Raw genomic sequence first — 55,283 nt, forward strand, 5'->3', positions numbered from 1 at the left:
GCCATGGCCGCCCCTCGCCTCAGAGTAAGGGCTGCTCTCTCTCCAGAGCTTTTTGCAGAACCTTCAGGACACTATCCACCGATGGAGAGTGCCTGATGCAGGAAGACCTATAGCGGCTCGGGCCGACCGCCGCGCGAAGGCTAATCAATACGCGGTCGCTGCTTGCCACGGCGGGCCAGAACATTGGCGACGACCAGCAGCACGATCGACAGTGCCATCATCAGCGTCGCGGCGGCGGTGATTGCGGGGGAGAGCTTCTCGCGCAGGCCGATGAACATCTCGAGCGGCATCGTGCGCTGATTGGCGCTGGCCAGAAACTGCGCCACGACGACCTCGTCGAACGAGGTGACGAACGCAAAGGCCGCCCCTGACAGCACGCCGGGCAGGATCAGCGGCAGCATCACCCTGAAGAACGATGTGATGGGTCTTGCGCCGGAGATGGCGGCGGCGCGCATCAGATTGCGGTCGAAGCCGGAGAGGCTCGCCCCCACCGTGACGACGACGAAGGGGCTGGCGAGTGCGGTATGCGCCAGGATGATCCCGGCATAGGTGCTGGCGAGGCCGACGCGCGCATAGAACAGATACGAGCCGACGGCGGTGATCACCACCGGCACGATCAACGGCGACAGCAGCAGCGGCATGACGATGCGGCGGCCGGGAAATTTTTCGTCGGAAAGTGCGATCGCCGTCAACGTGCCGAGTATCGTTGCGATCAGCGTCGTCCCGAACGCAACGATCAGGCTGTTGCCGATGGCTGCCTGCCAGCGCTGGGTTCCGAGCACGACCTCGTACCAGCGCGTCGAAATTCCCTCCAGCGGAAAGATGAAGAAGGCGCCGCTGTTGAACGACAAGGGAACGGGAATGAGGATCGGCACGAGGAGGAACAGGATCACCATGCCGCACCACAGCCAGAGCAGGGTGGTGCGGATTCTTTCGCCGGTCGTTGGATAGGCAGATAGCAACATGGCTATACCAGCTTGAGGCGGTCGAGGCCGAGGATGCGGGCGAAGATGCCGAACAGCGCAAGGGTGAAGACGAGCAGGATGAAGCTGAGCGCCGCCGCCATCTCCCAATTCAGTTCGACATTGACATAGCTGGCGATGAAATTGCTGATCAGCTGGTCGCTGGCGCCGCCGATCAGCGCCGGCGTGATGTAATAGCCGAGGCAAAGGATGAAGGTGAGCAGGCAACCGGCCATGACGCCCGGAAAGACCTGTGGAAGGTAGACGCGGCGAAAGGCGGTGAACGGTTTTGCGCCGAGCGAATAGGCAGCCTTCATCTGCGAGGGCTGGATTGTGCGCATGACGCTGTAGATCGGCAGCAGCGTGAACGGCAGCTGGATGTGGGTCATGGCGATGATCAGGCCGATGCGGCTGTACATCAAATCGAGCCGGTCGTCGGCGACGCCGAGCCACAGCAGCAGATCGTTGACCAGGCCGAATTTCTGCAGCAGCACCGTCCAGGCCGCGGTTCGCACCAGGATCGACGTCCAGAACGGCAGCAGCACCGCGACGATGAGAATGGCGGCGAGGCCCTTGGGCACGCTGGCGATGAGATAGGCGAGGGGGAAGCCCAGGACCAGCGTGGCCAGCGTTACCGCTGCGGCGACCAAAAATGTGCGCATGAACACCTGCACGAAGATCGCCTGTTCGGGTGGCACTCTTTCGATGCCGCCATCGGCATTCCAGCGCAGGTCAAGCGCGCTCAGCAGATAGAACGACGTCACGCTATGGGTGCCGCTCTCGATGACCGGCCATGTGCCCGGCGCCGACCAGAACGGCACCGCTTTCATCACATCCAGCGGCGGCCTGTCGGCAGCCTCGAGTCGACGCACCGTCTTGAGCACCTGGCTGCGCGCACCGGGCAGGCGGGCGTTGAGGCTCTTGGCGAGTTCGTAGGCGGTGCCCTTGGCCTGATTGCTGCGGAGATCGGCGGCAAGGGCCAGGAACGCAGCATCGTCGGGCAGTCCGGTGCCGTTCCAGCCGCGCAATGCCTGGCTGGTCTGCGGCAGTGCGTTGGCAATCGTCGGATCATAGACGGCGCGCGACAGCAACAGGACGATCGGGATGCCGAAGCTCAGAGCCAGCAGCACCAGCAAAGGTGCTGCCAACGTCAGCGATCGCAGGCGGTCGCCGAGATCGGCGCGGCGAAGTGCTGCCGCAACCGACTTTGCTGCGCCGGAATCGGCGGCCGACCAGTCGCGGCTTGCCCGTGGCCGGTCCAGTTTCGTGGGCTCGAGCGCCGACATTTTCCCTACTGCGCGAGCCAGGCGTTGAAGCGCTTGACCAGATCCTCGCCATAGTCGCCCCAGAATTCGGTATCGGCGACCAGGTAAGCGCTCATGTGGTCGGGTGCGTTCGGCAATTTCGGCAGGGCGTCCGGCGCGACGAAGGACGCCGCATCGATGCGCACCGGCCCGTAGGTGATGTAGCTGGCGAGCTTGGCGTTGATTTCCGGCTGGCTGATATAGGCAAGGTATTTGTAGGCCAGATCCGGGTTCTTGGCGCCTTTCGGAATGGCGATCATATCATATTCAAGGATCTGGTTGTTCCAGACGATCTTGAACGGCGCCCCGTCCTTGTCGATGGCGTTCTGGATACGGCCGTTCCAGGCGGTGGTCATCACTACTTCCTTGGATGCGAGGAGCTGCGGCGGCTGTGCGCCGGCATCCCACCAGACGATGTCCTGCTTGATGGTGTCGAGCTTCTTGAAAGCGCGGTTGACGCCTTCGGGGGTTGCCAGCACCTCGTAGACATCGGCCGCCGCGACCCCGTCGGCCATCAGTGCCCATTCGAGGTTCTGTGCCGGAAACTTGCGCATCGCGCGCTTGCCCGGAAACTTCGTCGTGTCGAAGATGTCGAGGACCGAGGTTGGCGCCTCCTTCAGCACGTTGGGGTCATAGGCAAGGACATCGCCATAGGCGTCGAGTCCGACGCCGCAGTCCAGCGCCGAACCTTCGATGAACTTTTCACGGGGGGCGATCCTGGAATAGTCGAGCCGCTCGAGAATGCCGGCGTCGCAACCCTGCAGCACGGTCGCGGTCTCGACCGTCACCAGATCGATCGGCACGTTGCCGGTATCGACCATCGCTTTGACCTTGCCAAGATCGCCAAGATATTCCTGCTCGACGATCTTGATCCCGGTTTCCTTGCTGAACGGCTCGAACCATGCCTTGCGCTGGGCATCCTGCCAGGCGCCGCCGCTGGCCATGATCGAAAGCTCTTCCGCGAAAGCGGCATTTCCCATGGTGATGAATGCTGTGGCTGCCGCGAAGGCGAACAGCCGGGCTTTTGTGATTTTCATTGTTCTTATTCCCCTGTTTTCGAGATGGAACCGCCCGTTCCGGCATCGGCCGGAAAGGCGCGGCAGTCGGTGGACGCGCAGGAAACCGTGACCGGCTCCCCGTTGCCCATGGTCGCTTCGGGGCCGACCTTGACGGTCAGCACCTGGCCGCTGTCCAGCCTGGCCAGAAGACGCTGGTGGTCGCCGAGATAGATGCGGCCTTCGACCGTGGCGGCTAACGCATTTGCACCGTTCGAAGCGGACGCGAGCTTCAACCGTTCCGGGCGGATGGCGACATGGCAGGCCGCGCCTTCGGCGACGCCGATGGCCAGCGCGGCGACCGAACCGCCGCCGTGCAGCGCGACGCGGCACTCCTTGCCGGAGACGCGCTCGACCTTGCCTTCCAGCGTGTTGTTCTCGCCGATGAAGCTGGCGACGAACGAGCTCTCCGGCGTGTTGTAGAGATCGTCAGGCGAACCGAGCTGGGCAATCCCGCCATTGTTGAACACGGCAACGCGGTCCGACATGGTCAGCGCCTCGCTCTGGTCGTGCGTGACATAGACGATGGTGACGCCGAGCATGGTGTGCAGCTGCTTGATCTCGATCTGCATGTGCTCGCGCAGCTTCTTGTCGAGCGCGCCGAGCGGCTCGTCCATCAGCACCAGGCTTGGCTCGAACACCAGCGCGCGGGCGAGCGCGACGCGCTGCTGCTGGCCGCCGGAAAGCTGCGCCGGCCGCCGGTCGCCGAATTGCCGCAGCCGCACCATGTCGAGCGCGCGGCCGACGCGGGATGCCACGTCCGCTCTGGTGGTCCTGCGGACCGAGAGCGGGAAGGCGACGTTCTCCTCGACGCTCATGTGCGGAAACAGCGCGTAGTTCTGGAATACCATGCCGATGTTGCGTTCGTAGGGCGGCAGCCTGTCGACCGACCGGCCTTCAAGCGTGATGACGCCGCTGGTCGGCCGTTCGAAGCCGGCAAGCATGTTGAGCGTCGTCGTCTTGCCCGAACCTGAGGGGCCGAGAAGGGTGAGGAACTCGCCGCGCGCCACGCTGAGGTTCAGCCGTGTCACCGCGAAAGTGCGGCCGTCATAGGATTTCTCGACGTCGACGAACTCGACAAATCCCCGGCCACCGGCATTGGGGCTGCCGGCATTGGCTTCCGGTGCCGGACCGGCGCTGTCGCGTGACAGGCCTGTCGCTTCGGCGATCACGGACGGAAATCCGTTGAGCGCCGGCGATGGCCGCTTGTCGAAACGAGGTGGTGCTTGCCGTCCATGTGCCGGTCTCGCTTGACGCTGGCCGCGCATGGCGGCAAACCAAAACTTGTATGCTCACACAATCAATCGCTAAAGAACCATAGATGCAGACAAGTTTGCCCGTCAAGCAGCTTTCTTCGATATTGTGTGAGATTTTTCGCTCGGATCTCGGATTAAGGCACCGGACAAGCGCTATTGTCCGGAGCATTGTCTTATGCTAGATGCGCCGGTAGCCAGAGTGTCAACACACCGAAACCGCTAATCCGCATGCTTCAGGACCTGCAACTCGCCTCGGAGGAAGGCCCGGTCTACCGGCGCCTTGCCGACGCTATTGCCGAACGGATTACAGCCGGCACGCTTGCCGTTGGAGACAGGCTGCCGCCGCAGCGCGAGATTGCCCGCGCACTGGGCATCAACGTCACCACGGTGACGCGGGCGCTGTCGACGCTGCAGCAGCGCGGCCTGCTCGAAGCGCGGCCTGGACGCGGCACGACGGTGGCTGCCCGCAACGGCGGCGAAGGACCCGGTTTCGTGTCGGCACCAAGCGACGACAGCGGCGTCATCGACCTTTCCGTCAACCGGCCGGCAACCTCGGCCTATCTCGAAGCCCTGGCCCTGCTGCTGCCGCGCCTGGCCAAGGACCGGCACTACGCCACGCTTCAGGACTATCACCCGCCCGAGGGGCCGCTGTGGGCGAGGGCGGCGATTGCCGAGTGGATGCAGCCGGTCGCCGGCGACGGCGATCCCGGCCGGGTGGTGCTGGCGGCGGGCGCCCAGCATGGGCTGGATTGCGTGCTTGGCGCGGTGACCAGGCAGGGCGAGGTCGTGCTCGCCGACGAAGTGACCTATCAGGGCATCAATGCACTATGCCGGGTGCATGGGCTCGATCTCAGAGGCATCGCCATGGACCGTGGCGGCATGCGGGCCGACGCCTTCGAGGCGGCCTGCGCGCAGCTGCGCCCACGCGCGGTCTTCCTGGTGCCGACCCTGCACAACCCGACCACCATCACGCTGGGCGAGGAGCGCCGGCACGAATTGGTGACTGTCGCCCGTCGCCATAACGTCCTCATCATCGAGGATGACGTCTATCGGCCGCTGGCGGACAATCCGCCGCCGTCGCTTGCCAGCCTCGAGCCCGAATTGACGGTTCACATCGGCGCCTTGTCGAAATGCCTTGCCCCGGGACTGCGCCTCGGTTTTGTGATCGCGCCACGCGCCATAGCCGGGCAGGTCGCCGCGGCTTTGCGCATAAACTGCTGGAGCATCAGCCCTCTGACCGCGCTGATCGGCGCACGGCTGATAGAAGAGGGCTCGGCGGCGCGTATCATCGAAGCCCAGAAGCAGGAGCTTCGCCAGCGCCAGGCCATCCTCACCGAAATCCTCGGCCGCTACGATGTCCAGAGCCACGCCACCTCGACCCATGCCTGGCTGCGCCTGCCGGAGCCGTGGCGCGGCGCGGGTTTCGCTCGCACCTGCCTGGAACGTGGCGTTGCCGTTCTTCCCGGCGATGCCTTCGCGGTCGGGCGCGAGCCGGTGCAGCACGGAGTGCGCATCAATGTCGGCGCCGCGCGCTCGCTCGACGATCTGCGCACCGCGCTGAACACCATGGCCGAACTGCTCGCGGCCGGGCATCTGCAACTGCCTGGCTTCGTCTAGACCATGATCCCGAAAAGTGGGGGCCGGTTTTCGGAAAAGATCATGGTCAAACAAGAAGATACGGTCGTGGCAGCAGCGGAAACAGTTGAAATCGCCATTGTCGGCGCTGGCGTTATCGGGCTGGCGACGGCGCTCCGCCTTGCCGCCGAGGGCCGCGAAATCTTGCTTGTCGACCCCAATGAGCCGGGCTCCGGCGCTTCGTTCGGCAATGCCGGAACGATCGCCGAATATGCCTGTATGCCGGTCGGCAATCCGGCCGTTCTGCGCGCGCTGCCAAAACTGCTGCTCGATCCAAACAGCCCTTTTTCGCTGCGCTGGCCGGCTCTGTTCCAGTTGGCGCCGTGGCTGGTCAGTTTTGTCAGAGAGTCGCTTCCGGCGGCCACTCGTGCCAATGCGCTGGCGCTCGCCGGGCTTCTGGCTGAGGCCCTGCCGGCCTGGGAGGAGATGGCAAAAGAGGCCGATATGGCCGATCTGCTGCGCCGCAACGGCTGCCTCTACCTGTATCGTCGCGAGAGCGATTTCGCCAAGGCGGCTGGGGGCAGGGCGCTGCGCGCCGGGTTTGGCGTGCATCAGGAGGTTCTGATGCCGGGAGAGGTGGCCGCGCTGGAGCCGAGCCTGCCATCGGCCGGGGCCCGCGGACTGTATTTTCCGGATTCGATGAACGTCACCGATCCAAAGACGCTGATGCGGCGGCTGCTCGATGCCGGGACCGGCCGCGGCGTGTCGGTGGCGCAGGCTGGTTTAACCGGGCTGCAGGTCGAGGCGGACGGTGTCAGGCTCAGCGGATCCGGTCTTCGCGTCAAGGCGAACACGGTGGTGATCGCCGCGGGCGCGCAATCGCGGGCGTTGGCTATGCAGGTCGGCGACAGCATCCCGCTCGAGACCGAACGCGGTTATCATCTCGAATTCCCGACCGAAGCGCCTTTGCTCAATCGTCCGGTCTGTCCTGTCGATCTCGGCTTCTACATGACGCCGATGACCGGCCGGCTTCGTGTCGCCGGAACCGTCGAGCTCGGCGGGCTTGCAGCACCGGCAAATCCGCGCCGGCTGGCGCTGCTGGATCGCGGTGCCAGGCAGTTCTTCCCCTCACTGGGCCGATCCTCATCCGAATGGCTCGGGTTCCGGCCGTCGCTGCCAGATTCCCGGCCCGTCATCGGTCGGTCATGTGGCAGCCCCAGGGTGTTCCATGCCTTCGGTCATGGTCATCTCGGCCTCACCCTGGCGCCGATCACGGCCCGCCTGGTCGCCGACCTCATTGCCGGACGCGGCGATCCTGACTGCCTCGCGCCCTTTGCGGTGGGCCGCTTCGCTGCTTGACGCCAGGTCGGCTCCGCCGCGGCAGCGTAGCGCGTGAGCATTGGACAGGCAGTTCGGCGACATTCAAGCAGAAACCCGCCCCGGTCTCCGGAGCGGGTCTGTTGCCTGAGGCGGAACTCAACACATGTCCGCAGCCGCAAGGTCACCTCGCGATGCTGAAGATCTGGTTAACCCGCCATATTTGATTCAAATCCAGCTGTGGATGTTCGCCTTTGGGTAAATCGAAATGGGCCATCCTTGTCCAGCGGCGGGCAAAAGGAGAATCCATGACCAGTGACTTTGCCGCAGCCCACCTCCATCTTGAACGAGCCTGTCACTATTTGCGCGGCGATGACGAGACGAGCAGCGCGGCGCGCGCCGCCCTGGACATCCTGATCGATGCAATTGTCGCAGCCCAGTACAAGCGTCCGCCCGCTGACGTGGTGGAATTTCCCAGAACGGCAAAGCAGCGTTAGTCGGCGAAGCGCGGCGCATCCGCAAGATTAATGCGCCGCTTCAAGTTCTTGTTTTCATACATGTCGTTGTCTTGACATGTCGTTGTCCTGATACTGCTGCGCGCCCTCGGGTCAGGCCCGAGGGCATGCCTTGGGCGACATGCAGTCGCGGGCGAAACAAATGGAGCGGGATGGCCAGTTCAAATTAAACGCATCCCGCTTTGGGTCCGCCGCACCTCTCCCAATGGCTGATGCTCGGCAGCAGGAGCTACCGACGACGGCGGATTGACTCTTACTCTGCGCTCGTGCTGATGTTGCAGTGCAACATAGGGCAGCGGGGGCTAACTGGTGTTTATTGGGCAGCAGCAGTATTCAAGCGCGACACCGATATGGAACGTTGGTCGCAGCAAGATCACGAAAGTCAGAGGACGGGACGATACATTTGACGGGTTGACCGCATTTGCCCCGTTCTGGGCAATGGCGGCGATCTTCAGTATCGCCGGTGATATCTACTCGATGCTTGGCTACAAGGGGGCGCTGTTTGCCGCTCTGAGCTGGTCGGTCGTCCTGTTCAGCCTGCTACTCCTGCTGTACCCGCGGCGAACCGAGTTCTTGATCGGGCTCGTGATGGTATCGCTTGTGCTGTACGCGCTGCGCATGCCGGTCGCTTCGAACAACAAGACGATCACGGCGGTGATGAACGGGGCTATCCTGCTCAGTGCGGCAGTGCTCTATCTGCGGGCCGCCGGCCGCGGCGCCGCGCTGGCCCGGATGGAGCTTTATCAACAGATCCGGATCGTCGCCCGGGCGCTGCTCGCCATCATGTATTTCTACGGCATCTTCCACAAGATCAACACCGATTTCCTCGATCCTTCCGTGAGTTGCGCGGTGGGCCTCTACGCTCCGCTGGCTCGTCCGTTCGGCCTCGAGGACAATCTGTTTGGCCGGTATCTTGCGATCTTCGCCACCTTCGTCATTGAGGCGATCGCGATCGTGTCTCTCTACTGGAAGCGCTATTTCGCCGTGGGGTTCATCCTCGCACTCGTCTTCCATTACGTGATCCCGATCTCGGCCTATTCCTGGTACATGGACTTTTCCAGCCTGGTGTTCGCGCTGTATGTCCTGAGCATCCCCACGCCCGCCAGCGAGGCGCTCTATCGCACCTCGCTGGAGTTTACCAATCCGCTGCGCGAGACGTTCGGCCGGATCGGGATCTTGCTGCCGGGCGCGGCCGTGATGCTGGTCGCGGTCACTCTCGTCATTGCGCTCACCTATGCTTTTCCCGGGCGCTCCTTCGACATGATGGTCCACTCCGTCTGGATCCTCATTTGGGCGGTAGTGGGCGGCGCGGCGATGGTCGTGCTGTCCCATGTGGCCCTGCAGAACCTGCCTTGCCGAACCGTCTCCTCGCCGCGCCAGCCGCTCTGGGTCTATTTGGTGCCGGGCCTGTTCTTCCTCTCCTGCCTGTCACCCTATGTCGGGCTCAAGACGGAGAGTTCCATCAACATGTTCAGCAATCTGCACACCGAAGCCGGCCAGACCAACCATCTGCTCTTTCCGAAGCCACCATACATGTTCAACTATCAGAACGAGGTGGTGAAGATCGTTGATTCCTCGGAGCCCCATCTCGTCCGGCAGTCGCAGGCGGGCAATTACCACGTCCTCCTCGATGTGAAGAAACAACTGCGCCGGAAGCCCGAGGCTTGGGTGACTTACGTGAAGGATGGCGAGACGATTACCCGCGCCAACGCGTCGACCTTCGCAGGCGAAATGCCCAGCCTCCTCGAACGCAAGTTGCTTGTGTTCAAGCTGGTGGATTTCTCGCGGCCGAAGTCCTGCACCCACTGAGCGCCGCTCTCACGAATGAAATTGGTAGATGTCGAGCCGTCGACTTAAGCCATCCATTTCGTCAGGAAATGTCCAAAGCGCGTCGCGCCTGTAAGATTAACGCGCCGCTTTAAGTTCATGGTCGCTATCGCAAAACCGCTGCGCACCCTCGGGTCAGGGCCCGAGGGCATGCTTTTGGGCAACATGCTTTAGCGCCGTTCGAGGTCGGCAGGGATCAGCGAGCGGCCGCGAAGCCTCAGGGTGGCCCGGCGTCCGAGCTTGAGCGCCGGATAGATCAGCCGCGCGGCCGTCCTGTTTGAGAGAATCCTGCGGTTGAGCCAGCCGAAAAGCGTCGAAGAGGAACTGAGGATCGCCATGAGATTGATGGCTTCCTCGCCGTGGTAGACGCGATCCTCGAAAACGAAGAGCATGCCCTCGTTCAGGTCGAAGCCCTGGCGCTGAAACTCGACAACGCGCGGGTCGCCGGAGCGCGCGTCGAGCAACTCGACAGGACCGACCGCGTCGCGCAGCCGGGCAAAGCGGACATAGCTCTGGCAGAAGATGCAGTCGCCGTCATAGACGATAAGCGCCGTCTTGCCGGGGGGCTTCATTGCAGCGTCGGATCCTGACTGTGCCCGATCGGTGCTTCTACGGAGCTATCGATCGCGCAATTGCCGTAGAATGCGCAGCCGGAGACGACGGGCAGATTGCTGAAGGCGTCGAGGATGGCGACGAGCACCAGCCCGACAATGCCGAGCATCAACATTTTCTTGTAGGCGGACAAGTCGCGAAGCATCTTGGTCCTTTGCTGCTTGAATCGGACCCGGTCGATCCGAGGTCAAAGCGCGATCGATTTCAACAGCCGTCTGGTCGCAAGAACGGCAGCCCGTGCCGGCCAAGGTTTCCTATCGCTTGAACTGCCATAGTCGCACCAACCTGTTATTGTGCAACGCAACAATGGGTGAAGATCGGCGGAAAATCAAGCGGAATGCTGAATTTCCCCGACTTTTGCGACATCGCGTCGGCGGCAACCGGCAATGCGGACCTCCGAGCCAATTCGCACTTGCCACACAGTATGATGCAATGCACAATCACCATCGAAACCGAAGGACCGGGCCGGCCGATAAGCCGTATCCAGGAAACGCTGAAGTTGAACCTGCCCATACGTGAGACCTGGCTGGACACCGCCAAGGGCTTGGGAATCACCTTCGTCGTCATGGCCCACGTCCTCGACCACAGCACCTGGCGATGGGCGCACCCGATTTACTTTGCGGCATCGCTGTTCTTCATGCCGTTCTTCTTCATCATTTCAGGCTATCTTTTTGCCGTGATGGAGAGGAAGGCGCTTTTCCGGAAGCGCGTCCAGGGCCTGCTCATTCCCTATGTGATGTTTCTCGGCGCGATCATGGCGAGCGTGCTCGTTGTGGACTTTTTGCGCGGCGACACCCCGGCGCCCTGGCAGATCAGGGAACTCATCACCGACGCGCTGCTGGGCGGACGGCACCTGACGCGCGAACTCGGCGTGTTCTGGTTCGTCACCTGCCTCGTCGCCACGCAACTCGTCTACAACGAGGTCGCGATCAGGACCAGCGGACCGACCGATCCCGGCATGCTGATCTTCGTCGGCGCATCCGTCGGCCTCGCCTATTCAATCCAGGCCTACTGGCAGGAGGTGCGCGCGCCGCTGGCTCTGACGAACGTGCCGCTCGCCATCGGCGCATTCTGGTTCGGACATTTCCTGCGCGAACGCGGCATGAGCGCGCTGTGGTCGGCGGTGTTTGTCGTGGCGGTTGCCGGGGTCGCGCTCGCGGCGGCGCGGACGGGTTCCGACTTTACCTTCAGCATGAAGAACGCCATCTTCGGCCCGCCGCTTCTCGGCCTGCTCGTTGCATTGGCGATCTCGACCTTTATCCTCGGCCTCGTCCGCTTCATGGCGATGCCGAGCTTGCGCATCGCTCCGTTGGCGGAAATCGGCGCAGCCTCCCTGGTGATCATGTTCGTCCATCAGTTCGTTCATTTCACGCTGCGGGACTTCGGAATGTCTTCCGAGTTGGCGCTGATCGCCCTGTCGCTCGGACTTCCCTATCTGCTCTATCGCGGACTGAGATCGTCCCGGATACTGTCTCCCTGGTTCATCGGAAGCGGAGACCTGGCGCTCAGCATCCAACTGATGAGGCGGAGCCTCGCGTTCCGGGCAGGCTGAGCACGAACGCGGATCGTCTGCCTTGCCGGCCCGGGGCGTGCGCGTGTCAGCGTCCGAGTACGATCCCCGGACAGACCTTCCTGGCCCCCTGTTCCCGCGAGAGCGGCGCGCGTATTCTCGCGGTCCGACGGGTCGAAATCATCAGGGGAGGAGATTGCGATGGCTGAGGCAACGCGCCACGACGCCTGGCAGGCCGGGGATAGCTACGACCTCTATATGGGGCGATGGAGCCGTCAGATCGCTCCACCGTTCCTGGATTGGCTCGATCCGGCGGAGGGTCTGGACTGGCTGGAGGTGGGTTGCGGAACCGGGGCGCTGTCGGCAGCCATCCTGGCCCGTTGCAATCCCAGGAGCCTGGTGTCCATAGACCCGTCGGAGGGTTTTCTCGCCAAGGCGCGGGCAAACGTGCCGGACAAGCGTGTCGCGTTTCTCGCAGGCGATGCGCAGACCTTGGCAGTCGAATCGGGCAGCAAGGACATGGTCGTGTCGGCGCTTGTTCTCAACTTCGTTCCCGACAGGCAAAAGGCGCTCGCCGAGATGCGGCGGGTGGCCCGCCCTGGAGCGACGATTGGATTCTATGTGTGGGATTATCCCGGCGGCGGGGTGGAATTCATGCGGGCCTTCTGGACCGCTGCGACGGCGCTTGACCCCGGTGCCATCGACCTTACCGAAGACAGGCGTTTTCCATTTTGCACACAAGATGGATTGACCGATCTCGCGGAGAAGGCAGGCCTGGGCTCCATCGACTCCACCCGGATTGAAATGCCGGCCGTGTTCAAGGACTTTGAGGACTACTGGCGCCCCTTCACCCTGGGTGCGGGACCGGCGCCCGGCTATTGCATGAGCCTCGAACCCGCAGCTCGCCAGAGATTGATGGAGAGCCTCCGCGACAGTCTGCCGCGCGGCGAGGGCGGGTCCATTCCCCTGAAAACGAGAGCCTGGGCAGTCAAGGCGAAGGTGCGCTGATGACCGGCAGCCATGTCGCACCAAACCGGTAGGCGGCCAATCATAGACTGCCGGCGCAAAGTTCGGGTTGACCGGCCTTGTGCGCGAAGCGACTATTCGTCTGGACAGCCGAGATGCAGATTGCGCGAGGAGATTACGATGGACGAGCCCGATCGCTGGCGTCACATGTCGAGCGCGCCAAGGGATGGCAGCCGAATCCTGGTCACAGTTCGGCCGTCTGAGCAGGGGCCAGCGGAAGTCGACCTGGCTTACTGGTCTCGAGCCGACCAGTTCGGCAGCGAAGGCTGGCGCGCTTCCGACTCGTCGCCCGGACGCGTGGTTGAATACGCCGAACCCGAGCTGAAATGCTGGATGCCACTGCCGACAGCCAATCTGAGCAAGGGTTCATTGCCGAGCCCCTGGGACGAAGAAGATGTCCCGCTGCTGGATGGGTCGGGGATATGAGGCTGAGCGCGAAGGGGAGTTTTCACCGTAAAAAGGCCATTGGGATCGAGCCGAAAACCGCTGTCGTGCTCACCGGCGCCAGAACGAGTTGCTTATCTCTGCTTCGATCTGCGCCAGCCTCAAGCCGATATCGTCGGTCAACTTAAGTGCATTTTTCATAGCGATGCGCGGTTTGAATGGATGCAGTCGCCGGAATAAATCACGCCCAAGTCGCGCGATCAGCGCGCATGCGCGGATCGCGGTGGTCCGGAAATCGAACGAGCGGACCGTTGATACCCGGCAGGCCCGCTGCTTCTCGAGATAATGCGTAAGTGCAATATCGTGGCGTAACGGGCCGCCGCGCGGCTGCTCATTTTGACCGGGATCATCATGCCAGATGGGCCATTCGGACGAACTCGGGCGTAGCATAGTGTCCTCCTGAAATAAGGGCTGCTCGTCCGGACACTCTCCACCACGGACGTGAGAGGCGCGTTGGGGCCAGCGTGAAGGATTCGTGAAAACGCCAGGCCGATGAAAATGACGGTTGAATTAGGGACAACTACAGGAAAGGATCGCAACCAAAGTTGCGGCTGTGGCGGATCCGATGGCGCACCCTCATCTCTGTCTGCTAGGCGGTTTCGACTTTGCCGGAGGCGCGGCGGTCCCGGTTTTCAGCCGCAAAGCGCGCGCTATGGTGGCTTATCTCGCCCTGCAATCCGGACACTCGCAGTCACGCGAGAAGCTCGCCGCGCTTTTGTGGGGCGGCAACGGTGAGGCCCAGGCGCGGATGAGCCTTCGACAGGCCCTATCGGCTATCAGGAAAGGGATGGACGGATCCGATGGCCGAACGTTCCTGACCGACGGCGACAGCATTACCCTCAATATCGACGATCTTGATTTCGATGTCATGCGGTTCGAGGCGCTGGCCGGCAGCTCGGCGCCTGAAGAGATCGAACAGGCGCTTGTCGTCTATCGCGGCGACCTGCTCGACGGCTTTGGCCTGAAGGAGGAGCCGTTCGAGGATTGGCTGCGGGTCGAGCGCGAGCGCCTGAGGGCGATCGCCGTCGCGGCAATGGACAAGCTCGTCGTGCAGTACTCTGCGACCAACGATCCTGCCTCATGCGTGCGCGCGGCAACACGCCTGCTCGCCATGGAGCCGCTGAGGGAGGACATCCACCGCGCCCTGATGCGAGCCTATGCGGCCCAGGGCCGGCTCAATCTCGCGCTGCGGCAATATGAAAATTGCCGCGCTGTGCTGCAGCGGGAACTCAATTTGCAGCCAGAGCCGGAAACCCGGCATCTCCATGAAGAGCTGCGGACGCGCCGCATGACGCCGCAAGCCGCCAGCCGGATGGCGGTTCTAGCGGCGCCTCTCCCGACATGCCCGCCGGCGTCAGCTCATGCCGGCGAGCCGATGCGCCCCGCGACCCACTATGTAAAATCGGCCGGGATCAACATCGCCTATCAGGTGACCGGCGACGGGCCGATTGACCTGATCCATGTGCCTGGGTGGGTCTCCAACCTCGACCTTGCCTGGTCGTCGCCACGGTTGGCGCATGTGTTCCAGCGCCTCGGTAGCTTCTGCCGCCTGATCCGCATGGACAAGCGCGGCACGGGGCTGTCCGATCGCAATGTCGGTTTGCCGACGCTGGAAGAGCGGATGGAAGACGTGCGGGCGGTGCTGGATGCAGTCGGTTCGAAGCGCACGGTTCTGTTCGGCAGCTCCGAGGGCGGCCCCATGTGCATGCTGTTCGCGGCGACCTATCCCGAGCGAACAGCAGCCCTTGTGCTCAACGGAGCCTATGCCAGCGGCAGATGGTCGAAGGATTACCCCTGGGCGAAAACAAGCGAGCAGGTGGAAGAAGATCTGGCCGTCGTCGAGAGAGAGTGGGGAGAGCCGGCTGACATGAGCAATGCGGCGCCCAGCCTGATGAATGACAGTTTCGAGAGAGAATGGTTCGCCGCGTATCTGAGGAATTCAGCCTCTCCCGCCGACGCGATCGCGCTCTGGCGATGGGGTACCGAAATCGATGTGCGCGACATTCTGCCTGTCATTCATGTTCCGACGCTGATCGCGCAGGCGGCCGGCGACCGCTGGGTAAAGGCGGAAGAAGGACGCTACCTCGCAGAGCGTATCGAAGGCGCCAGATACATCGAGTTTGCCGGCCGGGATCACGTGATCTGGGGCGAGAATTCGGATCGTATCGTCGACGAGATCCAGGCTTTCGTCACCGGGGCCTTGCCGACAGCACCGAGCGAGCGCGTGCTTGTGACGGTGCTGGCCACGGAAATTATTGGCTCTGGCCCCGCCGGCAGCAGCGACCAAACATGGCCCGATCTGATGCAGCGACATGACGACGAGATTGGCCATGAATTACAGCTCGCGGAAGGCCAGAAGGTCAAGAACAGCGGGAGCGGGCACAGCGGGAACGGGCATAGCGGGAACAGGTTTCTCGCGGTATTTCAGCGGCCGACGCGAGCGGTCCAATGCGCAATCGCGATCCGTCATCGACTGGCGAAATTCGGCCTTCGCATTCGCGCGGCGGTCCATATCGGCGAATGTGAAAGGCGCGGCGACCAATTCGCCGGCAGCGCAATTGAGCTGGCATCGCGCGTGATTGAACAGGCCGCGCCGGGCGAGATCATCGCGTCGCGGACCGTACGCGACCTGATGGTCGGGTCCGGCCTGACGTTTGAAACTCATGGCGCGACGGAATTCGCCCGCCTGCCCAGCAGCGTTGAACTTTTCTCCGCAAGCGGGGGCGAGGAGCGGCCCGCGTAACAGGCGGATGCCGTTCCTGCCGTCGCCCCAAGGCCGTCGACGTCATCTCGATGATCGACGACCTTTATGGACTGGGAGCTGCCCTCAGAACAGGAACGCGGCCGTGGCCGGGTTCGCGCCCGTACGGCCGTCTGATGAATCCATGCTTCGGATGAGCTCGAGGTCCTTTGAATCCAGCTCGAAATCGAAGACGTTGAAATTGGCGGCAATCCGGTCCTGGTGGATCGACTTTGGAATGACGATCAGCCCTTCCTGAAGATGCCAGCGGATGATCACCTGCGCCACGGACTTGCGGTGTTTTCCGGCGATCTTTTCGAGGGTCGGGTCGCTCAACAGCCGGCCACTGCCCAGCGGGCTCCAGCTTTCGATGCGGATGTTGTGCGTGCTGTAAAACTCTCTGGTCTGGCGCTGTTGAAACCGGGGATGGAGTTCGATCTGGTTGACTGAGGGTGTGACACCAGTCTCGCCGATGATTCGCTCCAGATGGTCCTGGTTGAAATTCGAAACACCAATCGACCTGATCCGGCCGGATTGCCTGAGTTCGATCAGCGTCTTCCACGCCTCGACATATTTGCCCTGGCTGGGCACTGGCCAGTGGATCAGGAACAGGTCGATCTGTTCGATGCCCAGCTTGTTCATCGTCTCGTCGAAAGCCCGCAGGGCGGCGTCACGCTGATGCGCGCCGTTGCGCAGCTTCGAGGTGATGAACAGCTCGCTTCTCGGCACGCCAGCCGTGCGGATCGCCTGCCCGACGCCCTCCTCGTTCTGGTAGCCTTCGGCGGTGTCGATCAGTCTGTAGCCGGCCTCGATTCCCCAACTCACGACTTGGGCCGTAATGGCTGGATCGACCTGCCAAACGCCAAGGCCGATCTGGGGAATGGCTGAGCCATCATTCAATGTGATCTGCTTAGCTTTAGTCAGGGTAATTTGTTCAGACATGCTCAGGTCCTTCTGCATCGCTCCGCCCCGGCGCAGTGCTTATCTAGGCGCGGCATCCGCCAATGCGAGTCGACAGGTGGAGAAAGTAGAAGTGCGCCGTGAAGCCGGGATGAGATCCGGTTCGAACCGCCCAGCGTTTCCAAACATGGTTCCAGAGATCAATAAATTGGACCGGAGGATGGCACGCCAATCCGGATCGATCTCGAAAAATCTGGCGAAAGGCCCGACTCCCGCGCACGGCCGTCAATGTGGGCTGCCTCCCTCAAAACCGACATCGGCAAGCTGACATCGAGCGCACCCCGTGCATACGCATATTCGGGAAGATAGCCGTTAACGATGAGGCGCCAGTCAAGGGGCACCACGTCACCGACGGCTCGCATCATCTTGACGATCGTGGTCGTGCAGTTCGTCGTGATGGAATTATAGAATTCTGGAGTCGTGGAAAGTGCATTTGCGTCCAAGACGTATTCCAGCAAGAGCGCCCGGGCCGCTTCCGGTGACACTTTTAGCCGATAGATTTGGACATCCTCTCCGCGAACGTTTGACCTGACGCCGACGACGTCTCTCTCGTCAGCCGCAATAATGACCAGGGGATTGCTCTTGAACAGGTCTGCCATGGGTGAAAACTTGCCGCCTCCATGGCGCCGCACCTCAATCGACCAGGCAAGATAGTCACCTCCTGCAAAGCCGAAGCTTATGATGACATGGGCGATTTTGGTCCCCGACCAATAAGACATGAAGAGATCCACCGTCTGAACGTTGGAGAGGTCGTAGGTCCGCGTTGTCCAGCGTTCGGTGAAATCAGTAGCGCTACGCCACTCGAAGTCGCGCACATCAGTCAGCGTCAACAGGTTTCCGTCGCGTGTGCCGGTTACCTGACGGGCGACGTCGGGCGCCCAGTCCACGTGACCGAAAGGCCTGATGGTGCTCCACCAAACCAGAACCACAGCTAACGCAGCTGCAAACAGGACAAGCGCCCTGATGCGAAACCGGCTGAAGAGGGCGATGATAGTGGCGAGGCCGAACAAGATGAACAGGACGCCGGCCAGAGCCCGTCCAAGCTCAGCCACAGGCAGACGATACCATATGGCAAGTCCGGCCCAGGCACTCAGGATTGCGACGGCCAGCGAAAGGATGATGGCAAGCGAGATCCGAGCGATGCGACGCATCTATTCCCCCTCTGGCGGGCCGCTCTCTGGTGGCCTCGCATTGCCTGGATGCCATTTTTCACCGGGCGTGCCAAGTCTGCCATGGCAAGGACGGCATCGCCAAGCTGCCCGACGCGCCGAATATAGCAGGGCAAAAGGAGGCTTATCTTGTCAAGGCGCTGAACGCCTTCAAGACAGGCGAGCGCAAGAACGAGCAGATGACTGTCGTGACCAAGGGCTTGAGCGATGAGGATATAGCTGATGTCGCCGCCTATTATTCATCGATCAAGATCACCGTTCAGGTTCCGCCATGAGGCCAGCTCGCAGACGTCCGCCGCCTGGCTACGCCACCGAGCGATCACGGGTTCCATCCGCCGCTGCCGTACTGACGGGTAATGATCTCGAGAAGATGACCGTTGGGGTCCTCGAAATAAACGCCGCGGCCGCCGTCGTGGTGGTTGATCTCGCCCAGCTGCGTCCGGCCAGGATCAGCCCAGTACGGCAGGTCCCGTTCACGAATCCTGCCGAAGATCTCGTCGAACTCGGCTTCGCTGACCAGGAAGGCGTAATGCTGCGGCCTGATTTCGCCTGAGGTATCCATATAGTCGAGGTTGGCACCGTTTTCGGTGGTGACCATCTGGAAAGGCCCCCAGCGCCTTGGGGCGGGAAGGCCAAGCATTTCCGCCAGGAATTTTGCCGACGCCTCGCTGTCGCGGGCCGGCAGTATTGTATGGTTGAAATCGATAGCCATGCCATCACTCCCTTTGGTCTCTCCTCGCACGTCGTTGTTTCCACGACTGAAGCGATGCTGCACGAGATGGGGTTTTAGGCCATGATGCTCAAGCCGGCGTGGCAACCTGCCCGATGACCTGCACGGGGTCAGCTTCATGGATACGGACGATGATCATTTCGCCGCTCTGCGGCACCTCGCCGGTCAAACCGGTGATGTTGACCTGATGCGTGACAAGGACGGCAGGTCCGCCGAAACGCTGCCCGCGGAGCCAGGCCAGAAGGGCAGCGGTGCGCACTTCTGCGGCCGAACTGTCGCCAAAGAATGAATTGAGCAGCTCAAGAGGCGCGACGTCGCTGATCCCGAGCAGGCGAGCGGTGTCGAGGCAACGACACCACTGGCTCGAATAGACCGCTGCCGACGAGATGCCGTTCGCACGGAACAGGTCGCCGATCGCGCGGGCCTGCGCACGACCTTGTTCCGACAGATTCCGCTGGGTGCTGCAATCACCGAGCCTGAAGCCAGGCGGATCGCCGGAGCCTGGGGCCGCGGCATGGCGCAGCAGCGCAATGGCTTCTCCGGATCGCAGGACTGCCCAGAGTGGCCCGGAGGCTTGGGCCGTGCCGAAGGCAGCTGCTCCGAGCGACAGGACAAGAAATCGCCGACGTCCAATTCGCATCTTGCTTCTCACCTTATCCGATTAGCAGCCTGACGCGGACCAGCACTTCATTCCGCAACTAGCGACATAAATGTTGGTGTCGACGATTTCAGGACCGATCAGGAGCTGGAAAGATTCCAGCCGCGAGACAGGCCTCGCGTCAGCTTCCGCGATACCCTCCACATCAGCAAGGCGGCGGCCAGGCTGTAGACGCCCATCAAGGCCAGTTGCAGCGAGTAGTCGACGCCGGCGTCGATCAGGTATCCGGTGATGCCGGGACCCATCGCCGAGGCCAGAACCATCACGGCCACCACAACCGAGCGGACCGCGCCGAGATGCGCGGTGCCGTAGATCTCCGGCCACATCGCGCCCTCCAGGGTCGAGGAGAAGCCGTAGCTGATGCCAAGCAGCGCCATGAAGACGAAGATGGCGAAAGGCGCCGTCAGATAGGCAGCCGCGAAGCATGCCAGCGCCAGCGGCAGAAGGAATACAGGCAGCAGCTGGACCGCCGAGAAGCGGTCGATCAGCCACCCGGCCAGAAGCGCAAAACCCATCGTCGTGGCGGACAGGACGGCGAAGCCGCTGGCGAAGAGTTGCAGCGGCCAGCCCCGGAGCTCGGTTAGATAGACCTGGTGAAAGAAGATGGTCGTGCCGACGAAGGCGGGAGCCAGAACCCCCAGGCAGATGGCGTAGAACGTCGGATCGCGCAGGACTTCAGTCCGCGTCCAGTGTTTCACTGCGCGTTGCGCCCTCGGCTGGGCCTCGCTCTGCGGATTGCGTTCCTTCCGGACCAGCGCACAAACCAGAGGCAAGGCCACGACCAGGATGAAGGCTGCGCAGACGAACCAGCTTCCCCGCCAGCCGACGAGGCCGGCCACGAGGACGAACAGGAAAGGCAGCAGAGCGCCGCCGACATGAAAGCCAAGCGTGACGACCGAGACGGCGCGGCCCCGGTTCGCGGCGAACCAGCGGCCTGTTGCCGTCAGAGCGGTCTGGGTCATCATCCCCTGGCCAAAAAGGCGCAGCAAATAGAGCGCAAGGAGCAGCGTTGGCAGCGAACCGGCGAACCCCATCGCAATGCTGGCGCAGGCTAGCATGAGCATCGTCGCGATCGCCATGGTCACTGTCGAACACCGGTCCAGCGGCCGCCCCAGGAACGGCAGGGTCGCCGCGCTAAGCAGCGTTGCCAGCATGTAAATCCCGCCGAACTCGCCGTGACTCAACCCGAACGTCTCGCGGATATCGCCGTTCGACAAGGCGATGAAGAAGGTCTGCCCGAAGGACGAGACGAGGGTCAGCAAAAAGGCGCCCGCGAGCCAGCGGACATTGTTGACGACGAATGCACTGAAGGACTGCATGTTGTTTCTCGATTGAGTGCGCGCTTCCTGTTCGTCTATATCGGCCTCCGCTGTCGGAGGATATCGGCCAGTTCCGCTTTGATCAGAGGCCTGGCTTCACGTTCGAGCCGGTCGAACTTCCATGCCGATTACCAACCAGCCAGTCCGACTTCGGCGTCCTCGCCACTCTGCTTGCGAGTGAAGTCAGTCGGACGCCGTCGCGCTCTTAGGTCAGGCACTCAAAGGCATCATGCCTCTCGCTCAAGCTCAGGTTCGCTATCTTCTTCTTCTTCTTCCCCTATCGGATTGTATTTGCCGACACCGTCGAATGAGAAAGGCTTTTCGATGGAAGCCGGTCATTCGGTGGATGTCGGCCGAACCGGAACAATGGTATCCTGCAGGGAGCATTCGGGGAGGCGACTGCATTGACCGAGAGCTTGGAAGTCGAAGGGGCGAGAGGTTGGTCGAATCTGCTGATCGCGGCAGAAAGCGGCGATGCGGGGACCGTTCGAGCGGAATTGGCGGCCGGCGCCAATATCAACGAGGCGGACGGCGGCGGCTGGTCAGCCCTTCATCTCGCAGCCCTCAATGCCCGCACCGCGGCGGTCGAGGCGTTGATCGAACACCCAGCAATCGATGTGAATTCCAGAAACAAATGGAAGAGCACGCCTTTAAGCCTTGCTTCGGCCAAGGGCCACTACGCCTCTATTTTAGCCCTCGTGAAACATCCCGAAATAGAGATTAATGCAAGAGCCGACTACTACGGCAGAACGGCCCTTATTGAAGCAGCAAAGAACGGGCATCTGGATGTCGTTAAGTTGCTTGTCGAGAATGGCGCCGACGTGAATCTTACTGACAAGACCGGAAGAAACAACGCGCTTATCGAGGCTATCAAGGGACGGCACTACGAGGTCGCGGGATACCTGCTTGATTCCCGGAAAATGAACTTTCTTAACAAGGATATGAGACTGAACGCCCTGATCTGGGCTGGAAGCTGCCATAACCCTCAACTCATCGAAGAGCTGGAAGTCTCGATTCATACTTTCTTCGAAGGCAAGTGAAGGTCCCGCTTCCGCCGCGGTGACCATACCCGCGGCCCTTGCACTGGCCGAATGTCTTCGATCGCCGCAGACCGCCTGTGGAACTCCCTTCCAAGCTCATTCAACCAATCGGTTGACAATTCGAAAGCGTGCCTCTATATTCAACTACATGGTTGAATTAGAAACGCCCCAGATCGACGCGGTTTTTCATGCGCTTGGCGACGCCACCCGCCGGCACATGCTTCGCGACCTCGCCGGCGGCGAGCGAACGGTGAGCCAGCTGGCGGAACCCTTCGACATGTCGCTGGCCGCCGCCTCCAAGCATATCAAGGCGCTGGAGAATGCAGGGCTTATTCGTCGCGAGGTGAGGGGCCGCACACATCTGTGCCGCCTCGAACCCGGACCGCTGGCCAGCGCCCACCAATGGCTCGGCTTCTACGAGCGCTTCTGGACCAACCGTCTCGACGTCCTCGAGCGTCTGCTTCGCGAAGAGGTCGCACGTAAAGCCCGGCATGATTCCAGGAAATCGCCCGCCTCAAGAGAAGGAGACGACCAATGAACCAGATGAAAGCCATCGAAGCCTATGGCGAACTGACCGAGCCCGCCACGTTCACCATCCAGCGGCTTTTGCCCGGTCCCATCGAGCGGGTCTGGGCTTATCTCACCGAGAGTGACCTGCGCCGGCAGTGGATGGCTGCGGGCCAGATGGAAATGAAGGCCGGCACCTCGTTCGAGTTCGTCTGGCGTAACGACGAGCTGACCGATCCGCCCGGCCAGCGCCCCGCGGGCTTTCCCGAAGAGCATCGGATGGAGGGGCGGATCACAGAGCTCGATCCGCCTTACAAACTTGCCATCACGTGGGGAGACACCGGCGGGGTTTCCTTCTTGCTGGAGCCGCATGGCAATGATGTGCTGCTCACCGTCATCCATCGCCGGCTGCCGGAACGCGCAATCCAGCTCAACGTCACCGCCGGCTGGCACATGCACCTCGACGTGCTGGCTGCCCGCCTCGCGGGCAAGACGCCGACCTCGTTCTGGGATGGCTGGAGCCGCCTGCGGGCAGAATACGACCGCCGTCTGCCGGCTTGACACGATCGCGCCGGCTGAAGTCACCGCCCAGCCTCCACCGGCATCCGCCCGTGGAGGCTCGCACACCAGCAACGAACCGACGATAAAACGTGCTTGCATTTCGCAAGCCTGATGGAGGACGTCATGCGCAAATTGATCGCCGGAATGAAGGTTTCCGTCGACGGCAAGATGGAGGGACCCGAGGGTTACGCGGAATGGGTCGACGCGTGGTCGGAGGAGTATGGGCTGATGCCGCAAATCGATGCCTGCCTGCTCGGGAGCATCATGTACACCGGCTACGAGCGCTACTGGAGCGCGATCCAGAATGAGCCGGACATGCCGTTGCCGATGACCGGCAAATTGCCGACGCCGGAGGAGCTCGAATGGGCCCGCTTTGCCGAACAGACCCCGCATTATGTGCTGTCGAACACGATGAATTCGGCGGCCTGGCCAAAGACGCGCTTCGTTCGGAGCCTCGAAGTCATCGCTGGCCTCAAGCAGCAGCCGGGCAAGGATATCTATCTCATGGGCGGTGCGCGAATGACCGCGAGCCTCATCGATGCCGGGCTCGTGGATGAACTGCGGCTTATCCTCTACCCACTGCTCGTCGGCGAAGGGAAGGCGCTGTTTGGAGCAACGCAAAATCGTCGCGGGCTTGAACTGCGGAAGGTTCAGCAGCTCACGAATGGGCGCGTAAGCCTGGTCTATGGGATCGGCTGACGCAGCCGGTCTTCGCAGATTTCGCAGCGCTGCCTGGCTGAAATTTTTTTCTGAAAAGCACTTCGCCGGTCAGAGTGAAACCGATAGCCCACCGTCAACGGCCAGCACATGGCCGTTGACGTAGGCGGCAGCGTCTGAGGCGAGAAACACCACGGCTCCGCCGAGTTCCTCAGGCTGGGCCCAGCGGCCCGCTGGGGTTCGTGCCTCGACCCATTTGGTGAAGGCCTCATCGCTCATAAGTGCGGTGTTGAGCTCAGTGGCGAAATAGCCGGGGGCGATCGCGTTGACGGTGATGCCGTGACGGCCCAGTTCAGCGGCGGTCGAGCGTGTCAGCCCGTGCAGGCCCGCCTTTGCCGCCACATAGGCGTGAATGGTGGGACGGCCAAGGATCGCTGCAACCGATCCAGTGTTTATTATGCGCCCGAACTTGTTTGGCAGCATCAGGCGCACCGCATCGCGCATCAGACGGAAGCAGGCCGAAAGATTGACGGCAATCACATGGTCGAAATCTTCGTCCTGCCATTCGACCAACGGACTGCGATGCTGGATGCCGGCGTTGTTGACCAGAATATCGAGGCGGCCGTGGCGTTCGACGATCCCTTCGAGCGACGCCCTCGAGATCGCCGCGTCGGTGACATCGAACGGCAGGGCTTCGGCACCGATCCTTTCGGCCGCCGCCGACAGCGCCGCCGGATCGCGGGCATTGACGATCACCGTCGCGCCGTTTTCCGCAAGTGCCTTGGCCATGGCGAAGCCGAGACCACGCGAAGCACCTGTGACCAGCGCGACACGGCCGTTAAGCGAGAACAATTCCGACATTGATAATCCCCTAGGAAAAGGCCGGGCCATGAAAACGGGCGGGAGTTTGCTCCCGCCCAATTAACGCTATTTGGAGCACTATTTGGCGATGCAGGTATCCGCTGTCTCCGGCGTGCAAATGTCAAGGCCGGTATAGGTCGGGTCGGCCGGCGAAGCCTTGCCGTCCTTCATGTCCCCGATTTACGCAAGGCAGCTAATCAGCGAAATGTATTCGACACAATCCTTATTAGAAGGGGACCGGCATCCCTTGTTAGAGGGGCAGGCGAACCTCGGAGCAGATCGTCACCGCGCCGGCTTCGATTGGAGCGAGCTTCGGTTCCTATCCAAGGTCAAAGCCGAGATGTTCCGCTGGTCTTGACCGACTCGCCTTTGAGGCGGCGAAGATCTGGAACAGGTTCAGGCCGATAAAGAACAGTTCCAGGCGACCACGTTAAAGCATTGGCTCCGGCCGGCTATAAAGTAGCATTTTTCGAGGGGGAACAGTTCAGGCGCGGGCGTGGATTGCGAGTGGCCGCGGAGTTCGGCGCGCCGAAGTGATGACGGCAACCGAGAGAATAGGGACTTGCGAAGTTGTAGGATGACCGTATGATCCGACCCGATGATCACGGATCGCCCCTATCAACGCGAAGCTTCCGGCGCAATTGCTGAGCTGCCTGCGCAGTTGGCGGGTGATGCGCTGATAGACGGACGGTCGCCCCAGGCAGAGCGCTACCTCCTCGATTGGGGCCGCGACAGGCGCGGCAGTGCCCGCTTCATCGTGCGTCCAGGATCGGTGGAAAAGGTCCAGGCGTTTGTGAGATGGTGCTCGCAGAGCGGTGTCGCAATCGTCGTGCAAGGCGGCAATACCGGACTTGCCGGTGGCGCCATTCCAGACAATTCGGACTACGCAGTGCTGTCGCTTGAGCGTCTCAATCGGATACGCCGCGTCGACCCGCTCGACTTCACGCTGCAAGCGGATGCCGGGGCCGTGCTGCAGGACGTCAAGGACGCCGCTGAAGCATCCGAGATGACCTTCCCGCTCGCGCTTGGCGCACAGGGATCGTGCACGATCGGCGGCAATGTCGCGACCAATGCCGGCGGCATCAATGTGCTGCGCTACGGCATGACGCGTGACCTGGTGCTCGGGCTTGAGGCGGTCCTGCCGGATGGCACCCTTTGGAACGGCATGAACGGGCTGCGCAAGGACAATCGCGGCTACAGCCTGAAGCAATTGATGATCGGCTCGGAAGGGACGCTGGGAGTCGTCACCGGCGTCGAAGTAGGGCTCTCGCCCCGGCCGACGCAGGTCGAGACCGCCTATGTCGGACTGGGCAGCTTCCGCCAGGCGTGCGAGCTGTTCCGGATGGCAAGACATCTCTGCTCCGACCTTCTCAGCGCGTTTGAGGTCATCGGCGAGGAGTGCCTGCCGCTGGTCCATCTCATCGATCCGAATCTGCGCTCGCCCTTGACGCGAGAATGTCCGGTTCACGCGATCGTCGAACTCGCCTGTGGGCCAGGGATAGATGCCGGCGGCCTTCTTGAAACGATGCTGGCGCGCGCCCTCGAGGCCGACCTGATCAGGGACGGCGTCGTCGCGCAAAGCCGCTCGCAGGCCGCCACATTCTGGGCCATCCGTGAGGGCCTGGTCGAGGGGCAGGCGCGGCGCGGCTTTCATGTCCGCACCGATCTCTCGGTTCGTCTCAGCCAGGTGCCGACGCTGATCGAGCAAGCACGCGCGTGCATTGTGCGCGACTGGCCTGGCTGGGCATCCTTGACCTATGGCCATGCGGGCGACGGCAACATCCATTTCAACGTGCTGCCTCCGATCGATTGCGAGCCCGGCGAAGCGAGGACCGTGGGGCAGGCGGTTTTGGCCCGGCTCTACGAGCTGGTCGGAGCGCTCGGCGGCTCGTTCAGTGCCGAACATGGCGTCGGTCGCAGCCGCAGTCACGTGTTCTGGGCCGGCCTGTCGCAACGCGAACGGCAGCTTCATACCGCGATCAAGGCAGCCTTCGATCCGGCAGGCCTGTTCAATCCCGCGTGTCTCATGCCTGGTCCGGGCGATTTGTAGGGGAAAGCCGCATGAAGCAGCGTTCGTCCATCATCGGCAGCGTGGAGGCGCTTCCGCATCGCGTCGCTTCGCATCTGAGCCGCGAGATCGAGGGCGGCGACATCATCCCGGGAGCCCGGCTCCCCACCGAAAGCCAGCTCGCCGACAAGTTCGGCGTCAGCCGCAATGTTGTCAGGGAAGCGATTGCGCAGCTTCGCGCCGATGGCATGATCGAGGCGCGTCAGGGCGTAGGCGCATTCGTCATGGCGCCGGAACAGCGGACCGCCATCCGGATCGACCGTGAGGCGCTGAAAGACCAGCGCAACATGGAGCAGCTCTTCGAGCTGCGCAGCATCCTGGAGACCGAGTCCGCCACGCTGGCCGCGGCGCGCTGTACATCCGATGATCTTGACGCAATCAAGGCTGCGCTGGACCGCATGGGCGGCGAGGAGCGCTGGGAGGATGGCAGCATCGAGGCCGATCTGCTTTTCCATCGGGCGATCGCCCGGGCGACCGGCAATAGTTACATCTACACCTTCATTTCCTTCGTCTGCGAGCAGATCCGCCAGTCGATCCACTATGCCCGCCTCACCAACCCGCTCCACGACCTGGTCGAGGTCAACGTCGCCGAGCACGTGCGGATTTACGACGCGCTCGCCGCGCATGATCCACAGGCTGCCGGCGAGGCGATGCGCCGGCACATCGAAGGCGCCGCATCGCGCGTAGGCGTCGAGCTCACCGCGATCAATCGAGGCAAATGACCATGTCGCTCGGGCAGGCCAAGGCAATCACCGATATCTGCCTGCTCGTAGAGGATATCGACCGCACCATCGACTTCTACACGCAGAAGCTTGGCTACCGGATCAGACGCCGCGCCGAGGGCTTTGTCGATTTTCATTCCGAGCGCGTGACGCTCGCCGCATGGCAATTGGACCACATCAATCGCCACTGCGGCGTCTCGAATGTCCGCTCACCGAAGCAGGCGCACAAGGCGTGCGTCGCCATGGAACTCGAAAGCGCCGGCGAGGTCGACCGGCTCTACGCCGAACTGTCGGACAAGGGCGTGCCGTTCGTCGGGCCGCCCGGCGACTATGTCTGGAACGCGCGTTGCGCCTACTTCCACGACCCGGACGGGACGCTGTGGGAACTCTATGCCTGGACCGGCGCGGGACCGGGCGACTATCACGACACGCAAGTGTGATTGGATCGCGACGGCCCCGCAAGAAAGGGCCGCGCCGCATGCAAGCAGTCCAACAAAGGAGCAAGAAGATGAGTGGGAACGCATCGCAGTGGAATCGCAGATCGATCCTGAAGGCCGGCGCCGCCGGCCTGGCGGCTTTCGGGCCGGGACTTCAGCTGTTCGGCGCCAGCGCCTCGGCAGCCGCCAAGCTCGTCGTCCAGTATGACTGGCTGATGTCGAACGGCCAGATCGGCGACGTCGCAGCCGTCACCAATGGCTACTTCAGCGAAGCTGGGCTCGAAGTGGAGTTCAGCCCCGGCGGGCCGAACGCCGCCACCGTGCCGCCAGTGGTGTCCGGTGCCGCCCAGCTCGGCCAATTCTCGGAATCGCCTCAACTCTATGCCGCGCGGGCGAGCGGCGTTCCGGTGAGGATAATCGCCTGCGGCTATCGCACCGGGCCCTATGCGCTGACGTCGAAACCGGAGAAGCCGATCCGGTCGGTGGCGGATCTGAAGGGGATGCGGATCGGCACGCAGCCGACCGCGCGCTTTGCCATCGACGCGATGCTCGCGAAGAACAAGATCGACCCTTCCGAGGTCACCATCGTCAATGTCGGGTTCGACAAGGCGCCGCTGGTTCGTGGCGACGTCGATGCGATCGGCGGCTGGATCACCAACACGCAGGCGCTCAGCGTCGTCGGTGACGATCGCATCGATCTGCTGTTGTCGGAGCTCGGCCTGGCGTCCTATGCCAATGTCTACTTCGCGACCGACAGCGCCATCGAATCCGATTCCGCGACCCTGGCGAAATTCATCGGCGCGGTGGCCAAAGGATGGGGCTGGGTCCATGCCAATCCCGAGCAGGCGGTCGACAAGCTTGTCGCGGCCTATCCCGAGATCGACGCGGGCTGGGAAAAGAAGACGATCCCCCTGGTGCTGAAACTGTCGTTCGACGACAACACGAAAAAGGATGGATGGGGCACCTTCGATCCTGCCTCGATCGAGAGCCAGATCGCGCTGCTTGACCAGATTGGCCAATACCCGAACGGCAGGCCGAAGGCCGAGGACGTCTATACGACGAAGCTTCTCGAACTCACTGCGGCTGAACGGCCGAAGCTCGGCACGCCCGCCTCTTGATGGCCGCGCCGGCCATCGAAACCTCCGGGCTCGACGTCGGCTATCCCGGCCGGCGCTCGCCCGTGACGGTGATCTCCGGTCTCGAACTGACAGTCGAGGCCGGGACATTCCTGTCGATCCTCGGGCCTTCGGGGTGCGGAAAGTCGACGTTGCTGCGGGTTGTCGCCGATCTGCTGGCGCCACTCGCGGGCACGATACGCGTGATGGGCGAAACGCCGTCGGCGGTGCGCTCCGGCCGCGGTGTGGGCTTCGTCTTCCAGGACTCGACCCTTTTGCCGTGGCGCACGGCGCGCGAGAATGTGCGGCTGCCGATCCAGGTCGGCCGCCGCAGCCTGTCGCGCATGATAGACGACCGCGCCGACGAGCTGCTCGAACTCGTCGGGCTGTCGGCGCTTGGTGAGCGCCTGCCGCATCAGCTTTCCGGCGGACAACGCCAAAGGCTGGCTATCGCCCGGGCGCTGCTTGGCGAGCCACGTCTGCTTCTGATGGACGAGCCGTTTGGCGCGCTTGACGAGATCACCCGCGATCGCCTCAACGACGAACTGCTGAACCTTTGGCGGCGAACCGGAACGACCGTGCTGTTCGTCACGCATTCCATTGCCGAAGCCGTCTATCTCGGGCAGCGCGTGATCGTGCTTGCAGCGCACCCCGGACGGATCGTCGCCGACCACGACCTTCGTCCGCTGAAGGGGCCGGACAACAGATGCTCGCGCGAGGATCCGGCGATCGTCGCGGCAATGGCCAGGATGCGCTCCGCCCTCGGAGCGGCGTCGTGAACCAGGGCGCGCTTTCACCATTCGCACAGGCTGCGCTGCCGATCCTCGGCGCCGGCTCGCTTATTCTCGCATGGCAATTCCTGCTGCCGCTCGCCGGCGTGCCCGCTTACATCGTTCCGACGCCGACCGCGATAGCGGGCGTGTTTGCCGGGAACGGATCGCTTCTCCTGTCGAACCTCTGGCCGACGGCCATCGAGGCGCTCTCCGGCTTCGTGCTCGGCAACCTCGCCGCAGTGCTGCTGGCGGTCGTCTTCGTTCACAGCCGTACGCTGCAGGCGGCCTATTTTCCGGTCGTGCTGTTCTTCAATACGATCCCGGTGCTGGCGCTGGCCCCGGTCGTCATCCTCATCTTCGGCCTCGGCATGCTGCCCAAGATCGTGATCGCGGCGGTGATCTGTTTCTTCCCAACGCTCATCAACATGATCCGGGGTCTGGAATCGGCGAGCCCCAGCGAGCACGAGCTGTTCCGCGTGCTGTCGGCGACGCGCTGGGAAGTATTCTGGCGCCTGCGCCTGCCGCGCGCGCTGCCAATGCTTTTCGCTTCGCTGCGGATCGCCTCGGCGACCGCGGTGATCGGCGCGATCGTCGGCGAGTGGATCGGCTCCGACAAAGGTCTCGGCGCGCTGATCATCCAGGCGACCTTCAACTACCAGTCCGACCGGCTCTACGCCGCCATCGTGCTCTCATCGCTGTTGTCGATCGGGTTCTTCATGACCGTCGTTGCTGCTGAGCGGTGGTCGGTTCGATACCGTTAGAGGCGGCTGAACGCGTCGGCGACGGACGTAGCATCATTTGTTCCCGCGAAGGCAGGGCGCCTCCTTGAGAGCCGCCCTGTTGCTTGTGTTTCTGGCGATGATTAGAGCTTTCCCGCTGCGAGCAGTTCGCGGGTCCGCTTCAGCGTCGACAGCAGGGCGGCCTTGTAGCCGTTTTCGCTGGCGAACTGAGCCTGCTCGGCCTGCTCCTCGCGACCGTTTGGCTCTTTGCCGCGCAGGCCAATGTAGCAGTAGAAGCGAAGCTGCAGTGCGCCTTCTCCATCTTCGAACAGTTCGTTGACAATCGCTCCCTCGCGCGGACCGGATGCCTGGAAGAAGGTGACCTTGCTTTCCGGCTCGAGCGTGACGATTTCGCGCAGGTCGTGGCCACCGATCGTGGCCTCACGCACGAAGTGGGTAGCGCTTTCCTCCACAACGTCGCAACGGGTGCAGAGACCCGTGACAAGGAACATGCGGGCGTCGCGTGCTTTCAGCTCGAGACCCTTCCACACTTGAGCGCGCGTCAATGGGACTTCGCCTTCCGGGTTCACCGGAACTGTGGCAGTGGAATAAATCATGATGACAGTCCTTGTGATCAGACAGGAGCTGCGCTTCCGTCAGGCGGAGGCAGCGGTTTCCGAGGCGAAGGCTCGATATGGCCGCAGTGGACGTCCGAGCAGGGCAGTCAGGCGCTCGACGTCGCCGGCCCCAGGCAGCATCCCGTCGGTGAAGAAGCGCTCGCCCATCAGACGCATGTCGTAGGCCATCCAGGCGGGCACGAACTGCTTGAGATTTTGCTCAAAATCCTCGGTATTGTCGCCGCCGTAGTTGATCGGGCGGGCGAGCACCTCTGACCAGATGGCGGCGATGTCCGCCCCAGTCAGTGTCTCTGGACCGACGAGGTTGATCCAGTCGATCGCAAGCGGCTCTGCGGCCTGTTCACGGCGCAGCAGCTCAAGGGCGGCGATCTCGGCGATATCACGGACGTCGATCATGGCGAGACCCTTGTCGCCGATCGGCATTGTGTAGGTGCCATAGCCGGTGATGACGTCTTTGATCATCAGATCGTTCTGGATGAAGTAAGCTGGGCGCAAGATCGTAGCCTTGAAGTCCATCTGCTCGATCATTCGCTCGACGCCGAACTTGCCAGCGAAATGGGGCACGTTCACGTAGCCGTCAGCGTGGATCACCGATAGATATACGATCCGCTCGATACCGGCCGATCGGGCGACGTTCAGCGCGACCAAAGCTTGGGTGAATTCGTCCGGAACTACGGCGTTCAAAAGGAACAGAGTGGAAACTCCAGACATGGCTTTGCGCAGCGAATCGACATCGAGAAAGTCGCCTTGCACGACGGATACGCCTGCCGGGAAGTTGGCTTTCGACGGATCGCGGACGAGAGCACGTACATCAGCGCCGCGCTTGACGAGGTGTTCGACGACTTGGCGGCCAATATTGCCTGTGGCCCCGGTAACGAGAATGGTCATGAAATTTCTCCTGTTGGGTTGCTTGACACGGCCAATATGTGTGGCTCACTGAGCGTCCAACAGGCTGAAATTTTAGACGCACCGTCTCGCTGGTGGAACACACATGGATCTTTTTGCCCTCGCCGATTTTAATCTCGTTGCCCGCCACGGTGGTTTCGGCAAAGCCGCAAGGGCCACCGGCCGGGCTAAGGCGACCCTGTCCCGGCGCGTTGGAGAATTGGAAAGCAGCCTTGATCTGCGCCTGTTTGAACGGGGTGCGCGTAGCCTGAAGCTCACCGAAGAAGGACGGGCGCTCTTCGAGCGGACAGGGGCGCTGCTTGCCGAACTGGACGAGACGGCTTCGGCGATTGCCTCGGGCGGTCAAAGACCCAGGGGCAGATTACGGATTAGCGCACCTTTGCTTTTTTCTCAGACCGCAATGGGGAGGATTGCTGCGGGGTTTGCCCTTAAATATCCGGAGGTGAGGCTGGAGGTTACGACTGAGGATCGGCCTGTTGACATGATCGAGGAAGGCTACGATCTGGTAATCCGAGTCAATCCAGATCCCGACGAAAGCCTGGTTGGACGGGCGTTTCTCCGCGACCGCCTGGTCGTAGTGGCGAGCCCTGACCTTCCTCGCGCGAGTGGTGGACTCGCCGCTCCTGGCGTCGCGCGCTGGGCGGGCGATCGGCAAACATGGCACGTGAAGACACAAGGTGGCCGGTCAACAATTGCAATCGAGCCTGTCCTCGCTTTGTCGATGCTCATCATGGTCCGGGATGCGGTGCGAGCCGGCGTCGGTGCAGCACGTCTTCCCATTTCGTTGGTGGCCCACGACTTGGCTGACGGCACGCTGGTACTATGGGGGGATATCGACGGCCCCGAGATCGCTCTATGGGCGCTCTACCCATCTCGGCGGCTACTCAGCGCGCGAGTGTCGGCGTTCTTGAATTTTCTAAAACAGGCCTTCCCAAATGGGACGCCGGACGAACTAGCCGCCTATATTGGCAGGTGATGACCGAACCCGCGTTCGGGCGTAGAAAGTCCTATGCAACAAAAAAACGAAAACTGAGAAGCGCTTTGCCAGCGTCATGGATGAACTCACGTCCCATGCCAGCCTGCTTAGCAAAATGTGCTGGAACTATGGCCTGTCTTCCGATGCACTTTGTCAACAGAACCTAGTGGTGAAAGTCTGACGCTTGGTGCCGGTGGACGGCAAGAACCGACCCAAACGAGCCATTCCGGCAGGTAAGCTCGAATGTCTTGAATGTGGTAGAATACGAAATTGGTCAACCGTCGCCGCATCAGCCATCAAAGAACGCGCGGAAAGTAGCGATTTGCTGAGTACTGGTGAGGTCAGTTTCTTATCGGAATACTATGATCCGCCGGGGCCAGGCCAACAATGGACCGCAAGCTTGCCGCGATTCTAGCCGCAGATGTAGTGGGCTATTCGACTCTGATGGAGCGCGATGAGGCGGGCACTTTCGAGCGCCTTCGTGCCGGACGCAAGGATCTGTTTGAGCCCGAGATTGCCCGCCATCACGGCCAGATTTTCAAGCTTATGGGCGACGGGATGCTCGCCGAGTTTGGCAGCGTGGTGGACGCCGTGGAATGCGCCGTCTCGCTGCAGCGCGGGCTGGCGGAACGGAACGCCGCCGTTCCCGAGGACCAGCGGATCCGGGTCAGGATCGGGATCAATCTTGGCGAAGTGATCGTCGAGGGCGAGGACCGGTATGGCGAGGGCGTCAATGTCGCGGCCAGGCTCCAGCAGCTGGCCGACCCAGGCGGCATCTGTGTCTCGGCAAAGGTCGCCAGGGAGGTTGAGAGGAAGCTGGCGTTCGGCTTCGAGCCGATGGGCGAGCAGAAGGTGAAGAATATCGCCGAACCGGTGCAGGCCTTCCGCGTCATCCTTGAGGGACAAGCCCCACGCCAACCAACGCGGTCATCGCCTCCGCGCTGGGTTTGGGCAGGAGCAGCGGTGCTCGCCCTTATTCTGGTTTTGGCCGGGACGACCTGGCGGTTCTGGCCGTCGGCGACAGTGAGCGACATGCCGAGGATTGCGGTCCTTCCCTTCGATGACATGAGTGCCGGCGCGGATCAGGGATATCTCAGCGACGCCGTCGCCGAGGGGATCATCACGGAGCTTTCGCGGAGCAAGACTTACGCCGTCATCGCCCGCAACTCGAGTTTCAGATACCGCGACAAGCCCACCGACGCCAGGCAGATCGGAGATGAACTCGGCGTCGACTACCTGCTCGAAGGCAGCCAGCAGAAGATCGGAGACCGGCTGCAAGTGACCGCCCAGTTGCTGAATGCGGATGACGGATCGCATCTGTGGGCTAACACCTACAACCGCGAGATCGGTGACCTCTTCGTCGTCCAGGAGGAGATCATCCGCACGCTTGCGGATCGGGTCGGGCGCAGGATCCAGCGCCCCCTGCCAAAGAGCGACGCCGCGCAGGTCAGCGCGCTCCACTATCACCTGATGGCGATTGCCGAGATGCGCAGCAGTGCTTTCACGGCCGCGGGGAACCAACTGGTGCGGCAACTGAGCCTCAAGGCGATCGAAGCGGATCCAAACGCCCAGTTCGGCTATATCGGGCTGGCCTGGTCCTATCGCCATGATGTGACATTCGGGTGGCACGAGCAGGAACATAACCGGGACGAGGCCTTGAAGCGTGGCGCCGAGTACGCCGACAAGGCAATCCTGCTCGCTCCGGACGATGCCGAGGCACATCATATCCGCGCCCGCATCCATACCGAAGCCGGAGAGATCGAGCAGGCCCTTGCACAGTTCGATCAGGCAATTGCGCTGAATCCGAGCAATTCAAGCATCCTTCACGGCAGTACGGACCCGCTGCTGTATATTGGCCGCATCGACGAAGCGATCGATCGGATCGAGCAAGCCAAGGGCATCGATCCGTTTCACTCTGATTTGCTCCACTGGCAGATGGGCTGGGCGCTCTGGCAAAAGAACGATTGCCGGGCTGCGCTGGCGGCGATGCGGAAGATGTCCAGAATCCCGACAGGCGCACACCGAATGCTTGCGGGGATCCACGCTTGTCTGGGAAACGAGCGGGAGGCAAGGGAAGCGCTTGCGGTTTTCCTCAAAGACTCTCCCGGCCAATCCATCAGCAAAGAACGCAGGAAGTGGGAGAAGATATGGACCGCCCCCGGAAGCCTCGAACGCTGGATCAAGGACATGCGCTTCGCGGGTTTGCCGGAGGAGTGACGGCTGCCCGTGCGCCAGGCTCTCACCGGAACCTCTGGAATGGTCGGTTAGCGACTGAGTGCCAATGTCGGAAATTGGCGCTTCCTGTCAGTTCAGATCGATGATGGCAACGTGAACTTTCCACCCTGAGCTGCCTTACGCGTCGGGTAGCAAGCGTCAGGCTTTCACCACTAGGCGCCGCCTCCGGCGGCTTACCGCCGCGATGCGACCGCGGTTGGCGAATGGATCGCGTCCGACTAGGTCTTGGCGACGATCGTCGACGCGACCTTAACTATTGGTCCGACCGGCTCGACGCCGCTATCGTGCTCTCATCGCTGTTGTCGTTCGGGTTCTTCATGACGGTCGTCGCCGCCGAGCGATGGTCCGTTCGATATTTTTGACCGGTTGGCTTTCGGGGTTGGCCGCTTGGCGTCGCGCAGCGGACTTTGCTGTATCGCGCAGGCGAGGGCTGGCCTTCCCTGCGTCGGCCTGTAGTATGACAGTGCTTGCAGGGGAGGAGCTCGAGCGTGCGGTTGGGTCGGAATTTCCGCCGTTGGGGGACGTTGGCCTTCATCGCCGTCATGGTGCTTTCGCCGCAGGCGGTGTCGGCCGACAGCCTTACGCCCGACCGGATCACTGCCGCCCTGTCGAAGCTCGAACTGCTCGCCGAAGGTGTCGTCGCGGACGGTGCCGTACCCGGTCTCGCCATCGGGGTCGTGCATGGCGACGAGGTGGTCTTTCTCAAGGGGTTCGGGCATCGCGAGGCCGGCAAGCCGGAGACCGTCGACGCCGACACGGTGTTCCAGATTGCCTCCCTCTCCAAGCCGGTCTCGGCAACGATAGTGGCGGCGCTGGTCAGCGAGGGCATCGTTTCCGGGGATGCGAAAATAGTCGATCTCGATCCGACCTTCCGGCTCGCCGAGCCCTATCCGACCAGTGAACTCACGGTACGCGACCTGTTTTCGCACCGCAGCGGGCTTCCCGGCACCGCCGGAGACGACTTTGAGGACATTGGCTACGATCGCGCGGAGATCCTGCGTCGTCTGCGGTTCGTGTCGCCATCGTCGAGCTTTCGCGCCGGCTACTCCTACAGCAATTTCGGACTGACCGAGGGTGCCGTCGCGGCCGCGAAGCCGACGGGCAAGTCCTGCGAGGAGATCGCCGAGGAGAAGCTCCACCGTCCGCTTAAAATGGCCTCGACCAGCTCCCGTCATGCGGACTTCGTCAAGCATGCCAATCGCGCTGCGCTCCACGTCAAGATCGACGGCGTCTGGGCCGCGAAGGTAAAGCGCAATCCGGATGCGCAGGCGCCCGCGGGCGGTGTCAGCTCCACGGCGCGCGATCTCTCGCAATGGGTGCGCCTCGTGCTCGGCAATGGGGTCTATGCCGGCGAGACGCTCATTAAGGCCGATGCGCTGGACCAGACGCATGTTCCGCTGATGGAACGGGGCAAGAACCCCGTCTCAGGCGGCACGTCCTTCTACGGCCTCGGCTGGAATGTCGAATTCGGCCGTCACGGCCTGAGCTGGGGCCATGCCGGCGCCTTCAGCGTCGGCGCCCGCACCCTGGTGACGCTCTTCCCGGAGGAGAAGCTTGGCATCGTCATCGTCGCCAATGCCTTTTCGACAGGCGTGCCGGAAGGCCTGTCCGAGAGCTTCGCCGATCTCGCCTTTGACGGAAGAGTCGAGAAGGACTGGGTCAAGGCATGGGACGATGCCTATGCGAGCCTGTTCGGCCCGGCAATCGCGGCGGCCAAGGCCACCTATGCCGCGCCACCGTCTCCGGCAAGTCCGGCCCGGCCGGCCAGCGCCTATGCGGGCCGTTACTCCAACGACTTCATCGGCGATGCGGTTGTATCGACTGCGGGGGACGCTCTTGCACTCAAGGTCGGGCCAGCCGGCACCCGGTCCTATTCGTTGAAGCATTTCGACGGCGACCTCTTCCTGACCTTCCCGGACGCCGAGACGCCGGACAGGCCCTCGGGCGTAGGCTTCGACATCGGCCCCGACGGCAAGGCGTCGGCCATGACGATAGAGTTTCTCGACGATAACAATCTCGGCACACTGAAGCGCGTCGGTGATTAGTTCCCCTGCGCCTTCGCATCCTGGGGCGGAGCAAGGAGCGAAGCGACGCGGCGCAGACCCTGGGATCCATTCCGTTACCTTGGAGCGCTGCTGCGGTGCAGGACCTTTGATCGTGGAGGGACAGCGCCCCCCTCTGTCCTGCCGGACATCTCCCCCACAAGGGGGGAGATTGGCCTTCACCAATGATTTCGCCAACCACCAACCTTGCAAAAAGGACGCTGTCCGCGAAGCTGCCGATCTCCCCCCAAGTGGGGGAGATGTCCGGTAGGACAGAGGGGGGCGCGAAGGATCGCTACAGAGAGCCGTTACAGGCTGGGGCTTGGCCGTGAGGTGGTGCCACTCACCCCCCAGCCAGCCGCGGCAGCAGAAAAATCTCCGCCCCCTGCGGCAATTCCTTCGACCAGGTGTCGCGATAGATAACCCCGTCTATGGCGACTGCGATGCCGCGGTCGATGTAGGGCTCGAAGCCGGGATACTGCTCAGCCAGCTTCCTGAACAGCTCCCGAATATCCTTTGCCTCGATCTCGAGCTTGCTCTTGCCTCCGGCGATTGCGCCGAGCGATCCCCAGAGCGTTACTTCGACCATCGGCCTCCCCGTTCCGCCTCGATCGCAGCAAGAATCCGCGGCGGCGACATCGGGATATGCGTCATCCGCACGCCCGCGGCGTTCGACACCGCATTGGCGATTGCCGCCAGCGGCGGCACGATCGAGGTCTCGCCGACGCCCCGCACCCCGTAAGGATGGTTGGGATTGGGGATCTCGAGGATCTGCGTGTCGATCATCGGCAGGTCGGAGCAGACCGGGATGCGGTAGTCGAGGAAGCCGGGGTTCTGCAGCCGCCCGTCCTTGCCGTAGACGTACTCTTCGTTGAGCGCCCAGCCGATGCCTTGCGCAGCACCCCCCTGATACTGCCCCTCGACATAGGTCGGGTGCACCGCCTTGCCGGCATCCTGCACGACCGTGTAGCGCAGCACCCTGGTGGCGCCGGTCTCCGGATCGACCTCGATATCGCAGATATGGGTGGCGAAGGAGACGCCGGCGCCGTCGGCGACGAGCTCGCTGTGGCCGGCGATCGGCCCGCCTGTCTTTCCTGACCCGGCCGCGATCTCCTTCAGAGACAGCGCCGCAAGGTTGCCGTACTTCTCGCCTTTGGCGATGGCGTGGCCCTTTTCCCAGACCACGTCGTCGACGGGAACATCCCACATCTGCGCGGCGCGTTCCCGCAGGATCTTGATGGCGTTGCGGGCGGCCGAGATCGTCGCCATCGAGGAGGAGAAGGTACCGCGGCTGCCGTCCGTCATGTCGTTGTAGCCAAGGCTGGAGGTGTCGGCGACCACCGCCTTGACCTGCTCATAGGCGATGCCGAGTTCCTCCGCCGCCACCAGCGACAGCGACGCGCGGGAACCACCCACATCGACCGTGCCGACGGCAAGCGAGACCGAGCCGTCCATGCCGATGTTGAGGTCGGTGCAGGTCTGGCCGCCGAAGTTGAACCAGAAGCCGCAAGCCATGCCGCGGCCCTGGTTCTTGCCCAGCGGCGCCTGCATGTGCGGATGGTTCTTCGCCGCCTCCAGCGTCGGGCCGATGCCGATCGGGCCGTAAACCGGGCCGTAGGACGATCGGGTGCCTTCCTGGGCGGCGTTCCTGATCCGGAACTCGACCGGATCCATGCCGATCTCCTTGGCCAGCTCGTCGACGGCACTTTCCACTGCAAACGCCGCCATCGGCGCCGATGGCGCGCGATAGGCCGCCGTCTTTGGCCGGTTGACCAGCACTTCGTAGCCGACCGTCCTGACGTTAGCGAGATTGTAGCAGGCGAACGCGGTCATGGCGCCGAGCTCGGCCCACATGCCGGCATAGGGGCCGCAGGAATAGCGCAGCGTCGCCTCGGCCGCGGTGATCGTGCCGTCCTTGCGGGCGCCGATCTTGACGTCGATCGAGGTGGCACTGGTCGGCCCGGAGGCGCGGAACACCTCGTCGCGCGTCATCACCAGCTTGACCGGCCGGCCGGCCTTGCGCGACAGCGCCAGCGCCACCGGCTCGGCCCAGACGTGGGTCTTGCCGCCGAAACCGCCGCCGATCTCCGACGAGGTGACGCGCAGCTTGGAGGCTTCCATGCCAAGCAGCTGAGCGCAGTGCTGGCGGTAGACGAAATGGCCTTGCGTGCAGACCCAGAGGTCGGCGGTGCCGTCGGAACTGACGCTCGCCACGCAGGCATGCGGCTCGATATAGCCCTGGTGCGTCTGCTCGGTCTTGAAGGAGCGTTCGACGACGTAATCGGCCTGGCCAAATCCCTCATGGATGTCGCCATGGCCGTACTGGCTGCGTTTGGTGACGTTGGACGGCTTGACGGGCTTTTGCTCAAGGCCCTCGGTGAAGATGGTGTCGTCGAGCACGGGCGCCGAGTGCTTCATTGCCTCGTCGACATCGGTCACATGCGGCAGCACTTCATAGTCGACCTCGATCAGCTTCAGCGCCTGCCTTGCCGTGCGGGCGTCGACCGCGGCGACCGCGGCCACCGCATGGCCGTCATAGAGCGCCTTCTTGCGCGCCATGCAGTTGTCGAGGATGTCGTGCAGGGCGGCATCGCCGTCGGTGAGGTCGGGCAGGTCGGCCGCGGTGATCACCGCCTTCACGCCGTTGAGCTTCTCCGCCTTAGAGGTGTCGATCTTCCTGATCGTGGCGTGCGCGTGCGGGCTTCTCAGGACACGCCCGACCAACTGGCCGGCCATGTTGAAATCCGCGCCATAGCGCGCGCGGCCCGTTACCTTGTCGACGCCGTCGGGGCGGATGGGACGCGTGCCGACGGAGGCGAAATTGCGTCCGGAATAGCGCGGATCGAAGTTCATCGTCAGGCTCCCTTCATCACGCTTGCGGCGTCCTGAACGGCGCGCACGATCTTGTCATAGCCGGTGCAGCGGCAGAGGTTCCCGGCGAGGCCGAAGCGGATTTCCTCCTCGGTCGGGTCGGGGTTCTTGGCCAGCAGGTCTTTCGCCGCGATCAGGAAGCCCGGCGTGCAGACGCCGCATTGCAGCGCTGCGTGTTCGAGGAACTTCTGCTGCAGCGGATGCAGCCTGTCGCCGTGCGCCATGCCCTCGATGGTCTCGACGCGCCGGCCCTCGGTCTCCGCGCCAAGCACCAGGCACGAGCACACCAGCCGGTCGTCGAGGATGATGCTACAGGCGCCGCAGTCGCCGGTGCCGCAGCCTTCCTTGGCGCCGGTCAGCCCGAGGCGGTCGCGCAGCACGTCGAGCAGCGTCTCGTCCGGGTGGCAAAGGTACTCGACATTGTCGCCGTTGATCGTCGTTGAGACTGCAATTGCGGCCATCACTTGCCTCCTGTACGCGCATAGGCGGTCGTGGCGGCCCGCCTGGCCAGCACACCCGCAACTTTTCTTCTGAACTCGACCGTGCCCCGCTTGTCGTCGATGGGGCGGCAGGCCCCCGAGCAGACCTTGGCGAGCCGCTCAAGTGCTGCTTCGTCAAGTTTCCTGCCGATGAGGGCCTCGGCCGCCTCTTCCACCAGCAGCACCGTCGGCGCCACGGCACCCAGCGCCACGCGGGCCGATTTGACGACACCTTGCTCGTCGAGCGTCAGGTTCACCCCGGCGCTGACCACGGCGATGTCCATCTCCGTGCGTGGAATGAAACGCAGATAGGCATCGCCGGAGCGCGGCGCGCGCCTGTCGAGCAGGATCGCCTCGATGATTTCTCCCTTGGCGAGCGACGTCTTGCCAGGCCCGGTCGGGACTGCCTCCACCGCGACCGTGCGCCTGCCTTCTGGCCCGACAATCGATGCCCTGGCGCCGGCTGCCACCAGCGCCGGCACGCTGTCGGCGGCCGGCGAGGCGTTGCAAAGATTGCCGACGATCGTGCAGCGACCCTGCACCTGTTTCGAGCCAATCAGCTTGGCCGCTTCGACGACGCCCGGCCATTCCCTGTTCAAGGCCGCGCTCTCTCCCATCAGGGCGCAGGACACCGCGGCACCGATGCTGAAGCCTTCCGCCGTTTCCCTGATCTCGCCCAGTCCGTCGATTGCCTTGATGTCGACGATCAGGTCGGGCTCGATAAAGCCGCCTTTCATTCTCACCAGGAGGTCGCTGCCTCCGGCGAGAATGGCGGCGGTGCCGGGCGAGCCGGCCAACTGGCCAACGGCATCTTCCATTGAAAGCGGACGTATGTAGCGCATCGTCTCCCCTTGATCATCGCAATTCTGTCGGCCCGTTATAGAGCCTTGGATCGGAATGGTCATCCGGTTCTGCATGAGCAGCGATTAGGCCAGGCCGCGGCGGGGCGGCGGGCCGCTTGCCGGCGCGTTCTCAACTCAGGGCGCCGGGTTGAACTGGAGCAATTTGAAACAATCGCCGCTTCCCGACTTCAACTGCGTCAGGAAGCGTTTCGACCGATCGATCCATTCCTGGTGCGACCTGGCATCGGCCTCGATCTCGTCGACCGGTCCAAGCTTGACGAAGCTGCGCCCCTCGCTGAAAAGCCAGCACGCACGGCCGAGAAGTCTCCTGCTGCGCTGGCGCAAGAGATCGGCATCATAAAAGATGTCGAGCACCTCCTGCTTGATCTTTGCCTCCTTTTCAGGATTTGCGATCGCAACCGCGATCGAGTCTCCGCCGATCGCATCCTGCAGGTCCTTGTAGTCGAGGGCGAGCTGAGTGGTGGCATATTTGATCTCGCTCTCATCCTGGACGATGTTGAACCACAGCGCGGGATTGAGTTCGTTGACGACGAACGATGCTTCGAAATCGCGCGATAGGTTCAGGATCTCGAACGCTTGAACTTCAACGTCGCGCTCAACCAGAAGGATCTCGGCGACCTGCTTGCCGAGTTCCGCCCCGTGGGCGCTGATCGCGGCATTCGTTCCACCGAGTTCCGGGCTGATATAAGGACCGCCATCATCGAGCAGCGCATCGAATTCGCCAAGGTATTCGACGACGGCGGCGCCGCGAGCAATGCGCGCGGCCAGTTTGGCAAGAACCAGCTGGAGCTCCGTTTCGCGTTTGCGCTGATCCTGATAATTCTGCTGAAAAAAGAAGATGAACAGAGAAACGCCAATTCCGATCAGGATGACCCCGAGCTGGGAAAAGATGTTGCGATAATATTCCAGCAGCTTTTCACGATGGCGCATGTCGTGGCGCACGCTGTGCGCCACACGAGCATTGACGATCAGCGAAAGGATCAGCAGCCCAGCACCGATCAGGATGAGGCCACCGATGAGGAAATAGCCTTGGCCTGAACTGAAATCCATTCTTTTGCCCGCGTCCTTTAAGCCCGAGACCGCGCAGACTAATCCCATTCCGTTTCAACGCCTACGGGCACCTCCCAAAGCGCGCGCTCGCCTAATACTTTAGTTGTAATCTGTCGCGTGTTTGATATCGTCACGGCGGGAGGAATTCAGATGGCCGTGGAGTGCAAATCCGCGCCCTATATGGGCGTCTTTTCAACCATTGAACTGGATCTCTTGAGGGGTGTGGTTCGGGAAATTTTGCGGTCCGGCGAAGCGGAGCTCGACAACGAGGACGCCGAAATGATCGCGCGCGTGGTCATCGCAACCTACAAGGACGGCGCCTCGGGTCGCGAGGAATTGGTTGAAGCCGCCCGGATTGCCGCCAGGCGCTGCGCTCTCGACCATTTTTACGATCGAGCAGTAGGCTTGTTCGCATAGGATTTCGCATCTGGAGGCCGGCCGGCAGCAACGCTTTCAGGCTCAGGACCACATCCTCTGTGCAAACGCTCTACGCAGACAGGCCCAGCCTGAACTTGTCCGTATCTTTCATCCTGCCTCGCCTCGCAGCCAGGTGGTTCGTCAGCCGATTTTCTTCGATCGGTTGGGACAGGAAAAACCCCTGAGCGCTGTGACAACGCTCGGCAATCAGGAAATCGAGCTGCGCTTCGTTTTCCACCCCCTCTGCCAGAACGGTCAAGCCGAGGGAATTGGCCAGTGCTATAATGCCTCGAACGACGTTCTGTTTTTTCTTCGACGCTTCCAGACCGCTCAAGAACGATCGGTCGATCTTCAGCCGATCGAGGTTGAAATCGGCAAGGTAGCCGAAGCTTGAATAGCCGGATCCAAAATCGTCGAGTGCCAGACCGACGCCGATATTTCGAATTTCCGTCAGCATGTTCAAAGCGTTTCGGCTGTTCTGGATAAGCACCCCCTCCGTTATTTCCAGTTGCAGGCGCGAGGGCGGCAGTCCTGTTTGTTGCAGCACCAGAACAAGGTGGGCGAAGTACGCATCGTTCTGAAGGCTTTTGCCCGAAAGATTGACCGAGCAAACGAAATCATCGGCAGATAGTGGCGCCCATCGAGCTGCCTGCAGGCAAGCCTTGCTCAGCACAACCTTGTCGACTTCCAGTATCAGGTCGCTTCGTTCGGCAATTGGAATGAATGACATCGGCAGACGAATCGCTCCCGAAGTGGGATCGCGCCAGCGCACAAGCGCCTCGGCGCCGATCATGCGGCCGGTTGCCAGCTCGAACTGCGGTTGCCAAACCAGAAAGAACTCGTCGCAGTTAAGCGCACGCTTGATCCCAGCTTCTTCGCCGAGCTGCATATCGAACTGATTGAGGATTGCAGGCGAGAACGTCACGAAGCCAGAGCGTCCTTCGGCTTTGGCGACATAAAGAGCGCTGTCCGCGTTGCGCAACAGGGTGGAAATATCCGAACCATGTTCGGGGAAACACGCCATGCCGATACTGGCTCCCATCCGCACGTGGTGGCCCGCGAGTTCGGCAAACCGGTTCAATTGCTCGCGAAGCCGATCGCCGAGCGCATCGGCTGCCGCGTGCCGGTCCCCGATCGCCATGACGGCGAACTCGTCACCGCCCAAACGGATGGCGACAACTTCGTCGGGCCGTTCGACCGATTGCAGGATTTCGGCGACGGCTTTCAGCAGCAGATCACCGATGTGATGACCGAACGTATCGTTCACGCCCTTGAAATGATCCAAATCTATCAGGAAAAGGCGGAGTTGCTTGCCGGCCAGCCTTGCCCGGTCCAGCATCACGTCCCTGTTGGCTGACATCCAGGCACGGTTCTTCAATTCCGTCGTCGCGTCGCGCCAGGCCAGAAACTCCAGTTTCCTTATCGTTTCCCGACGGCCGATGAGCAATACGGCAGTTCCGATCGCCAGCAGCGACAAGACCGCCAGAGCGAATGCAATCTGGTAGTTGAATCTCTTCAGGCTTTTTTCCGCCGAATAGAGATCTACGTTGATCTCATCTCCATATTTGTAATATTCGTCGTTCATCCTCGCTACGAGATGCTCGAGTTCCAGCCCCATTTCTTTCAATATATTTTCATCGAGAGGCGGCCCGGCCGCAATCATGGCATCAAGCCGTGTCACCGCGTCAACGACACGCGGAACGATACTTGCGTAGGCGGGAATCTCGCTCGCTGTCCCGGTGCCGTCGATCCGCTTGAAACGGATGTAGACCAGGTCGTTCGCCGCCGATAACTGCTCAAGGCTGTCTGCTGAGCCGGGGGCTGCCTGGGCGAGCGATGTCATGTCTTTGAGGTGGGTTACATCGCGTATTGCAATGTGGAACTCGCGGATGGCGAAAAAGCCGAACCGCGGCAGCGAATATTCGATCTTGCTGAGGCTGAGAAACAGTACGGTGATCAGGACGGCAGAGCTGGCTGCTGCAGCCGCAATGGCGGTCCCGTAGGTGATGGGAACGCGCCAGCCTCTCGATCCAAAGCGTGCCATTCGAGCCACGCCGGAACTCGATCAGCCGCCAGGCTCGAGCGTCTTGATCAGCCAGACCCACCGTGGTTTGTGGATTGGCGTATCGAAGGCCGGGTGGTCGTTGAGCGGATAGACCAGCCGGGTCGGACCTTGCGTGCGTCGGGTCAGCAATTTTCCGTCCTGGCGGGTGGCAAGCAGGAGAGGACCTTCCGTCCAATCTTGGCGCGGAATTATCTGCACATATTCGTCCACCGCCCGCAGAACAACGGAATCCTCGCCTTCCAATCCAACGAGCTTGAGCACATCGCGGAACAGGACGCCTTCAAATGTAAGCTGCCCCTTTTCAAATGGACTTGCGGTGGTGACCCGGTAGAGACCGAGCTTTTCCAGCTGTCGCAACGTGACTGGGACCGACTTGCCGTTGTTCTGAACATTGAAGGCCACAGTGTCTGGCGATTCCGGGCGATCAACGGGCTCCAACGCCCCGGCCGGCAGGATGCAAAACGCCAGGACTGCCAGCATGATCAGACTGCGCTTAAGCGATGAACGTCCTGTGTTGAGCAAGGATGACATGCGCAATCCTTTTCTTGTCGATGGGCCAGCACCCAGCCGTCGCCTGACCTTCATTCGGGCAGGCGGGTTTAACATTGCCATGAATGTCTGATTTTTCCGTTAGCCCTGTTCGGCCTGGAAGAGTCGCGCAACGGCGAAACTGCCGATCTCCCCCCTCGTGGGGGAGATGCCAAGTGGGGGCAAAGAGGGCAGGCCAGAGGGGGCGTGAAGGATCGCGGCCTCGCTCCAGCCTGGGTTCCTCGCCACCACAGCTCGATGCCAGCGCGTAGGCGATCCGTAAACGGGCATCTGCCAGCCTTCCCTCGACATCCAAGCGAGGGGAGGCCGATGTCGAAGCTCCATGCCAACCTTGTTGTTCTGTTTGCCGCAGCTCTGTGGGGCTTCGGCAATGTCCCGCAAAAGACTATTCTCGACCATCTCGACCCGTTGAGCGCGGTCGGCATGCGCTGCCTGATCGGCGGGCTTATGGTCCTGCCGCTGATCGCCACCGAACCCCGACAGCCGGCAGGCGGCCTCTATCGCGCCAGCCTGGCAAGGGTAAGCGCGTTGTTTGCGGTCGCGGTCGTTTTTCAGCAGATCGGCTATCTCGGCACGTCAGTGACCAATGCCAGCTTTCTGGTCAGCACGTCGACGGTGATGACGCCGATTGCGGCGCGGCTGCTGATCGGCGAGCGATTGACAACGACCGTTGGGCTCGCCGCCGGCCTGTCGGTGGTCGGCGCGCTGCTCCTGTCCGGCGGCATCGCGAGCTTCAACCGCGGCGATGCGGCGATCATGCTGTCGGCGGTCTGCTTTGCGCTGTGGATGGTCGAACTCGGCCGCCATGCGCAAACCTACGGACGTCCGTTCACCGCCATGGCGACGCAATGCCTCGGCGCGGCGGTGGTCACCCTGCCGTTCGGCCTGTTGCACGGCAATCTGTCGCCTGCCACCGTGATCGACGCCTGGCCGCAATTGCTTGTGCTTGGCGTGTTCTCGACCGCCGTCGGCTTCAGCATCCAGACCGTCGCCCAGCGCTTCACCTCGGCCAGTCACGCGGCGGTGATGCTTAGCGCCGAAAGTGGGTTCGGCGCGTTGGGTGCCGCGCTTTTCATGGGCGAGCGGACGTCGTCGGCAGGCGTGCTCGGCGCGACGATCATGCTCGGCGCCGTCCTCTACCTCGCCACGTCCGGCGGCAAAACTGCCAAAGCCGGCGCCTGAGGAACCCGAACCGGTGCCTCGCTGGAGGCATTGAAATCGCTAGTCAAACAGGCCTGGGCGGGGGGCGCGGGTGACGCTTCGCTCTGTGCAACACCCCTTGGCAGGAAACGGGTGGTTTGCACGCGCCGATTCACCCATCTGATTGCAGAAGCCGATGAAGCCAGAGGAGGCAGAGCCATGACCATACACACGGTTCCAGAAGCAGCGGTCCGATCGGCGGAAGCGCGCGTCGCCGGATATGACTGGCAGGCACTGGCCGAGGAGATGAGCGGCTATGGCTGCGCGGTGATGGAAAAGCTGCTGACACAGCAAGAATGCCGGGAGATCGCCGGGCTCTATCCCGACGAAGGCCATTTCCGCAGCCATGTCCACATGGCGCGGCACGGCTTCGGCAAGGGCGAGTACCGCTACTTCCGCTATCCCTTGCCAGAACTGATCGGCGGCTTGCGCACCGCACTCTATCCGCGCCTTGCCGCCGTCGCCAACGACTGGAACGAGCGCATGGGCATCGCCCAGCGCTACCCGGACGAACACGCCGCGTTCCTCAAGCAATGCCACGAGCAGGGCCAAACGCGGCCGACGCCGCTCCTGCTCCAGTATGGCCCTGGCGACTTCAACTGCCTGCATCAGGATCTCTACGGCGATCTTGCCTTCCCGCTGCAGGTGGCAATCCTGCTATCGGAACCGGATAAGGATTTCACCGGCGGCGAGTTCGTGCTGACCGAACAGCGCCCGCGCATGCAGAGCCGCGCCGAGGTGGTGCCGCTGCGCCAGGGCGATGCAGTCGCCTTCGCGGTCCACAATCGTCCGGTGCAGGGCAGCAAAGGCAGTTACCGCGTCAATCTCAGGCACGGCGTCAGCCGGCTTCGCTCCGGCCTGCGCCATACCGTCGGCATTATCTTCCACGACGCGAAATAGGGCTGTCCCTGCGTGGAGGCGACCAGCAACTTCGTGCCAAGGGGATCAGTTGTCGGAGTCGGCGCCGCCCCTCATCGCCCTGCCGGGCACTTCTCCCCGTGTGACGGGGAGAAGGGACTGGTCGCACCGTGGCGGATATTCTGCAACGCTGGTGATTGGCGAAACCATCGATGAGAGCGCCCCTCTCCTCGTCACTGTACGGGGAGAGGGTGCCGGCAGGCAGGTGAGGGGCAGCGCAAAGCTGAAGCGATTGGCTGCCGAACAATTCTTCAGGCAACCGCGGCAATCGCGGAAAAATAAAAATCTCGCCCACAAAGATCTTTGTCATCCAATCGTTAACCAAGGTTTATACGGTGAGCGGTGTTGTTTCTCTGCCGACGTTCGTTCGCCGGGCGGATGACTGTTGATATCTGCCAAGACTAAAAACTAGCTATTTGTTCGCGCGTCGGGGATCGCCATGATGTTTCCAGCAGGCTTTGCGTCACTCCGGCGCAAATCGGCGAAGATCAGCGGCTCGAGCAATACTGGGCAGGGCAGGGGCCCGTCGCAAACTGACCGGAAGAACCAGGCTGCTGCTTGGCACAGCACCTGAACTGAAATTCATATCGCGCCGTGATGGCGGCTTGTTGGGGACTGCGTGACATGGACATCGATATCTTCAAGGACATCCCCGTGCCGGTGATCGGCGGGTTGGGCATCTTCATGCTCGGGCTCGACTTCATCGCCAACGGCATCCAGGCGGGCACGCAAGGAATCCAGGCCGCACGCGCTGGGCGATCCCGGCCTCAGCCCGGTCCCGGCCGAGTAGCGGGGCGGGACATAGCGCGTTCGCATTAGAGGCGACGAATTATCGAAGTCGGCGCCGCCCCTCGTCGCCCTGCCGGGCACTTCTCCCCGTATAGTGACGGGGAGAAGTGGCTGGCGGCGACCTAGGTGAATATTCTGCAACGCTGGTGATTGGCGAAACCGGCGAAGAGAGTGCCCTCTCCCCGTCACTATACGGGGAGAGGATGCCGGCAGGCAGGTGAGGGGCAGCGCCAACCTGAAGCAATGGGCTTGCCGTTCCGCTTTGCCGGGTCGCTTCGGCGCCTTCGCTCAGCCTTGAAACAGCGCCAGTTCTTCGGCCGTGAGGTGGCGGGCCTTGCCCTTGGCGAGGTCGCCGAGCCGCAAGCGGCCGATCGCCACCCGCACCAAGCGAAGCACCTCGACATCGTGCGCGCCGAGCAGCCGGCGGATGTGGCGGTTGCGGCCCTCGTCGAGGGTGACTTCCAGCCAGGCGGTGCTGGCGCCGCTGCGCAGGATGTCGATCGACCGCGCCGTCAAATCTTCGCCATCGACCGTGGCGCCGGCGCGCAACCGCGCCAGCAGGGCCGCGTCGGGCAGGGCGCCGATCTGCACATGATAGATCTTGGCGACGTGCGAAGCGGGGTCGAGCAGGCGCTGGGCGAAGCGGGTGTCGTTGGTCATCAAGAGCAGGCCTTCGCTGGCCTTGTCGAGGCGGCCGACCGGCGACACGAAGGGCAGGTCGAGTTCTGCCAGGCAGTCGTAGACGGTGCCGCGGTCCTGCGGGTCGTTGCGGGTGGTGACCAGGCCGCGCGGCTTGTTGATCATCAGATAGACCTTGCGCGAGGCGACGACGCGGCTGCCGTCGACCTCGATGCGGTCGCGGCCGGGATCGACGCGCAGCGCGCCGTTGCGCACGATTTTGCCGGCGACCCGGACGCGCCCTTCGGCGACCAGAATTTCCGCCTGCTTGCGCGAGCACAGGCCAAGCTTTGAAAGGGCACGGCAAAGGCTGACGCCTGGCAGACTGGCTCCGGCGCTAGGCGAGGGGCGTGGCCAGCCGGCGTTCGGCCGTGGCGCCATAGTTTTGCGTGATCGTTCCGGCAAGTCAGGTCTTCCCCGCCACCTGAGGTGAATATTTGCTAACAGAAAGCCGCCGGGGTGGATATCTGGATTTCTCGAGTGGAGTATCCGGACGTGTGAGCTGCGGCCCTCCGTTGCGACAGGTCGCCTCCGGACATCATGGCAAAGTTGGCAGGACAGAGGGGGGCGCCGTAGAGCGCCAACATTTCGAGCCTCGCACGCGCCCCGACGCTGATCGCCCGGGGGCGCCACGATCGTCAGTTTGCCCTGGGCTCGTCCTCGACGACGAAAGATGCGGCAATCAGGTCGTCGGCATCGATCCGCAGGGAGCCTTCATCTCCTCCCATGACAGCGGCTACCTTCTGAAAAATTTTCATCTCGTGCTCGGTAATCCGGGCGCTCCGCATCCTGGCCTTGAGATCAGCGATGCGCAGCCCCAATGTTTGGGACGTTCCAATTTCACGGTTCGACATGACAACATGCTCCTCCCCAACCCACGCTTTTTTGCCTCCCCGCCGGTATTCGCCCGTCGCCTACGATGTTTGCCCAGACATAGGGGCATCGCGAATACAGCGCCCCGAACGCTGGTGCGAGGGGAAGGTTCCAGCGCAATACGGTCACGAAATAATACGGGCCGCCGCCGCCCGCAGGAGGCAGCTGGCCGTCCTTCTCCGATTTGTGATGGACTCAAGGTGGGCTCAAGCAAGATTTGACTACATCCTCCCCGGGAGGATACAAAACAGGCATGTCCGAAGGCATCCACCGTTCGCATCCGGCTATCGTGAAGCGTCTGAAGCGCGCGCAAGGCCATCTTGCGGCGGTGCTGTCGATGTTCGAGGCGCATCGTCCTTGCGTTGACCTGGCGCAGCAGCTCCACGCCGTGGAGAGCGCCATCAGCAGTGCAAAGCGCGAACTGATCCACGATCATATCGAGCATTGCCTGACGGACTCCGCGGAAGCCGGCGGCAACTCGCTGGCGGAACTCAAGGAACTGGCGAAATATTTGTGAGCTGTCAAATGCCTGTGCTCGGCGCGCGCATCCTCGACTGGTTCGGGTTCGGGCCGCGCGATCACGCCGCGCATGGTCATGGCCATCACGATCATGTGAGCGGGTCGCATAGCCACGGGGTCATCGATACGACCATTGCCACGACCGACCGCGGCATATGGGCGATAAAATGGTCGTTCGTCATCCTGGCAATCACCGCGGCGATGCAGATGGTCGTGGTCGCGCTGTCGGGCAGCGTGGCGCTGCTGGCCGACACGGTCCACAACATCGGTGACGCCACCACCGCCATTCCGCTGTGGATCGCCTTCCTGCTGGCCCGGCGCAAGCCGTCGCCGATCTTCACCTACGGCCTGGGCCGGGTCGAGGACCTGGCCGGGATGATCATCGTCGGGATCATCCTGTTCAGCGCCATCGTCGCCGGTTACCAGGCCATCGACCGTTTGATCAATCCACGCGTGGTGACGCATCTGGGCTGGCTGGCGGCGGCGGGCATTGTCGGCTTTCTCGGCAATGAGGCCGTCGCGGTGTTCCGCATCCGCGTCGGCCGCGAAATCAACAGCGCCGCACTGATTGCCGACGGCTACCACGCCCGCACCGACGGCCTGACCAGCCTTGCCGTGGTCCTCGGAGCGTTCGGCGTCTGGCTCGGTTTTGCGCTGGCCGACCCGATTGTCGGCCTGCTCATCACGCTTGCGATCTTCGGCATCGTCTGGCAGTCGGCGCGCTCGGTGCTGACCCGCATGCTCGATGGTATAGATCCTGAAGTCATCGGCGACATCGACCATGCCGCCGCGCATGTGCCGCAGGCGCGCATTGTCGATGCCAAGGCGCGGTGGATCGGTCACAGGCTGCACGCCGACATTGCCATCGCCGTCGAAGAAAGCCTGCCGGTCAGCGAAGCGCAGAAGATCACCGCAGCGCTGGAACACGAGTTGTTCGAGCACATGCCGGCGCTTGCGGCGGCGAATATTAGATTGGCGAACGCGGTTGCCGATCATCGCCACGGACATCCGCACGGCGAGCACGACAGCCACTAACGGTCGCTCCGACCGGCGCGTTTCCGTTCGCCGCGCGAAAAATGTTGAGACCGCCGCGTCTTAGTCCATTATCCCCGGGTCCATTATCTCTGGCTCGCGCAACGCTTGACCCGAGCGCCAAGCGTGGCCGGAAACCTGGATTGGGAAGATGCCCCAGGCGCCACTTATCGCAACCCTTGTCGCCGGCCTCGGACTCGCCTTCATCCTCGGCACGTTGGCGAACCGACTTCGGCTGTCGCCGCTGGTCGGCTACCTCGTGGCTGGTGTCTTGATTGGCCCGTTCACGCCCGGCTTCGTTGCCGACCAGGCGCTGGCGCGCCAACTCGCCGAGCTCGGCGTGATCCTGCTGATGTTTGGCATAGGGCTGCATTTTTCGCTGAACGATCTGCTGTCGGCAAGAAAGATCGCGATTCCCGGCGCTGTCGGTCAAATGGCTCTGGTGACCATGCTCGGGCTCCTCGTGACGCAGGCGATCGGCTGGCCGATCGGAGCCGGAGTGGTGTTTGGACTGGCCCTGTCGGTTGCAAGCACAGTCGTGGTCCTACGGGCGCTGCAGGAAATGCGGCAGCTCGAAACCGATGGCGGACGCATCGCAGTCGGCTGGCTGGTCGTAGAGGACCTCGCCATGATCCTCGCGCTCGTGCTGTTGCCGGCCTTCGCAGGCGTGCTCGGTGGCAATTTCAACAGGCCAAACCTTGACGGCAATGACCTGGTCACATTGTTTGAGCCGCAGACCATCTGGAGCGCGCTCGGGCTGACGCTGGGCAAATTGGCGGCTTTCTTCGCGATCATGGTTGTCGTCGGGCGACGTGTCATTCCGCCGATCCTTCACTACGTTGCTCACACTGGCTCGCGAGAGCTTTTCCGTTTGGCCGTGCTGGCGATCGCCCTTGGTGTCGCTTTCGGGGCAGCCGAGCTGTTCGGCGTCTCGTTTGCTCTTGGCGCGTTTTTCGCAGGAATGATCCTTGCCGAATCCCAGTTGAGCCAAAGGGCCGCTCAGGAAACGCTGCCGCTGCGCGACGCATTCGCCGTGCTTTTCTTCGTCTCCGTCGGCATGCTGTTCAACCCGATGATCCTGGTCGAGCAGCCGCTGCTCGTCGGCGTGACATTTTTGATCATCGTCATCGGCAATGCCACGGCCGCATCGGCCATCGCATTGATGTTCGGCTATCCGTCCCACGTGGCCCTGACACTCGGCCTGAGCCTGGCACAAATCGGCGAGTTCTCCTTCATCCTGGCGGGACTGGGTGTCGACCTCGCGCTTCTTCCAGAGGCTGGACGTGACCTGGTGCTTGCTGGAGCCATCCTTTCGATCCTCGTCAACCCGCTGCTGTTTGCGGCGTTGGATCGACTGACGCCGTGGCTGAAAGCACGAGAGCGAACCATCGCCACGCAAGAAGGCAGAGCCGAAACCCCCGAACTCGCGGCTTCCAGCCTGACAGACCACGCGGTGCTTGTCGGCCATGGACGGGTCGGAAGCCTGGTCGCGGAGACGTTGCAAAAGGCAAGGCAGCCTTACCTGGTGATCGAGGAACGACAAGCGATAGTAGAACGGCTGCGCGCCCGCGGCGTTGATGTCATTGCGGGAAATGTCACCCAGCCGGGCCTGCTTGAGGCGGCCAACGTTGCCTCAGCCCGGTGGTTGATCAGCGCCATTCCTAATCCGTTCGAGAGCGGCAATCTCATCGAGCAAGCCCATGCCATCAATCCAAAGCTCGAGATCATCGCCCGCGCGCATTCCGATGCCGAAGTGGATTACCTCAAGAAGTTCGGCGCCGACCTGATCATCATGGGCGAGCGGGAGATCGCGCGCGGCATCTCGGATCACATTCTGAGCCGGATCGATGCCCCAGCCGCCCCGGTCGCAGACCAGAGCCAAAACGCGCGCCAGGTCGACTCAAAACCGATGGCCGGGTGATGGCGGCAGGTGCGCGAACAGCATCTCCAGCTTCTTCCGCTGATAGCGTGAGGTCTGGCAGGCGTCGGTCTTTGAAGCAACGCCGGGTTTCGGCACCTGCAATCACGCCCGGCCGACCTATATCCAACTGAAGCTTGCCGATATCGAGCGGCTGTGTCGACGGGCGGAAACGTCGTTTGCAACGGCAATAGCTTGTTTGTTCGCATCATTTTCAGGGAGATAAGGAGCCATGATTTCCGGCGCACACATGATCATCTACAGCACGGATGCCGAGGCAGACCGCGCATTTTTTCGCAATGTCCTGCGTTTTCCAGCAGTCGATGCTGGCGAAGGCTGGTTGATCTTCGCATTGCCGCCGGCCGAGATTGCCGTTCACCCGGCCGCCGAAGTCGACAGCCACGAAGTCTATCTCATGTGCGAAGACATCAATGCTACGATCCAAGAGCTGAAATCGCACGATGTTGAATGCACTTCGGTCACCGATGAAGGCTGGGGCCTGCTCACGCATGTCTCGCTTCCCAGTGGCGGCTCGCTTGGCCTTTACCAGCCGAGGCATGCTTTGGCGCACAAAGCCGGGGCTGCTTAAGTGGCCGTTTTCCGGCTGCACCCGCTCATTGGCTGCCGATCACCATGCGGTTGCCCTCGCTATCGCGAAATTCCGCCACCGTGCGGCCTGGCTGCCAGGGCGCCTCCTGCGGTTCGGTGATGATCTCGACGCCGCCCGCCTTCAACGCCGCGATCGTCGCCTCGACATCGTCGTCGACCAGCACCAGCACCGGCTCCGCGCTTGGCGTGTCGTCGGCGCGCCTCGCAAAATGCAGGTTCGTCACGGCGCCGGGAAATTTCAGCTCGATCCAGCGCCAACCGCTATCGCCCATCTTCTCGTCGGCCGTCACCTTGCAGGCGAAATGCCTGGTATAGAACGCCTTGGCGCGGTCCTGGTCGAATACCGGCAGTTCAGCAAACTGGATGTGCATGGTCGTCGCTCCTGCTCCTCGATGGCTGCTGCCTAGCCGTCCGCAGGTGGAAGTCGATCCGGGCGGCCGAAAAAATTTATAGCGTGCGAGAATCTTTTCGGGAACGCGAAACGTCTTCTGCTCAGACCAACCATTCAGGAGACGAACCATGGGCTACAAACTCATTCGCTACAGCGTGAAAGACACCGGGCTGGAAGAGAACCGCGCGCTGGTGGCAAAAGTGTTCGAGACGCTGGATGAAACGGCGCCGCAGAGCGTGCGCTATCTCGTGCTCGAACTCGACGACGGCGAGTTCGTCCATGTCGTCGGCGAAGGAAATGACACATCCGCGCTGACCGGGCTTGCGGCCTTCGAGGCGTTCACGCAAAACCATGCGGAACGGCGCTCGACGCCGGTCAAGCGATCGCCTGCCAAAATCATCGGCAACTACCGTGTGCTTGAGGAGAGCAAGGCCGGATAGAATGGACGCCATGATCCAACCGAAGTTCGATCGGCCGGCGCTTGAGGCGATGCTCTCCGGGTTGCGCGCAAAACTGCACCGCTACTGCGCCCGCATGGCCGGCTCGGTGATCGACGGCGAAGACATCGTCCAGGAGACGCTGGTCAAGGCGCTGCAGGCGGTCGACGGCAGCATGACGGTCGAGCGGCCCGAGCAATGGCTGTTTCGCATCGCGCATAATGCCGTGCAGGATCATCTGCGCCGGCGCCATCGGGAAAGGTCGCGCATGACCGAGACCGACATGACCACGATCGAGGATCCTTCCGGCAGCGCCGACTCAAGGCTCGCCGCGACGGCCGGCCTGCGCAGCTTCATGCAGCTCTCGGTGGCGCAGCGCAGCGCCGTGA

At 62.4% G+C, this 55,283-nt stretch carries 57 protein-coding genes (1 of these 57 running past the window's edge); 32 read left to right on the forward strand and 25 right to left on the reverse strand.

The window, feature by feature from the left end; all coding sequences use genetic code 11:
• Nucleotides 1-140 precede the first annotated feature (140 nt).
• From AC0L18_RS13975 to AC0L18_RS13990, 4 genes are read right to left on the reverse strand one after another with little or no spacing between them, the layout of a single operon-like run.
• On the reverse strand, nt 141-965 hold the full coding sequence (locus AC0L18_RS13975) for an ABC transporter permease (RefSeq protein WP_473492792.1): 825 nt from the start codon (nt 963-965) through the stop codon (nt 141-143).
• 2 nt (nt 966-967) lie between these two features.
• Nucleotides 968-2,248, reverse strand: a complete 1,281-nt coding sequence (locus AC0L18_RS13980; RefSeq protein ID WP_473492794.1) for an ABC transporter permease — start codon at nt 2,246-2,248, stop codon at nt 968-970.
• 5 nt (nt 2,249-2,253) lie between these two features.
• Nucleotides 2,254-3,303: an ABC transporter substrate-binding protein gene (locus AC0L18_RS13985; protein WP_287223577.1), complete on the reverse strand. Its 1,050-nt coding sequence runs from the start codon at nt 3,301-3,303 to the stop codon at nt 2,254-2,256.
• Nucleotides 3,304-3,308: 5 nt separating this feature from the next.
• A complete protein-coding gene (locus tag AC0L18_RS13990; RefSeq protein ID WP_473492956.1) occupies nt 3,309-4,490 on the reverse strand; it encodes an ABC transporter ATP-binding protein in 1,182 nt (393 codons plus the stop codon).
• 315 nt (nt 4,491-4,805) lie between these two features.
• Here AC0L18_RS13990 and AC0L18_RS13995 point away from each other — a divergent pair, with 315 nt between their 5' ends.
• From AC0L18_RS13995 to AC0L18_RS14010, 4 genes are all read left to right on the forward strand, one after another.
• Nucleotides 4,806-6,194, forward strand: coding sequence for an aminotransferase-like domain-containing protein (locus tag AC0L18_RS13995; protein ID WP_287067115.1), 1,389 nt, complete (start codon nt 4,806-4,808; stop codon nt 6,192-6,194).
• 42 nt (nt 6,195-6,236) lie between these two features.
• Complete coding sequence (locus tag AC0L18_RS14000) at nt 6,237-7,511, forward strand: NAD(P)/FAD-dependent oxidoreductase (protein ID WP_473492796.1); 1,275 nt, start codon at nt 6,237-6,239, stop codon at nt 7,509-7,511.
• A gap of 266 nt (nt 7,512-7,777) precedes the next feature.
• A complete protein-coding gene (locus AC0L18_RS14005) occupies nt 7,778-7,966 on the forward strand; it encodes a hypothetical protein (protein ID WP_023799140.1) in 189 nt (62 codons plus the stop codon).
• A gap of 327 nt (nt 7,967-8,293) precedes the next feature.
• Nucleotides 8,294-9,793 (forward strand): thiol-disulfide oxidoreductase, encoded by a 1,500-nt coding sequence (locus AC0L18_RS14010; RefSeq protein ID WP_473492798.1) that lies wholly within the window; start codon nt 8,294-8,296, stop codon nt 9,791-9,793.
• A 188-nt stretch (nt 9,794-9,981) separates the two neighbouring features.
• Here AC0L18_RS14010 and AC0L18_RS14015 read toward each other — a convergent pair whose 3' ends face one another.
• Together AC0L18_RS14015 and AC0L18_RS14020 are read right to left on the reverse strand one after the other, a co-directional pair.
• Entirely contained in the window at nt 9,982-10,383 is a 402-nt protein-coding gene (locus AC0L18_RS14015; protein WP_473492800.1) for a DCC1-like thiol-disulfide oxidoreductase family protein, read from the reverse strand.
• The gene (locus tag AC0L18_RS14020) at nt 10,380-10,568 is read right to left on the reverse strand and encodes a hypothetical protein (protein ID WP_091599270.1); all 189 of its coding nucleotides are present in this window, start codon (nt 10,566-10,568) and stop codon (nt 10,380-10,382) included. Before AC0L18_RS14020 ends, AC0L18_RS14015 begins: the two co-directional genes overlap by 4 nt.
• A 354-nt stretch (nt 10,569-10,922) precedes the next feature.
• Here AC0L18_RS14020 and AC0L18_RS14025 point away from each other — a divergent pair, with 354 nt between their 5' ends.
• The 3 genes from AC0L18_RS14025 to AC0L18_RS14035 all read left to right on the forward strand — a co-directional run bounded on the left by AC0L18_RS14025 (nt 10,923) and on the right by AC0L18_RS14035 (nt 13,385).
• Nucleotides 10,923-11,975 (forward strand): acyltransferase family protein, encoded by a 1,053-nt coding sequence (locus tag AC0L18_RS14025; RefSeq protein WP_473492802.1) that lies wholly within the window; start codon nt 10,923-10,925, stop codon nt 11,973-11,975.
• 159 nt (nt 11,976-12,134) lie between these two features.
• Nucleotides 12,135-12,941: a class I SAM-dependent methyltransferase gene (locus AC0L18_RS14030; RefSeq protein ID WP_473492804.1), complete on the forward strand. Its 807-nt coding sequence runs from the start codon at nt 12,135-12,137 to the stop codon at nt 12,939-12,941.
• Between the two features lie 138 nt (nt 12,942-13,079).
• The gene (locus AC0L18_RS14035; RefSeq protein ID WP_023799134.1) at nt 13,080-13,385 is read left to right on the forward strand and encodes a hypothetical protein; all 306 of its coding nucleotides are present in this window, start codon (nt 13,080-13,082) and stop codon (nt 13,383-13,385) included.
• Between the two features lie 69 nt (nt 13,386-13,454).
• Here AC0L18_RS14035 and AC0L18_RS14040 read toward each other — a convergent pair whose 3' ends face one another.
• Nucleotides 13,455-13,793 (reverse strand): hypothetical protein, encoded by a 339-nt coding sequence (locus tag AC0L18_RS14040; RefSeq protein ID WP_128246950.1) that lies wholly within the window; start codon nt 13,791-13,793, stop codon nt 13,455-13,457.
• A 397-nt stretch (nt 13,794-14,190) separates the two neighbouring features.
• On the opposite strand from AC0L18_RS14040, the gene AC0L18_RS14045 reads away from it, so the two are divergent.
• Nucleotides 14,191-16,146, forward strand: coding sequence for an alpha/beta fold hydrolase (locus AC0L18_RS14045; protein ID WP_473492805.1), 1,956 nt, complete (start codon nt 14,191-14,193; stop codon nt 16,144-16,146).
• An 84-nt stretch (nt 16,147-16,230) separates the two neighbouring features.
• Here AC0L18_RS14045 and AC0L18_RS14050 read toward each other — a convergent pair whose 3' ends face one another.
• Together AC0L18_RS14050 and AC0L18_RS14055 are read right to left on the reverse strand one after the other, a co-directional pair.
• Nucleotides 16,231-17,085 carry an aldo/keto reductase gene (locus AC0L18_RS14050; protein ID WP_473492957.1) on the reverse strand — a complete coding sequence of 285 codons (855 nt, stop codon included), beginning with the start codon at nt 17,083-17,085 and terminating at the stop codon, nt 16,231-16,233.
• 158 nt (nt 17,086-17,243) lie between these two features.
• On the reverse strand, nt 17,244-18,254 hold the full coding sequence (locus AC0L18_RS14055) for an Lnb N-terminal periplasmic domain-containing protein (protein WP_473492806.1): 1,011 nt from the start codon (nt 18,252-18,254) through the stop codon (nt 17,244-17,246).
• Between the two features lie 29 nt (nt 18,255-18,283).
• Between AC0L18_RS14055 and AC0L18_RS14060 the strand changes: the two genes are divergently transcribed.
• Nucleotides 18,284-18,547, forward strand: coding sequence for a c-type cytochrome (locus AC0L18_RS14060; RefSeq protein ID WP_473492807.1), 264 nt, complete (start codon nt 18,284-18,286; stop codon nt 18,545-18,547).
• Nucleotides 18,548-18,591: 44 nt separating this feature from the next.
• Here AC0L18_RS14060 and AC0L18_RS14065 read toward each other — a convergent pair whose 3' ends face one another.
• The 3 genes from AC0L18_RS14065 to AC0L18_RS14075 all read right to left on the reverse strand — a co-directional run bounded on the left by AC0L18_RS14065 (nt 18,592) and on the right by AC0L18_RS14075 (nt 20,979).
• Entirely contained in the window at nt 18,592-18,984 is a 393-nt protein-coding gene (locus AC0L18_RS14065; protein ID WP_473492808.1) for a VOC family protein, read from the reverse strand.
• Between the two features lie 88 nt (nt 18,985-19,072).
• Nucleotides 19,073-19,642 (reverse strand): histidine phosphatase family protein, encoded by a 570-nt coding sequence (locus tag AC0L18_RS14070; protein ID WP_473492810.1) that lies wholly within the window; start codon nt 19,640-19,642, stop codon nt 19,073-19,075.
• A 98-nt stretch (nt 19,643-19,740) separates the two neighbouring features.
• The gene (locus tag AC0L18_RS14075; protein ID WP_473492811.1) at nt 19,741-20,979 is read right to left on the reverse strand and encodes an MFS transporter; all 1,239 of its coding nucleotides are present in this window, start codon (nt 20,977-20,979) and stop codon (nt 19,741-19,743) included.
• A 404-nt stretch (nt 20,980-21,383) separates the two neighbouring features.
• Between AC0L18_RS14075 and AC0L18_RS14080 the strand changes: the two genes are divergently transcribed.
• The 4 genes from AC0L18_RS14080 (at nt 21,384) to AC0L18_RS14095 (ending at nt 23,786) form a co-directional block, all read left to right on the forward strand.
• Nucleotides 21,384-22,019, forward strand: coding sequence for an ankyrin repeat domain-containing protein (locus tag AC0L18_RS14080; protein ID WP_473492813.1), 636 nt, complete (start codon nt 21,384-21,386; stop codon nt 22,017-22,019).
• A gap of 148 nt (nt 22,020-22,167) precedes the next feature.
• Nucleotides 22,168-22,557, forward strand: a complete 390-nt coding sequence (locus AC0L18_RS14085) for an ArsR/SmtB family transcription factor (RefSeq protein WP_473492959.1) — start codon at nt 22,168-22,170, stop codon at nt 22,555-22,557.
• Entirely contained in the window at nt 22,554-23,087 is a 534-nt protein-coding gene (locus AC0L18_RS14090; protein WP_473492814.1) for an SRPBCC family protein, read from the forward strand. Before AC0L18_RS14085 ends, AC0L18_RS14090 begins: the two co-directional genes overlap by 4 nt.
• Before the next feature lie 123 nt (nt 23,088-23,210).
• On the forward strand, nt 23,211-23,786 hold the full coding sequence (locus AC0L18_RS14095) for a dihydrofolate reductase family protein (protein ID WP_473492816.1): 576 nt from the start codon (nt 23,211-23,213) through the stop codon (nt 23,784-23,786).
• Between the two features lie 69 nt (nt 23,787-23,855).
• Here the strand turns inward: AC0L18_RS14095 and AC0L18_RS14100 are convergent, their stop codons facing one another.
• Nucleotides 23,856-24,605, reverse strand: a complete 750-nt coding sequence (locus AC0L18_RS14100; protein WP_236377435.1) for a glucose 1-dehydrogenase — start codon at nt 24,603-24,605, stop codon at nt 23,856-23,858.
• Nucleotides 24,606-25,203: 598 nt separating this feature from the next.
• Here AC0L18_RS14100 and AC0L18_RS14105 point away from each other — a divergent pair.
• The 6 genes from AC0L18_RS14105 (at nt 25,204) to AC0L18_RS14130 (ending at nt 30,481) form a co-directional block, all read left to right on the forward strand.
• A complete protein-coding gene (locus AC0L18_RS14105; RefSeq protein WP_473492818.1) occupies nt 25,204-26,655 on the forward strand; it encodes an FAD-binding oxidoreductase in 1,452 nt (483 codons plus the stop codon).
• A gap of 11 nt (nt 26,656-26,666) precedes the next feature.
• Entirely contained in the window at nt 26,667-27,395 is a 729-nt protein-coding gene (locus tag AC0L18_RS14110; protein WP_128246959.1) for a FadR/GntR family transcriptional regulator, read from the forward strand.
• A 2-nt stretch (nt 27,396-27,397) separates the two neighbouring features.
• Nucleotides 27,398-27,835, forward strand: coding sequence for a VOC family protein (locus AC0L18_RS14115; RefSeq protein ID WP_473492819.1), 438 nt, complete (start codon nt 27,398-27,400; stop codon nt 27,833-27,835).
• A 68-nt stretch (nt 27,836-27,903) separates the two neighbouring features.
• Nucleotides 27,904-28,950, forward strand: a complete 1,047-nt coding sequence (locus AC0L18_RS14120; RefSeq protein ID WP_473492821.1) for an ABC transporter substrate-binding protein — start codon at nt 27,904-27,906, stop codon at nt 28,948-28,950.
• Nucleotides 28,950-29,726: an ABC transporter ATP-binding protein gene (locus AC0L18_RS14125; RefSeq protein WP_473492822.1), complete on the forward strand. Its 777-nt coding sequence runs from the start codon at nt 28,950-28,952 to the stop codon at nt 29,724-29,726. The genes AC0L18_RS14120 and AC0L18_RS14125 overlap by 1 nt, the downstream gene beginning before the upstream one ends.
• Nucleotides 29,723-30,481, forward strand: a complete 759-nt coding sequence (locus AC0L18_RS14130) for an ABC transporter permease (RefSeq protein WP_287180427.1) — start codon at nt 29,723-29,725, stop codon at nt 30,479-30,481. The genes AC0L18_RS14125 and AC0L18_RS14130 overlap by 4 nt, the downstream gene beginning before the upstream one ends.
• A gap of 101 nt (nt 30,482-30,582) precedes the next feature.
• On the opposite strand, the gene AC0L18_RS14135 is transcribed toward AC0L18_RS14130, so the two are convergent.
• The gene (locus tag AC0L18_RS14135; protein WP_473492824.1) at nt 30,583-31,056 is read right to left on the reverse strand and encodes an SRPBCC family protein; all 474 of its coding nucleotides are present in this window, start codon (nt 31,054-31,056) and stop codon (nt 30,583-30,585) included.
• 39 nt (nt 31,057-31,095) lie between these two features.
• Entirely contained in the window at nt 31,096-31,965 is an 870-nt protein-coding gene (locus AC0L18_RS14140) for an SDR family oxidoreductase (protein ID WP_473492826.1), read from the reverse strand.
• A gap of 103 nt (nt 31,966-32,068) precedes the next feature.
• On the opposite strand from AC0L18_RS14140, the gene AC0L18_RS14145 reads away from it, so the two are divergent.
• The 3 genes from AC0L18_RS14145 to AC0L18_RS14155 all read left to right on the forward strand — a co-directional run bounded on the left by AC0L18_RS14145 (nt 32,069) and on the right by AC0L18_RS14155 (nt 37,239).
• Nucleotides 32,069-32,959: a LysR family transcriptional regulator gene (locus tag AC0L18_RS14145; RefSeq protein ID WP_473492828.1), complete on the forward strand. Its 891-nt coding sequence runs from the start codon at nt 32,069-32,071 to the stop codon at nt 32,957-32,959.
• A 387-nt stretch (nt 32,960-33,346) separates the two neighbouring features.
• Entirely contained in the window at nt 33,347-35,176 is a 1,830-nt protein-coding gene (locus AC0L18_RS14150) for an adenylate/guanylate cyclase domain-containing protein (protein ID WP_473492829.1), read from the forward strand.
• A gap of 506 nt (nt 35,177-35,682) precedes the next feature.
• Nucleotides 35,683-37,239: a serine hydrolase gene (locus AC0L18_RS14155; RefSeq protein WP_473492830.1), complete on the forward strand. Its 1,557-nt coding sequence runs from the start codon at nt 35,683-35,685 to the stop codon at nt 37,237-37,239.
• 340 nt (nt 37,240-37,579) lie between these two features.
• Here AC0L18_RS14155 and AC0L18_RS14160 read toward each other — a convergent pair whose 3' ends face one another.
• From AC0L18_RS14160 to AC0L18_RS14180, 5 genes are all read right to left on the reverse strand, one after another.
• Nucleotides 37,580-37,825, reverse strand: a complete 246-nt coding sequence (locus AC0L18_RS14160; RefSeq protein ID WP_236391206.1) for a MoaD/ThiS family protein — start codon at nt 37,823-37,825, stop codon at nt 37,580-37,582.
• Nucleotides 37,813-40,089 (reverse strand): xanthine dehydrogenase family protein molybdopterin-binding subunit, encoded by a 2,277-nt coding sequence (locus AC0L18_RS14165; RefSeq protein ID WP_473492832.1) that lies wholly within the window; start codon nt 40,087-40,089, stop codon nt 37,813-37,815. The genes AC0L18_RS14160 and AC0L18_RS14165 overlap by 13 nt, the downstream gene beginning before the upstream one ends.
• Before the next feature lie 2 nt (nt 40,090-40,091).
• Nucleotides 40,092-40,568, reverse strand: coding sequence for a (2Fe-2S)-binding protein (locus AC0L18_RS14170; protein WP_128246968.1), 477 nt, complete (start codon nt 40,566-40,568; stop codon nt 40,092-40,094).
• Entirely contained in the window at nt 40,568-41,428 is an 861-nt protein-coding gene (locus AC0L18_RS14175) for an FAD binding domain-containing protein (protein ID WP_473492834.1), read from the reverse strand. The genes AC0L18_RS14170 and AC0L18_RS14175 overlap by 1 nt, the downstream gene beginning before the upstream one ends.
• 135 nt (nt 41,429-41,563) lie before the next feature.
• Nucleotides 41,564-42,499 (reverse strand): hypothetical protein, encoded by a 936-nt coding sequence (locus tag AC0L18_RS14180; RefSeq protein ID WP_473492836.1) that lies wholly within the window; start codon nt 42,497-42,499, stop codon nt 41,564-41,566.
• A gap of 117 nt (nt 42,500-42,616) precedes the next feature.
• Here AC0L18_RS14180 and AC0L18_RS14185 point away from each other — a divergent pair, with 117 nt between their 5' ends.
• Nucleotides 42,617-42,916: a hypothetical protein gene (locus AC0L18_RS14185; RefSeq protein WP_236377448.1), complete on the forward strand. Its 300-nt coding sequence runs from the start codon at nt 42,617-42,619 to the stop codon at nt 42,914-42,916.
• Between the two features lie 70 nt (nt 42,917-42,986).
• Here the strand turns inward: AC0L18_RS14185 and AC0L18_RS14190 are convergent, their stop codons facing one another.
• Together AC0L18_RS14190 and AC0L18_RS14195 are read right to left on the reverse strand one after the other, a co-directional pair.
• A complete protein-coding gene (locus AC0L18_RS14190; RefSeq protein ID WP_473492838.1) occupies nt 42,987-44,960 on the reverse strand; it encodes a putative bifunctional diguanylate cyclase/phosphodiesterase in 1,974 nt (657 codons plus the stop codon).
• Nucleotides 44,961-44,981: 21 nt separating this feature from the next.
• Nucleotides 44,982-45,512 carry a putative pterin-binding protein gene (locus AC0L18_RS14195; RefSeq protein ID WP_473492839.1) on the reverse strand — a complete coding sequence of 177 codons (531 nt, stop codon included), beginning with the start codon at nt 45,510-45,512 and terminating at the stop codon, nt 44,982-44,984.
• A gap of 327 nt (nt 45,513-45,839) precedes the next feature.
• Here AC0L18_RS14195 and AC0L18_RS14200 point away from each other — a divergent pair, with 327 nt between their 5' ends.
• The 3 genes from AC0L18_RS14200 (at nt 45,840) to AC0L18_RS14210 (ending at nt 48,467) form a co-directional block, all read left to right on the forward strand.
• Complete coding sequence (locus tag AC0L18_RS14200) at nt 45,840-46,712, forward strand: DMT family transporter (RefSeq protein WP_473492841.1); 873 nt, start codon at nt 45,840-45,842, stop codon at nt 46,710-46,712.
• 177 nt (nt 46,713-46,889) lie between these two features.
• Entirely contained in the window at nt 46,890-47,630 is a 741-nt protein-coding gene (locus AC0L18_RS14205; protein ID WP_473492842.1) for a 2OG-Fe(II) oxygenase, read from the forward strand.
• Nucleotides 47,631-48,272: 642 nt separating this feature from the next.
• Nucleotides 48,273-48,467: a hypothetical protein gene (locus tag AC0L18_RS14210; RefSeq protein ID WP_473492844.1), complete on the forward strand. Its 195-nt coding sequence runs from the start codon at nt 48,273-48,275 to the stop codon at nt 48,465-48,467.
• A gap of 258 nt (nt 48,468-48,725) precedes the next feature.
• On the opposite strand, the gene AC0L18_RS14215 is transcribed toward AC0L18_RS14210, so the two are convergent.
• A complete protein-coding gene (locus AC0L18_RS14215) occupies nt 48,726-49,496 on the reverse strand; it encodes a pseudouridine synthase (RefSeq protein ID WP_473492960.1) in 771 nt (256 codons plus the stop codon).
• Between the two features lie 257 nt (nt 49,497-49,753).
• A complete protein-coding gene (locus AC0L18_RS14220; RefSeq protein ID WP_473492845.1) occupies nt 49,754-49,969 on the reverse strand; it encodes a hypothetical protein in 216 nt (71 codons plus the stop codon).
• A gap of 272 nt (nt 49,970-50,241) precedes the next feature.
• On the opposite strand from AC0L18_RS14220, the gene AC0L18_RS14225 reads away from it, so the two are divergent.
• From AC0L18_RS14225 to AC0L18_RS14240, 4 genes are all read left to right on the forward strand, one after another.
• Complete coding sequence (locus AC0L18_RS14225; RefSeq protein WP_473492846.1) at nt 50,242-50,505, forward strand: metal-sensing transcriptional repressor; 264 nt, start codon at nt 50,242-50,244, stop codon at nt 50,503-50,505.
• 8 nt (nt 50,506-50,513) lie between these two features.
• Nucleotides 50,514-51,542, forward strand: coding sequence for a cation diffusion facilitator family transporter (locus AC0L18_RS14230; protein WP_473492847.1), 1,029 nt, complete (start codon nt 50,514-50,516; stop codon nt 51,540-51,542).
• 148 nt (nt 51,543-51,690) lie between these two features.
• Nucleotides 51,691-53,460: a cation:proton antiporter domain-containing protein gene (locus AC0L18_RS14235; protein WP_473492849.1), complete on the forward strand. Its 1,770-nt coding sequence runs from the start codon at nt 51,691-51,693 to the stop codon at nt 53,458-53,460.
• A gap of 229 nt (nt 53,461-53,689) precedes the next feature.
• Nucleotides 53,690-54,046, forward strand: coding sequence for a VOC family protein (locus tag AC0L18_RS14240; RefSeq protein WP_023799084.1), 357 nt, complete (start codon nt 53,690-53,692; stop codon nt 54,044-54,046).
• A 25-nt stretch (nt 54,047-54,071) separates the two neighbouring features.
• On the opposite strand, the gene AC0L18_RS14245 is transcribed toward AC0L18_RS14240, so the two are convergent.
• Nucleotides 54,072-54,437, reverse strand: coding sequence for a VOC family protein (locus AC0L18_RS14245; protein WP_473492850.1), 366 nt, complete (start codon nt 54,435-54,437; stop codon nt 54,072-54,074).
• 148 nt (nt 54,438-54,585) lie between these two features.
• Between AC0L18_RS14245 and AC0L18_RS14250 the strand changes: the two genes are divergently transcribed.
• Nucleotides 54,586-54,897, forward strand: a complete 312-nt coding sequence (locus AC0L18_RS14250) for a hypothetical protein (RefSeq protein WP_023799082.1) — start codon at nt 54,586-54,588, stop codon at nt 54,895-54,897.
• 10 nt (nt 54,898-54,907) lie between these two features.
• Nucleotides 54,908-55,283, forward strand: partial view of a sigma-70 family RNA polymerase sigma factor gene (locus AC0L18_RS14255; protein ID WP_473492851.1) — the beginning only. It continues 515 nt past the right edge of the window; the window shows 376 of its 891 coding nt (coding positions 1-376); it begins with the start codon at nt 54,908-54,910; the stop codon falls past the right edge of the window.

The organism is Mesorhizobium sp. WSM4819, assembly GCF_055811215.1.

Excerpts from the sequence above, each read along its gene's own strand:
- AC0L18_RS14165 (WP_473492832.1), bottom strand. The coding sequence starts at position 40,089 with ATGAACTTCGATCCGCGCTATTCCGGACGCAATTTCGCCTCCGTCGGC.
- AC0L18_RS14075 (WP_473492811.1), bottom strand. The coding sequence starts at position 20,979 with ATGCAGTCCTTCAGTGCATTCGTCGTCAACAATGTCCGCTGGCTCGCG.
- AC0L18_RS14030 (WP_473492804.1), top strand. The coding sequence starts at position 12,135 with ATGGCTGAGGCAACGCGCCACGACGCCTGGCAGGCCGGGGATAGCTAC.
- AC0L18_RS14015 (WP_473492800.1), bottom strand. The coding sequence starts at position 10,383 with ATGAAGCCCCCCGGCAAGACGGCGCTTATCGTCTATGACGGCGACTGC.
- AC0L18_RS14135 (WP_473492824.1), bottom strand. The coding sequence starts at position 31,056 with ATGATTTATTCCACTGCCACAGTTCCGGTGAACCCGGAAGGCGAAGTC.
- AC0L18_RS14140 (WP_473492826.1), bottom strand. The coding sequence starts at position 31,965 with ATGACCATTCTCGTTACCGGGGCCACAGGCAATATTGGCCGCCAAGTC.
- AC0L18_RS14110 (WP_128246959.1), top strand. The coding sequence starts at position 26,667 with ATGAAGCAGCGTTCGTCCATCATCGGCAGCGTGGAGGCGCTTCCGCAT.
- AC0L18_RS14070 (WP_473492810.1), bottom strand. The coding sequence starts at position 19,642 with ATGCGAATTGGACGTCGGCGATTTCTTGTCCTGTCGCTCGGAGCAGCT.
- AC0L18_RS14175 (WP_473492834.1), bottom strand. The coding sequence starts at position 41,428 with ATGCGCTACATACGTCCGCTTTCAATGGAAGATGCCGTTGGCCAGTTG.
- AC0L18_RS13975 (WP_473492792.1), bottom strand. The coding sequence starts at position 965 with ATGTTGCTATCTGCCTATCCAACGACCGGCGAAAGAATCCGCACCACC.
- AC0L18_RS14040 (WP_128246950.1), bottom strand. The coding sequence starts at position 13,793 with ATGCTACGCCCGAGTTCGTCCGAATGGCCCATCTGGCATGATGATCCC.
- AC0L18_RS14170 (WP_128246968.1), bottom strand. The coding sequence starts at position 40,568 with ATGGCCGCAATTGCAGTCTCAACGACGATCAACGGCGACAATGTCGAG.
- AC0L18_RS14105 (WP_473492818.1), top strand. The coding sequence starts at position 25,204 with ATGATCACGGATCGCCCCTATCAACGCGAAGCTTCCGGCGCAATTGCT.
- AC0L18_RS14235 (WP_473492849.1), top strand. The coding sequence starts at position 51,691 with ATGCCCCAGGCGCCACTTATCGCAACCCTTGTCGCCGGCCTCGGACTC.
- AC0L18_RS14210 (WP_473492844.1), top strand. The coding sequence starts at position 48,273 with ATGGACATCGATATCTTCAAGGACATCCCCGTGCCGGTGATCGGCGGG.
- AC0L18_RS14230 (WP_473492847.1), top strand. The coding sequence starts at position 50,514 with ATGCCTGTGCTCGGCGCGCGCATCCTCGACTGGTTCGGGTTCGGGCCG.
- AC0L18_RS14200 (WP_473492841.1), top strand. The coding sequence starts at position 45,840 with ATGTCGAAGCTCCATGCCAACCTTGTTGTTCTGTTTGCCGCAGCTCTG.
- AC0L18_RS14055 (WP_473492806.1), bottom strand. The coding sequence starts at position 18,254 with ATGCGTCGCATCGCTCGGATCTCGCTTGCCATCATCCTTTCGCTGGCC.
- AC0L18_RS14085 (WP_473492959.1), top strand. The coding sequence starts at position 22,168 with ATGGTTGAATTAGAAACGCCCCAGATCGACGCGGTTTTTCATGCGCTT.
- AC0L18_RS14240 (WP_023799084.1), top strand. The coding sequence starts at position 53,690 with ATGATTTCCGGCGCACACATGATCATCTACAGCACGGATGCCGAGGCA.
- AC0L18_RS14125 (WP_473492822.1), top strand. The coding sequence starts at position 28,950 with ATGGCCGCGCCGGCCATCGAAACCTCCGGGCTCGACGTCGGCTATCCC.
- AC0L18_RS14020 (WP_091599270.1), bottom strand. The coding sequence starts at position 10,568 with ATGCTTCGCGACTTGTCCGCCTACAAGAAAATGTTGATGCTCGGCATT.
- AC0L18_RS13985 (WP_287223577.1), bottom strand. The coding sequence starts at position 3,303 with ATGAAAATCACAAAAGCCCGGCTGTTCGCCTTCGCGGCAGCCACAGCA.
- AC0L18_RS14250 (WP_023799082.1), top strand. The coding sequence starts at position 54,586 with ATGGGCTACAAACTCATTCGCTACAGCGTGAAAGACACCGGGCTGGAA.
- AC0L18_RS14095 (WP_473492816.1), top strand. The coding sequence starts at position 23,211 with ATGCGCAAATTGATCGCCGGAATGAAGGTTTCCGTCGACGGCAAGATG.
- AC0L18_RS14215 (WP_473492960.1), bottom strand. The coding sequence starts at position 49,496 with ATGGCGCCACGGCCGAACGCCGGCTGGCCACGCCCCTCGCCTAGCGCC.
- AC0L18_RS14000 (WP_473492796.1), top strand. The coding sequence starts at position 6,237 with ATGGTCAAACAAGAAGATACGGTCGTGGCAGCAGCGGAAACAGTTGAA.
- AC0L18_RS14120 (WP_473492821.1), top strand. The coding sequence starts at position 27,904 with ATGAGTGGGAACGCATCGCAGTGGAATCGCAGATCGATCCTGAAGGCC.
- AC0L18_RS14205 (WP_473492842.1), top strand. The coding sequence starts at position 46,890 with ATGACCATACACACGGTTCCAGAAGCAGCGGTCCGATCGGCGGAAGCG.
- AC0L18_RS14195 (WP_473492839.1), bottom strand. The coding sequence starts at position 45,512 with ATGTCATCCTTGCTCAACACAGGACGTTCATCGCTTAAGCGCAGTCTG.
- AC0L18_RS14090 (WP_473492814.1), top strand. The coding sequence starts at position 22,554 with ATGAACCAGATGAAAGCCATCGAAGCCTATGGCGAACTGACCGAGCCC.
- AC0L18_RS14005 (WP_023799140.1), top strand. The coding sequence starts at position 7,778 with ATGACCAGTGACTTTGCCGCAGCCCACCTCCATCTTGAACGAGCCTGT.
- AC0L18_RS14050 (WP_473492957.1), bottom strand. The coding sequence starts at position 17,085 with ATGTCTGAACAAATTACCCTGACTAAAGCTAAGCAGATCACATTGAAT.
- AC0L18_RS14145 (WP_473492828.1), top strand. The coding sequence starts at position 32,069 with ATGGATCTTTTTGCCCTCGCCGATTTTAATCTCGTTGCCCGCCACGGT.
- AC0L18_RS14035 (WP_023799134.1), top strand. The coding sequence starts at position 13,080 with ATGGACGAGCCCGATCGCTGGCGTCACATGTCGAGCGCGCCAAGGGAT.
- AC0L18_RS14045 (WP_473492805.1), top strand. The coding sequence starts at position 14,191 with ATGGACGGATCCGATGGCCGAACGTTCCTGACCGACGGCGACAGCATT.
- AC0L18_RS14100 (WP_236377435.1), bottom strand. The coding sequence starts at position 24,605 with ATGTCGGAATTGTTCTCGCTTAACGGCCGTGTCGCGCTGGTCACAGGT.
- AC0L18_RS14065 (WP_473492808.1), bottom strand. The coding sequence starts at position 18,984 with ATGGCTATCGATTTCAACCATACAATACTGCCGGCCCGCGACAGCGAG.
- AC0L18_RS14190 (WP_473492838.1), bottom strand. The coding sequence starts at position 44,960 with ATGGCACGCTTTGGATCGAGAGGCTGGCGCGTTCCCATCACCTACGGG.
- AC0L18_RS14180 (WP_473492836.1), bottom strand. The coding sequence starts at position 42,499 with ATGGATTTCAGTTCAGGCCAAGGCTATTTCCTCATCGGTGGCCTCATC.
- AC0L18_RS14160 (WP_236391206.1), bottom strand. The coding sequence starts at position 37,825 with ATGGTCGAAGTAACGCTCTGGGGATCGCTCGGCGCAATCGCCGGAGGC.
- AC0L18_RS14150 (WP_473492829.1), top strand. The coding sequence starts at position 33,347 with ATGGACCGCAAGCTTGCCGCGATTCTAGCCGCAGATGTAGTGGGCTAT.
- AC0L18_RS14225 (WP_473492846.1), top strand. The coding sequence starts at position 50,242 with ATGTCCGAAGGCATCCACCGTTCGCATCCGGCTATCGTGAAGCGTCTG.
- AC0L18_RS13980 (WP_473492794.1), bottom strand. The coding sequence starts at position 2,248 with ATGTCGGCGCTCGAGCCCACGAAACTGGACCGGCCACGGGCAAGCCGC.
- AC0L18_RS13995 (WP_287067115.1), top strand. The coding sequence starts at position 4,806 with ATGCTTCAGGACCTGCAACTCGCCTCGGAGGAAGGCCCGGTCTACCGG.
- AC0L18_RS14220 (WP_473492845.1), bottom strand. The coding sequence starts at position 49,969 with ATGTCGAACCGTGAAATTGGAACGTCCCAAACATTGGGGCTGCGCATC.
- AC0L18_RS14245 (WP_473492850.1), bottom strand. The coding sequence starts at position 54,437 with ATGCACATCCAGTTTGCTGAACTGCCGGTATTCGACCAGGACCGCGCC.
- AC0L18_RS14115 (WP_473492819.1), top strand. The coding sequence starts at position 27,398 with ATGTCGCTCGGGCAGGCCAAGGCAATCACCGATATCTGCCTGCTCGTA.